Source organism: Alistipes sp. i18-0019-D1 (assembly GCF_042852885.1).
GTDB lineage: Bacteria > Bacteroidota > Bacteroidia > Bacteroidales > Rikenellaceae > Alistipes.
On sequence record NZ_AP031424.1, the window covers coordinates 2,243,911 to 2,300,481 of the forward strand.

Here is a 56,571-nt window from a genome sequence, read left to right on the forward strand (position 1 = left end):
CGTAGTTTTGCGCCGAAACGGCACTCGCCAGCAGGATGGCGGCCACAATAAGCAATACTTTTTTCATAATGAATGGGTTTAGCGTTGTATACGTGGCAAATATAGGATAATTTTTCCGAAAAATCCCCCCCCCGAAATTTTTTACGGACAATGGAAAGATTTGTCTGTAAATGCTTGTGCTTTAGCTGGGTAACTTCCGAATGTCAGAAATTGTAGCCGATGTTCACGGTCAGGCAGTTGTTGCGGATTTCGGCGCTTTCGGGCTGGAGCAAGTAGCCGAAAAATTCGCCGCCCCGGAACAGGTTGCGGCAGCCGATGTCGTAGCTTATTCCCAGGTAAATGCGTCTGATGACGAACCCGGCGCCCGCTCGTACGCCGAAATCCATGCGGGAGAGGAAGCCCGGGGCGCTGAACATATCCTCGTTCCGGAGTTCGGTCTTCATCGCGCCCCGGATGCCCACGCCGCCGTATATGCCCGCGAAAGGCTGGATCGTGAGGAGGTCCCGGATGTGGAAATGGTAGTTGACGAGCAGGGGGACCTGCATGTAGAACGGACGCATGGTCATGTTGTAGATGTCGCCGTAGATTTCGGCGGCGGCCCTGCCGCCGCGGCTCGAAAAGCCGACGCCCGTTTCGAGGTAGAGGGGCAGACTGCGGTGGAGCAGGATCTGGTCCGTCACGGCGAAGTGGAAGCCCGCGCGCGAACCGGTATTTATCCGCACGTCTTCGATCGAGATGTCGTAGGTCGACACGTTGACGCCGGCACGGATGCCCAGGATGTTTTTCTCGTACCGCTGCGCCCGGGCGGTTCCCGCCGACAGCAGGACGAGGAGGATGAATGCGTATCTTTTCATGGAGGCTGATGAAATTATTCTTCGGGAGTGCAGCTTTTAAGCGCCAGTTTCCTGACCCAGACGACGAATCCGCCGGTGAGGATCAGATTCAGCACCAGCGTCAGTACCGAGATGATCAGCGCCGGGCCGCCGAGGTTGTATCCCAGGGCGATGAAGATGACGCCCGCGCCCACCTCGCCGCGGGTGAACATGCCGATCGAGAGGGCGAGCCGCTCGCTCAATTTCCGGTCGCGGTAGAAGAAGACCGGGACCAGTTTCCCGATGTTCGAGAGCACCGAGACGGCCGCGACGTGCAGCAGCAGCACGCCCCACGGCATCATCGGCTGCGAGGCGGTTACCGACGAGGCGGCCGCAGCCGTGCCGGCCGCCGATGCGCCCGTCACGAGCGGCATGCTCATGCCGACGAGCAGCATGAACAGGAACGAGATGCCCGTTGCGGTGCGGCGTTCGGTCGGGGTGTCGATCTCCTTGTGCTTCATCAGCATGCCGATCACGAAGGCGGGGAGCAGCACCTCGATGTGGATGCTGTTTTCGGGCCCGTACCACCGTGCGGTGACGATGTAGAGCGCCTGTGTCAGGGTGCAGACCACCGCAGAAAGCCCCAGAATGCGTTTCCAGTCCTGCCGGACGTTCCACCGCGCCTGCCACCGCCAGCCCGCGGCGAGCAGTGCGGCGACCACGCCCACGATGGCCAGCATCTGCCATTTGAGCCCGATCATCAGGATTTGCAGCGGAATCATCAGCAGGATGGTGTCCAGGTCGTCGAAGATCGCCAGCACCTGGATTTTGCGGTAGATCCAGCTCTTTTGCAGGTGCAGCGCGGCGAGCATCGTGAAGAGGATGCCTGCCGAGGTGGGGGCTGCGAACCGGCTCAGCAGCAGGTTCTCCTTCCACGCCCCGGAGTCGGCCCAGAGGTCGGAGGGCAGCAGTACGAAAATGTAGTAGAGGACGATCAGCAGCCATGGCAGTGCCGCGGTGGCCATGGCGATGAAGTAATCGGCGGTGTAGGAGCGCCAGCGCGTCTTGTCGATTTCGAACTCCCGTCCGACGTTGATCATGATGAATCCCAGGCAGACGTAGAGCAGGGTGTCGGCAGTCGCCTTGAAGCCCGGATAGGCCGTGCCGAGTGCGCCGGGGAGCAGCTGCGAGGCGACGAGGCCCAGCATCAGAAAGAGCGAGAACGAAAGAACTTTTCGCATTGATAGAAGGTCGTTTACAGGTTATGTGCCGGAACCGCGGCGTAAAGATAACATATTTCTCGCAGAATCGGAAAAACCCGTGCCGGAGCCGTGAAAAAAATAACAATAAACAAATCGCAATTCACAATTATTTTGTACCTTTGCCGTGCCGTTTGGGAAGTTAGTATTCAAACACCATAAAATTCAAATTATTACAACTATGCAGATTGTAGAGATTCACGCAAGGGAGATCCTCGACTCGCGAGGCAATCCGACCATCGAGGTCGAAGTTCGTACCGTATCGGGCGCATTCGGCCGTGCAGCCGTTCCGAGCGGTGCATCGACCGGCGAGAACGAGGCACTGGAGCTTCGCGACGGCGACAAGAGCCGTTACCTGGGCAAAGGCGTCCTGAACGCCGTGAAGAACGTCAACGAAGTGATCGCTCCGGCCGTCATCGGCATGAACGTAGCCGATCAGGTGGGCATCGACAAGGCCATGATCGCCCTCGACGGAACCCCCACCAAGTCGAAGCTCGGCGCAAACGCCATCCTCGGCGTGTCGCTGGCCGTTGCCCGCGCTGCCGCCGACTATTTCGGCATGCCGCTCTATCGCTATATCGGCGGTGCGAACGCCAAGACGCTGCCCGTTCCGATGATGAACATCATCAACGGCGGTTCGCACTCGGACGCCCCGATCGCATTCCAGGAGTTCATGATCCGTCCCGTGGGCGCTCCTTCGTTCAAGGAGGGTATCCGCATGGGTGCCGAGGTGTTCCACAACCTGAAGAAGGTGCTCCACAACCGCAACCTCTCGACGGCCGTAGGCGACGAGGGTGGTTTCGCTCCCGCGCTCAACGGCACGGAGGACGCCATCGAGTCGATCATCGAGGCCATCAAGATGGCCGGCTACAAGCCCGGCCGCAAGTGCGAGGGCGGCGACGTGTCGATCGGCATGGACTGCGCTTCGTCGGAGTTCTATAAGGACGGCGTTTACGACTACACCAAGTTCGAGGGCGAGAAGGGCGCCAAGCGTACGTCGAAGGAGCAGGTGGAGTACCTGAAGGGACTCGTTGCCAAATACCCCATCGACTCGATCGAGGACGGTATGTCGGAGAACGACTGGGAAGGCTGGCAGATGCTGACCGCCGAGATCGGCGACAAGTGCCAGCTCGTGGGCGACGACCTGTTCGTTACGAACGTGGATTTCCTGAAGAAGGGTATCGAAATGGGCTGCGCCAACTCGATCCTGATCAAGGTAAACCAGATCGGTACGCTGACCGAGACGCTCGACGCCATCGAGATGGCTCACCGCGCCGGCTACACGTCGGTAACGTCGCACCGTTCGGGCGAGACCGAGGATTCGACCATCGCCGACATCGCCGTGGCTACGAACTCGGGCCAGATCAAGACCGGTTCGGCTTCGCGTTCGGACCGTATGGCCAAGTACAACCAGCTGCTCCGCATCGAGGAGGAACTCGGCGACGAGGCCATCTACGGCTACACGAAGATCTACCGTAAGTAATTTACGGCCGGACTACACGAAACCGGATGCCGCGAGGCGTCCGGTTTTTTTTAGGATGCAGCCCCGGGAACCGTCGGTTCCCGGGGCTGTTGCGCTGCCTGGCCGGTTACTTTTCAGCCATCCGGTAGGAGAGCGCTCCCGAAGGGCATTTCTCGATTTGCGCGATGAGTCGGGCCGTCGTTGCGTTTTCCGGCTTTACCCAGGGCCTCTCTCGCGGATTGTAAACCTGGGGTAACATCTTTACGCAGATGCCTGCGTGCGTGCAGAGTTCCGGCTGCCAGACGATCACGATCTCGCCGTTGGTGTACTCTTTGCGGTTGTCTTCCGGTTTCATGGCGTACATGTTTGTGTGGTTTGAAAAAGCGGTTGTCGGATAGCCGTTTACAAAGATAGGAATATATTCGGTCCGTTGCCGCTCTGCGTGTCAACAAAAAAGCCCCGGCCGCGGGGCGTCCACACGCAGCGGCATTGCATGAGAAAACGCTCCGGACTTGAAAGTCCGGGGCGTTTTTTGCCGGATCGGGGGTGTCTCTATGCGGTTTTGATCAGCGAGCGGCCCAGCCATACCAGCAGCAGTCCCAGAATGAAGCTCAACCCGACGTAAAGTCCGAAATAGAGCCAGTGTTTCTGTTGCAGGAGCAGGTACATGTCGTCGGCGAACGACGAGAAGGTGGTGAAACCGCCGCAGAATCCGGTGATCAGAAAGACGTTCATCGACGGGGAGATGAGGTGCGTTTTTTCGGCCAGGCCGAAGAAGATGCCGATTACGAAGCTGCCGATGATGTTGACGGCGAACGTTCCCCAGGGAAAGGCCGAGACCGTTATGACGTGGGCCAGTTTTCCGGTCAGGAAGCGCAGGCATGTGCCGATAAAGCCGCCGAAGCCTGCAATAATCATCGCTTTGAACATATTGATCGTGTTTTTATGTTGTCAGGGTGGCGGAACAAATTTGATGCCATTGCCCGCCGGACCTCCGTGTGCCCCGCCCCGCCGGGGAGTCTGGCATACTATTTGGACTTCGAGGAGACCAGAATCGGCGTTCCGTTGTTCCGGAGAGACCCGGCAGGGTCCGTTCGGTGACGGACCCCGCATTTTAACCATATAAAAATTTGTACTATGCACTTGACACCGAAAGAGATTGACAAGTTGATGCTGCTTTCACTGGGCATGGTCGCCGAAAGGCGCCTGAAGAAAGGGCTGAAACTGAATTATCCCGAAGCCGTAGCCTATATCACATCTACCGCTTTGGAAGGAGCACGGGAAGGCAAGACCGTGGAAGACGTTATGAAGGGGGCGGCGGCCGTACTGACGAAGAACGACGTCATGGAAGGCGTCGCCGACATGATCGACCTGCTGCAGGTCGAGGCCGTATTCACCGACGGCTCGCGCCTGGTCAGCATCCATCATCCGATTAAGTAATTTAAAACAAGCGAATCTATGACTACAACGAATCCCGCCCCTGCGAACAATCAGGCCCAGGCGGCGAGTCTTTATCCGAATAAACCGGGCTTCAAACCTGCACAACCCGTCATCGTCGGAGGGGAAATCCTGATGAGCGACCCGATCGAGTACAACACCGGGCGCAAAACCGCGAAACTGGTCGTACGCAACACCGGCGACCGGCCCATCCAGGTCGGCTCGCATTTCCATTTCTTCGAGGTCAACCGTTATCTGGAATTCGACCGCGACGCCGCGTTCGGCTGCCACCTGAACATCCCCGCCACGACGGCCGTCCGTTTCGAGCCGGGCGACCAGAAGGAGGTCGAGGTCGTCGCCTATTCGGGCAAGCGCCGCGTGATCGGCTTCAACGGCCTGGTGATGGGCTACACCGGCGAGGAAGATGCCCCCACCTATTTCCCGGCGCGCATCAAAGCCGTGGCCAAAGCCCGGAAGAGAGGTTTCAAAAGCATCCCGGAGAGCGATGCCGCTGCCGCTGCGAAACAGAGTAACAACACCAAAAAATAGAGGATATGGCAACAATTTCACGTCAAGAATACAACAACCTGTTCGGTCCGACCGTTGGCGATAAAATCCGGCTGGGCGATACCGACCTGTACGTTGAAATCGAAAAGGACCTGCGCGAATACGGCGACGAAGTCGTCTACGGAGGCGGCAAAACCCTCCGCGACGGTATGGGCCTTGCGAATACGATGACTTCGGAGGAGGGTTCGCTGGACCTGGTGATCACCAACGTCACGGTCATCGACGCCAAGCTGGGCGTGGTGAAAGCCGACGTGGGCATCAAGAACGGCAAGATCGCCGGCATCGGCAAGTCGGGCAATCCCAACATCATGCACGGTGTGCATCCCGACCTGGTCACCAGTGCCGCCACCGACGCCATTTCGGGCGAACACCTGATCCTGACCGCAGCCGGCATCGACGGTCACGTGCACATGATCTCCCCGCAGCAGGCATACGCCTGTCTGAGCAACGGCATCACGACCGTTTTCGGCGGAGGCATCGGTCCCACGGACGGCAGCAACGGAACCACCATCACCTCGGGCCGCTGGAACATCGAGCGCATGCTGGAGGCGGTCGAGGGGCTTCCCATCAACGTCGGCCTGCTGGGCAAGGGCAACTGTTCGATGAACCAGCCGCTCGAAGAGCAGATCGTGGCCGGGGCCTGCGGCCTGAAGATCCACGAGGACTGGGGTTCGACCCCTGCGGCGATCCGCGCCGCGCTGGGCGTCGCCGACCGTTTCGACGTGCAGGTGGCCATCCACACCGACACGCTCAACGAGAGCGGATATGTCGAGGACACCATCGCCGCCATGGACGGCCGCACGATCCACACCTACCACACCGAGGGCGCCGGCGGCGGCCACGCCCCCGACCTGCTGAAGGTGGCTTCGATGCCTTACGTGCTTCCCTCGTCGACCAACCCGACCCTGCCCTTCGGCATCAACTCCCAGGCCGAGCTGTTCGACATGATCATGGTCTGCCACAACCTCAATCCGAAGATTCCGTCGGACGTGGCCTTCGCCGAGAGCCGCGTGCGTCCCGAGACGCAGGCGGCGGAGAACGTGCTCCACGACCTGGGCGTGCTGTCGATGGTGTCGTCCGACTCGCAGGCCATGGGCCGCATCGGAGAATCGTTCATGCGTACGTTCCAGATGGCGTCGTTCATGAAGGATGCCTGCGGCAAGCTCGCCGAGGATTCGGACGGCAACGACAACTTCCGCGTGCTGCGCTACATCGCCAAGATCACGATCAACCCGGCCATCACGTTCGGCGTCTCCGACTACCTCGGTTCGGTCGAGAAGGGCAAGTGCGCCGACCTCGTGCTCTGGGAGCCGCAGTTCTTCGGTGCCAAGCCGAAGATGGTCATCAAGGGCGGCTTGATCAACTGGGCGAACATGGGCGATCCCAACGCGTCGCTCCCGACACCGCAGCCGTGCTACTATCGTCCGATGTACGGCGGTTTCGGCAAGGCGATGCCCGAAAGCTGCCTGTCGTTCGTTTCGAACGCCGCGTTCCAGAACGGCATCAAGGACCGGCTCTGCCTGAAACGCATGGTGCAGCCCGTGCGCCGCACGCGCCAGCTCACCAAATACGACATGGTGCGCAACGGCGGCGTGCCGAAGATCGACGTCAACCCCGAGACCTTCGACGTGCTCGTGAACGATGTGCGGGCCTATGTCAAACCGGCCGAGAAATTCCCCTTGAGCCAGTTGCTCTGGTTCTCGTAATCCTGACTTTTTTCCGGGAGCATGCCGCAGGGTGTGCTCCCGGAAATTAAAACCGACTTAAAAACGAATCCGATGAAAATATATACGGAAATCATAGGCAATTTATACGACCCCGAATGGGTGAAGAAATCGCAGGACGCCGAAGTCGAGTATATCGACCTCGATCAGTGGACGGCCCAGAAAAGCCGTTTCGTGGTCAGCAGCGACCGTGCGAACGAATACGCCGTGGCACTGAAACGCCATTCGCAGATGCTCGACGGCGACGTGATCGAATACCTGCCCGAACAGCGTAAGATCGTGGCCATCCGCATCCGGCTCAACGATGTGCTCGTTGCCGACCTTTCGGCGCTGGCCCGCGAGAAACCCGAGACGATCATCCATATTTCGGTGGAGCTGGGACACGCCATCGGCAACCAGCACTGGCCGGCCGTGGTCAAGGGAACGAAGGTCTACGTTCCGCTGACGGTCGACCGGAAGGTGATGGACAGCGTGATGCGCACACACCACATCGAGAACGTGACCTGGTCGTTCCAGCCCGGTTCGGAGATCATTCCCTACCTGGCGCCCCACGAGATCCGGCGCCTGTTCGGCGGCACGGGGCCCGACAGCGACGTGCACCACCATTACGAACACGCGCACGCGCATTAAACCGATACCTCATGTCCGACAACGCAACAACCGTCATGCGGCTGCTCGAATTCACCGATTCGGCCTTTCCGGTCGGGACATTCTCCTTCTCCAACGGGCTGGAAACGGCCGCCGAGGAGGGATTGGTCCACGACGCCGCGACGCTCGAACGATATACGCAGGACATCGCCCGGCAGGCCGCCTTCACCGACGGCGTCGCGGCGCTGCACGCTTTCCGCAGCTACCACCTCGGCTATTACGAGGGTATTCTCAATGCCGACCGGCAGGCGATCCTCTGCAAGATGAACGCCGAGGCGCGCCTGATGACCCGGCGCATGGGCAAGAAGCTGGCCGAACTCTCGAAGCACATCTTCCCCGACGAAACCGTCGCGCTGTGGCTCGGCGACATCGTCGACGAACACACCCCGGGAACCTACCCCGTGGCGCAGGGCATCGTCTTCGCCGCCTGCGGCATCCCGGAGAAGGAACTTTTCTGCTCCCACCAGTACGGCGTGGTCAACATGGTCGTGAGTGCGGCCCTGCGCTGCGTGCGCGTCTCCCACTACGATACGCAGCGCATTCTTTTCCGGACCGCCGAATCGCTCGACGAACTGTACGCCAAGGCGAGCGACATGGATTTCGACGACATGTACACCTTCGTGCCGCAGATCGACATCCTGGCCTCGCTCCACGAGAAAGGGACCAAACGCATGTTTATGAATTGACCGTTAAAAAACAAACGAACACATTATGAGCAACAATACAACTTGCAGAATCGGAATCGGCGGCCCCGTAGGCTCCGGCAAAACGGCGCTGATCGAGGCGATCACCCCGCGTCTTCTGGACATGGGTTACAAAGTGCTGGTCATCACCAACGACGTCGTGACCACGGAAGACGCCAAACATGTGCGCAAAATGCTGAAAGGCGTGCTGGTCGAGGAACGCATCATCGGCGTGGAGACCGGAGCGTGTCCCCATACGGCCGTGCGCGAGGACCCCTCGATGAACATTGCGGCGGTCGAGGAGATGGAGGCCCGTTTCCCCGACGGCGACGTGGTGCTGATCGAGTCGGGCGGCGACAACCTCACCCTCACGTTCAGCCCGGCGCTCGTGGATTTCTTCATCTACGTGATCGACGTGGCCGCCGGGGACAAGATTCCCCGCAAGGACGGACCGGGCATCTCCCAGTCCGACATCCTCGTGATCAACAAGACCGACCTGGCGCCCTACGTCCATGCCGATCTGGAGGTGATGCGGCACGACTCCGAGCTGATGCGCCCCGGCAAGCCGTTCGTCTTCACCAACTGCATGACGGGCGAGGGGATCGACGATCTGGTGACCCTGATCCGCCGGATGGCGCTTTTCGATATCGACAAGAGCCGGCAGGAAGTTTCGGAACCCGTAACCGGCGCCGTACAATGAATTTCGCAGCAGCCAAAGAGATGAGTCCCTACCTTGAGGAGCCGAAGGCGATGCCCGTCGGCACACCGGGCAAAACGGGATATCTCTATCTGGGTTTCGAACTCGACGGCGACGGCAAGTCGATCATGCGCGATCTGGACCGGCATGCGCCGCTGATCGTCCAGCAGGAACTCTATTTCGACGAAGGCATGCCCGAGATGCCGTGCGTCTACATCCTCTCCTCGGGAGGTCCCAATGTGGACGGCGACCGTTACGAACAGCATTTCGTAGTCCGCGAGGGAGCCTATGCCCATATCTCGACCGGCGCGGCGACCAAGCTGGCCGAGATGCGCTACAACTATTCGGGGTTGAAACAGGTTTTCGAACTCGAAGAGAATGCCTATCTGGAATACCTGCCCGAGCCGACCATCCCGTGCCGTCACACCCGGTTCATCGCCGACACGGCGATCCGGATCGCGCCGTCGGCCACGCTTTTCTATTCGGAGGTCTACATGAGCGGGCGCAAGTATTTCGATGGGGGCGAGACCTTTCAGTACGACATTCTCTCGGTCTGCTCCCACGCTGAACGTCCCGACGGGGAGCAGCTGTTCCGCGAAAAATTCATCATCCGTCCCGGAGCCTGCCCGCCGGGTACGCTGGGCGCGATGAACGGCTACGACGTTTTCGCCAACGTGATCGTCATGACGCCTCCGGAGCACGCCGACCGGATTTACGAGGCCACGCCGGCCTTCATCGACCGCGACCGCCGGCTGGCGGCCGGCATTACGCGCCTGCCCAACGACGCGGGGCTGCTCTACAAGGTTCTCGGCGAGGAGACCGGCCCGGTGAAGAAACTCATCCGTGAATTCTGCTCCTCCGTCCGGCTGGAAGTCAAGGGCAGGCCTTTGCCCGAGGAGTTCCCGTGGCGGTAGGAGTCCTGTTAATAGTTAAACATTGAAAGTATGGCAAATACAATCGCTCAATCCGGAGGGGCCGGCGGTTCCTTGGATTTCGTCAAGATCCTGCTGCGCGGCACGGGGCAGGTGATGTTTCAGAACAGCGCGTGGACCGGACTGCTGTTCATGATCGGTATTTTCTGGGGTGCTTACATCGAAGGCCAAGGGCTTGTAGGCTGGGGCGCTCTGCTGGGCGTGATCGTCTCGACGGTGACGGGTTACCTCCTCGGATTTCCAGCCAAAGACGGCGAGCAGGGGCTTTGGGGCTTCAACGGCGTGCTGGTGGGCTGCGCTTTTCCGACGTTCATGGGCAACACGGTCTGGATGTGGCTGGCGCTGGTCCTCTGCGCGGCGCTCACGACGTGGGTCCGCGCGGGCTTCAACAACGTCATGGCGCCCTGGAAGGTCAATTCGTTCACCTTCCCGTTCGTCTTCTGTACGTGGATGTTCCTGCTGGCGGCGCGCGCCATGCACGGCCTTCCGACGACCCACATGGCCGATCCGGCCCTTCCGGCGGCCTTCTCGTCGTTCGAGAGCATCCGTTTCGTCGATCTCGTGGTTTACTGGCTCAAGGGCATCGGTCAGGTATTCCTGATCAACTCCTGGGTCACGGGCATCTGTTTCCTCGTGGGGCTGTTCCTTTGCAGCCGCTGGGCGGCGCTGTGGGCCGCGATCGGTTCGGCGCTGGCGCTGCTGGTGGTCATCGCCCTGAAAGCTTCGGGGTCCGACATTTCGGACGGTCTCTACGGATACAGTCCCGTGCTGACGGCCATCGCCCTGGCGACGGTGTTCTACAAGCCGAATTTCCGCTCGGCGCTGTGGGCCGTTCTGGGTATTCTGGTCACCGTATTCATCCAGGCGGGCATGTACATGCTGATGGCGCCCGTGGGGATCGCCACCCTGACGGGGCCGTTCTGTATCGCCACGTGGCTGTTCCTGCTGCCGCTCATCAAGTTCGACGAGGAGGAGAAACCCGACCACTCGAACTGGAATCCCGAAAACAAAAAGCACCTGGCCATGCAGCAGCCGGGGGCCGACAAGAAGTAAATAACCTTAAAAACGACAGCCTATGCACATGTCCGACGCTCTGGTGTCCCCGCCGGTATTCGTCGCCACGGGAGCCGTGTCGCTGGCCCTGTTGGGGGTGGCGGCCTGGAAAGTGAAGCACGCGAAAAACGACCGCCGCGAAGCGGACGGGGACAGCGAACGCATCGTCCCGCTGATGGGCGTCATGGGCGCATTCGTCTTCGCCGCCCAGATGATCAACTTTTCGATTCCGGGCACGGGGTCCAGCGGCCATTTGGTCGGGGGCATCCTGCTGTCGGCCATACTGGGACCGTGGGCGGCGCTGATCACGCTGGCTTCGGTGCTGGTGATCCAGTGCCTGGCCTTCGCCGACGGCGGGTTCATGGCCTTGGGCGCCAATATCCTCAACATGGCCGTGTTCTCCTGTCTGGTGGCCTATCCGCTGATCTTCAAGCCGCTGATGAAACCCGATGCCTCGCCGGGACGGATTCTCGCCGCGTCGGTGCTGGCGTCGGTGGCCGGGCTGGAGCTGGGGGCGCTGGCTGTGACCGTCGAGACCGAAGCGTCGGGCATCACGGCGCTGCCCATGGGGCAGTTCCTGCTGTTCATGCTTCCGATCCACCTGTTCATCGGCATCGGCGAGGGACTGGCCACGGCGGCGGTGATCTACGTCGTGCAGCGGTACAAGCCCGAGCTGTTGTCCGGCGTCTGCAGGCGGAAGCCCGCCGGGAAGCGGAAATTCGGCAAGGCCCTGGCGGCCATTGCCCTGGCGGCGCTGCTGATCGGCGGGTCGTTCTCGTGGGTCGCCTCGTCGGACCCCGACGGTCTGGAGTGGTCGATCACGAAGGTGGCCGGCCCGGCCGGGCCGGAAGCCGAACCCGACGGACTGCACCGCACGGCGGCCGCGGTTCAGGAGAAGACCGCCGTGATGCCCGATTACAATACGTCGTTTGCCGGAATCGTGGGTTGCGGGGCCATCCTGCTGGTCGTGTTCGGGGCTTCCCGCCTGTTCCGCGCCGGACAGAAGCAGGGATGAAAAACCGGTTGCAGCATGTGCTCTGCGAGTTGGATGCGATGGAGCGGACCGCGCGCATGCGGAGTCCGCTCCATGCGCTGGATGCCCGCGCCAAACTCCTTGTCACGGTGGTCTTTCTGGTGACGATGCTCTCCGTGCCCCTTTCGAGGCTTTCGGAACTGCTGGCGTTCGCCGTGTTCCCGATCGTCACGGCCGCGATGGGCGGGCTGAACTTCGGAGCGGTTTTCCGCCGTTCGCTCATCGTGCTGCCGCTGGTCGCCTTCGTCGGCGTCTTCAATCTCTTTTACGACCGCGAGCCGGTCTTCCGCATCGGAACGGTGGTCGTCACCGCCGGCTGGGTCTCGTTCCTGTCGATCATCCTGCGCGGCCTGCTGTCGGTGCAGGCGCTGCTCATCCTCATCGGCAGCACGGGCTATTACCGTCTCTGCCGGAGCATGCAGCGGCTGGGCCTGCCGTCGGTCTTCACCACGCAGCTGCTCTTCGTCTACCGTTACCTCTACGTGCTGATCGAAGAGGCGCTGGCCATGCGGCGCGCCCGCGACGCGAGGAGCTTCGGCCGCAGGTCCTATCCGCTGAAGGTCTGGGGCACGCTCGTCGGGCAGCTGCTGATCCGTACCTTCGAACGGGCCGAACTGATCAGCCGTGCCATGCTGGCACGCGGATTTACGGGGCGAATTCCGGCGGATGTTTTTGAATCTCCGGCATGGAAAATGCGCGATACCGTATTTCTCGCCGCATGGTGCTCGGCGCTCCTGCTGCTGCGCCTGTTCCATCCGGTCGAAACCCTTTCAACCCTGATCCGATGAGCCACCACTACCTGCTGTTCGACGACGTGCATTATCGTTACCCCAACGGTTACGAGGCGCTCCGGGGCGTGTCGTTCCGCATTACGCACGGAGAGAAGGTGGCTCTCGTGGGAGCCAACGGGGCCGGAAAATCGACCCTGCTGCTGCATACCGACGGGTTGCTGATGCCTTCGCAGGGCGAAGTGGTGATGGGCGGGATTACGCTCACGCGCAGGACCCTGCCGCTGGTGCGGCAGTCGGTGGGGCTGGTTTTCCAGGACTCCGACAACCAGCTTTTCATGCCCACTGTCGAGGAGGACGTGGCCTTCGGTCCGTCGAACATGCGCCTCGAACCGCATGAAATCGAACGCCGTGTGGCGGAGGCGCTCGACGCCGTCGGGGCATTGCACCTGCGCAAGTCGTCGCCGTTCCAGCTCTCCGGCGGCCAGAAGAAGCGTGTCGCCATCGCGACGGTCCTTTCGATGGAGCCGTCGATCCTCGTCATGGACGAACCGACCTCGAACCTCGATCCCCGGGCCAGGCGGCAGATCATCGACCTGATCCGCCGCTTCCGCCACACGACGCTCATCGCCACGCACGACATGGAGATGGTGCTCGACCTCTGCGACCGTACGATCGTCATGAAGGACGGCAGAATCGTCGCCGACGGCAGCACGCGGCACATCTTCGGCGATCTGGCGCTGCTCGAAGACTGCGGTCTCGAACAGCCCGCCGGGCTGCGGCTGAAACGCGCGCTGGAGGCGGGATGCCTTCTTTAGCGGTCAGTCGCGGCGGATTTCCGGGCGGACGGCCCGGCCCTTGTCGGGGAGCACCTCCCGGCCCACGACGGCCGTGACCAGCGCGCCGAGCAGCTGGACGCCGATCGTCACCCCCAGCACCAGCCCCGCGCCGCCCCATTTGAGCAGTATCGGGATGAAGACGACTCCCATGACGGCCCCCAGTTTGCCGAAGGCCGCGGCCAGTCCCGCCCCCGACCCGCGCTCGGCGACGGAGTAGATTTGCGGCGGGATGATGAAGGTCATCAGGTGGGGTCCCGCGTTGAGGAACAGTTCGAAGAGCATGAACCCGGCCACGGCGATCCAGACCGGCCAGTGAAGCTGGTAGGCCGCCAGCAGGATGGCCATGCCCAGGGCGCAGAGGATGAAGCCCCAGGTTTGGGTCCGCACGTGATACCAGCGGTTGACGAGTGCCAGCCCCAGCACGAATCCGGGCAGGATGAAGAGGTTGATGTATGTGGTCAGCCGGACCGAATCGGTGATTTTGGAAAAGGCGGACTCGGAACCCGATTCCATCCCCAGGGCCATGACCAGCACGGGCAGGAAAACCCCGATGCCGTAGACACCCAGTCCTTCGCAGGCCCACGGCACGCCGCTGAAGACCACCTTCTTGATCTGTCCGCGTTTGAACAGGTCGCTCCACGCCACCTTCGGCATCTCCGTTTTTTTCGGCCGGTTGCGGATTTCACCGATCTCCACGTCCGGCCCCAGGAAGTAGCGCACGGCTTTTTCGGCCTCGGGGATGCGTCCGTGGGCGATGAGCCATCCGGGGCTTTGTTCGAAACGGATGCGGCAGAGCAGCATGACGGCCGCCATGGCCCCGACGAGCAGCAGCAGGCGGTTCCAGTCGTGCGGGTCGTTCCACGCGCGGAGCAGGAAGAAACAGATGCCCGCCACCAGGATGTTGCCCAGCGACGAGGCGGCTTTCGCCACGCCGACCATCAACAGTTTCCAGCGCCGGGGCATGATCTCGGAGATGTAGTCCGAATCGAGGCTGTAACCGCCCCCGATGCCCAGCCCCATGAAGAACAGTCCCGCGACCAGTCCGAAAAGGTCGTCGCTGAAATAGGCGAACAGCGATGCGGCGAGGATCAGGGCCGGACAGAAGCGGAAGAAAAACAGATAGCCCCGTTTGTCGCTCCACGCCCCGAAAAGCATCGACCCGATCATGATGCCCACGAGGCTGGTCGCGGCGACGGCTCCCTGCTGGAAGGAGGTCAGTCCGGGATGGCGGAACAACTGGATCATCGGCAGGATGATGCCGACGAGCGTGGCCAGCCCCGCTCCGGTCACCTGCCCGAGCGAAGCGACGGCCAGCACCCGGAAATGGCCCCGGCGCAGGGGCATCGTGTCCATATTCACCGTCTCTCCGGGCGGCGTGCCGGTCGTTTCGCGGGGCTTGTTCCATGCGTTCCAGCGTTCGAGCAGCCAGACCAGCGCGATGCCGACCCCGACGCCCACGACCGATTCGAAGAAGCGCAGCAGGCAGTTTTCCGCCGGGGAGATGTGGGGCGTCATCTGCGAGACGAGCAGGATGATCAGCAGCGTGATGGTGGAGATGCGATCGTTTTTGTAGACACCGAGCAGCATGCAGAGCATCTCCAGCGCGAAGACCGATCCGAGCATTCCCACGATCGAGAAGGGCCAGATCTTGAGGTAGATGTAGGCGATGAGCGCCCCGAGCAGGGTCCCGAGGACCCGGATCCATCCGGCACGCAGTGAGTCCCGGTAGCTCTGCGACTGCAGGACGACCACGACCGACGTGCAGGCCAGCATGGCTCCAAGCCAGCGCGACGCTTCGTGCAGCGGCCCCGTCACGTAGATTCCCGTGAGGTAGGCCAGCAGGATGCCGATGCAGGAGATGAACGAAACGGAAGGGTGCATGCGTCCGACGGCTTCGTGCAGATGCCACCGAATCCGTGACAGAATCTGTTGCCGGCTGTTTTCCATATTGAACGGTTTATGCCGCTCCGAATAACAAGAAACGCGCCGAAACGGGTCCGGCGGGCCTTTTCCGGGAATTGTTCGTTTTATCCGCGCATTTGGAACGGAAATTGGTGGATGCGGGGGATATGCGCCGGGGCCACTCTGCGCGGCGGCAAACCTTCAGCCTGTCGGATTATTCATTGTCTAATATATAAAATGCGAGAAAATGAGGTCTAAACTGATTCTGATGCTGCTGTTCGGCGGCATTGCCCCCGTGTGCGCCGTACGTTCCCAGGACGCCGACAGCCTGCGCAAGGAAAAAATCTATCCGATCGGCAAGGTGGTGGTCACGGGAACCCGGCATGAAACCGACATTCGGCATCTTCCGATGACCATTTCCGTCGTCGACCGGCAGAAAATCGAGGAGGGTTTCCAGCCTTCGCTGCTGCCCACGCTGACCGAGCAGGTCCCGGGGCTGTTCGTCACCGGACGCGGCCTGATGGGCTACGGCGTTTCGGGCGGCGCGGCGGGGCAGATGACCCTGCGCGGCATCGGCGGCACTGCGACGGGAGGCCCCACGACGGGACTGCTGGTGCTCATCGACGGGCATCCCCAGTACATGGGGCTGATGGGCCATCCCATCGCCGACGCCTACCAGTCGATGCTGGCCGACCGGGTCGAGGTCGTGCGCGGCCCCGCCTCGGTGCTCTACGGCTCGAACGCCATGGGCGGCGTGATCAACATCGTGACGCGCAAAATGGCCGAAGACGGTGTGAAAACCAATGTCCATGCCGGCTACGGCTCCTACAACACGCTGGAGACCGAAGCCACGAACCAGCTGAAATACGGGCGTTTCACCAGCACGGTCACCGGGTCCTATAACCGCACCGACGGACACCGTAAGGACATGGGCTTCGAACAGTACGGAGGCTATGCCAAGCTGGGCTACCAGATTACCGACGAATGGGATGTTTACGCCGACGTGAACCTCACGCATTTCAACGCCCAGAATCCGGGAGCCGTGTCGGCGCCCATTCTCGACAACAAACAGCACATCACCCGCGGCATGACCTCGTTTGCGCTGCGCAACGACTACGGAAAGACCTCCGGCGCCCTGAGCTTTTTCTACAACTGGGGCCGTCACAAGATCAACGACGGCTATTCGCCCGGCGCCGAACCGCTCGATTACCGCTTCAATTCCCGCGACAGGATGCTGGGCGTGTCGTGGTATCAGAGTGCGTCGCTCTTCACGGGCAACCGTCTGACCGTGGGCGTCGACTACCAGCACTTCGGGGGCAAGGCCTGGAACCGCTATCTCAACGGCGATCCGGACAAGACCACGGCCGACAAAACGATGGACGAAGTGGCGGGATACGTCGATTTCCGCCAGAGCCTGACGCACTGGCTGACGCTCGACGCCGGGCTGCGCCTCGACCACCATTCGCATGCGGGCACGGAGTGGATTCCCCAGGGCGGGCTGTCGTTCCTGCTGCCCCGCAACGCCCAGATCAAGGCGATGGTCAGCAAGGGATTCCGCTTTCCGACCATCCGCGAGATGTATATGTTCCCGCCGCAGAATCCGGACCTGAAGCCCGAGAAACTGATGAACTACGAACTTTCGTTCACGCAGCGGCTCCTCGGCGGCGCCCTCTCCTACGGAGTCAACGTCTTCTACATCGACGGCGACAACATGATCCAGACCCTCCCGGTCAACGGCCGTCCGATGAACGTCAATACGGGCCGGGTCGAGAACTGGGGCGTGGAAGGCGACGTCGCCTGGCGGATCTGTGCCGCGTGGTCCGTTTCGGCCAATTACAGCTATCTGCACATGGCCTATCCGGTCGTCGCCGCTCCCGAACACAAACTCTACGTCGGGGGCGCCTTCACACGCGGCCGGTGGAACGCCTCGACGGGCATTCAGTACGTGCACGGGCTTTATACGCAGGTGAAGCCCAAAGAACTGACCGACAGTTTCGTGCTGTGGAATGCCAACGTGACCTTCCGCGTGACCCGCTGGCTCGACCTGTTCGTCCGCGGCGAGAACCTGCTGGCGCAACGCTATGAAATCAATGCGGGCTTCCCGATGCCGAAAGCCACGGCGCTGGGCGGCTTGAATGTAAACTTCTGATACGATCCGACGATATGACATTCCGTTTACGACACATTTTTTTCCGTGCGGCCCTGTCGGCCGCGAGTCTGTTTTTCCTCGTCCCGGCCGTTTATGCGCATTCGGGCAAGGCGCGCTTCCATGCGATCATCGACACCGACGGGGCGGCCGACGATCTGCGCACGCTCTGCATGCTGCTGGGCAACCGCGAGGTGGAGGTGCTCGCCGTCACCACCTCGGAAGGCGCCCTGCCTCCCGCCGAGTCGGCCGCGTCCGTGCGGGCGCTGCTCGACGGATTTTACCACGAGGGCGTCCCGGTCGGTGCGGGGCATCCGACCGGAGCGGCCGCTCCGGTGTGGAGGACGCATTCCCGGCAGGTGGACTGGGGCGACACGCTCTCCGTCCGGACCGCCTTTCCCCCGGCGCAGGCGCTGATCGCCGAAACGCTCGAAGACGAGGAGGAGAAGGTCTTCTTCATCGCACTCGGCGCGCTGACGAACGTCTGCGACGCACTGCGCGAAAATCCGGCCCTCGGCGACCGGATCGACCGGATCGTTTGGTACAACAACCAGGCGGAGCCGCTGGCCGGGGCCAACTTCGAAGCGGACAGCGTCGCGGCCCGCGCGGTGCTTGCGAGCGGCGTTCCCGTGGCGGTCGTGTCGGCGAACCCGGCGTGCCCGCTCGTCGTGACCCGCCCGCTGCTCGATTCGATAGCGGCCGTACCCACCGTCTATGCCCGGAAAATCGCCGATACCCACCGCGCGGCTCCGCTGGCGAAACTGGTCGATGCGGGGCATTTGCAGGCCTGGGACGATCTGGTTGCCGTCTGGCTGTTCGCACCGGAGCTGTTCGTGCCCCGGGAGGTGAGCGGCAGCGTGACGTCGTACAGCCTTCCGGACGAGGCCTCGGCCGGGCGGGCGCAGGCTGAAATCCTTGCCATCCTCCGCGGAAAGCCCGATACGGAGAGCCGGGTGTTCTACGGATTTCCGGTCCTGCACGAACTCTATGCCGCGGATGTCGTGCCGATGGTCGACGAGACGATCGCCCGCCACGGGCCGAGCGAGTGGCGGGCCGGGGTGCTGACCAACGAACTGCACGGACACCTGGGAATCTACGCCACCATCGGGGTCAAAATGGGAATCCGGGCCCGCGAATATTTCAACATCGGGGTCGACGACATCGAGGTGACGACTTATGCAGGGCACAATCCGCCGATCAGCTGCATGAACGACGGTTTGCAGGTCGGCACGGGAGCTTCGGTGGGGCACGGGCTGATTACCGTGGCGGAGACCGATGCGCCGCGTCCCGAAGCGCGTTTCAGCTTCAAGGGCAAAACGCTCCGGCTGGCCCTGAAACCCGAATACGCCCGGCGCATCCGCGACGACGTGCGGAGGGGAATCGAGCTTTACGGGGACCTGACCGAGCCGTACTGGCTCTATGTACGGGAACTGGCCCTACGATACTGGCGCGATTTCGACCGGCATGAAATCTTCGATATGTATGTCGAAGAGTAGCGCCGGCGGGCGGTTACTTATGGATGCAATCCAATGTCTTCACCGTGTCGTACTCCGCTTGCAGCCTGGCGGCGGCCGACGCATTGCATGCGCTGATTAACGGCTCGATCCGCTCGGCATCGGCTTCGGTCAGGGAGTATCGCTCCATGACCGACGGGCTTAATACGACGGGGCGGTTCCTGCGCATCCGCCGTTCGCAGAGCAGCTGCACCCGCCCGGCGTAAAGTTTCAGGATCGCATTGTCGTCGAGTTCTTCCACATAGGAGATTTTCAGCCCCGCGAACAGGATGTAGAAGTAATCTCCCGGGTGGAATGTCGCGGCGCTGTCGAGAAACTCCCGCAGGGTGAATGATTGGCGGTCGCACAACTCGTCGATATAGCCCGAATAGCGGACGATCGAGAACAGCGGCCTGGGCAGGCTGTCGCAAAGGGCATAGATGTAGTGGCGTTCGCGGTTCAGGCGGTCGAAGAATGCGGTGAGCGTGACGGTCTGCAATTCGAAGAGCGACTTGTCGCGCTTCAATTCCCAGTCCCGCTCTTCGTGGATCGGATAGGGTAGATCTGCTTTCGGCATGGCGGTAAAGTTTAGGTGGTTGGATGGGGATGGAAAAGGACGGCCGGGCATGGGTTTACCTGCATGTCGCTGCCAGATTTCAGGAGCCTGCCCGCCGTCCTTATGGAGAACTCCGGCAAACGGTACGGCAGTGTCCGGCGACCTTGGCCGCCGGACGATATATTCGCCTCAAAATAGATTTGCCGTGACATTCGACCGGGGTTGATGATTGTGTGTGAGTGCGCCCCGGAGAGAAATAAAAAAGGGGCGCATTTGCAGCCCCTCGCGCCGGTCATAGGAAACCGTGATTGGATGCTGTCCTGCGCCCTTGCCTGTCCCGCCCCTGAAGGGCAGGACATAACAAGGACTGACAACCATTATACCAATCACAAACCCTCCCGAAAGAGGTTCCTATGTTCGCACGAGGTACAAAGAGTTGTTTACCCTTTATATTATGTTATGTCCGTCGGCTATGCCGAATCGTGATAATCCCTTAAAGTCTGCATGGTTCTTGCCTTTTCGGTTTGTTCCCGGACGGCCTCTGCCGTCCCCTCTACAACAAACCTGCTTCAAGGAATCGTGAAACAAATATACGAATAAAAACGAAATAAGCGCAGTCTGTCTATGTATTTCCGGGAATTTCTTCATAAATTTGTGAGTATGAAGAACTCGATAAACTTCCTGCCCGAACGCAAGCGGAATGACCTGCGCGAACTTGTCGGCCTGATCCGCGACGAGGTGCGGGATGTCGTTATGATTATCCTTTACGGCAGTTATGCGAAGAATACCTATGTCGAATGCGACGAGCGCCGCGATTTCGGGGTGAAGACCTATTACACGAGCGACTACGACCTGCTGGTCGTCACGAAAAAACGGCTCGGAGTGCGCGAGGGAACCGTGGCGACCCGCGTAAACGCCCGCTTCATGGATGGCAGGGACAACGAGTTCCAGACCCGCCCGCAGCTTATCAACGAGAGCGTTTCCAAACTGAACGACGCGCTTTCCGAGGGCCGCTATTTCTATGTCGAGATTCTGGCGCAGGGCATTATGCTCTACGATTCGGGAGAATATCGGTTGGCTACGCCGCGGGAGCTGGATTATGCCGAGATTAAAGAAATGGCAGAGGCGTATTATAAGGACAAATATTCTGACGCTGAAGATTTCTTATTTCATGCTAAAATCGCACAAGAAAGGGGAACCTATCAAATGTGTTCTTTCATGTTGCATCAGGCAACGGAGAACTTTATAAAGACGATTCCGCTGGTTTACGTGCTCTATGGCTATAAGGAACATGACCTTGAATTTCTGATCGAGAAATGCAAACCCTATACGCTGGACTTGGCAAAGGTGTTTCCGCGTGACACCGACGAAGAGGAACGTCTGTTCAAGCTTCTGCAACGCGCCTACATCGAAGCCCGCTACAACAAAAAGAACTTCGCCGTCACCAAGGCCGACATCGACGTCCTCATCCCCTGGATCGAACTATTGCGCGACATCGTGGAAAAGGTTTGCCGCGAACGGATTGACGAATATTCGCGGTTGGCGGAAAAATAATTCTGCGGCGGTCAAAGCGAGTGTAAGCCTGTTCGGCGGGTTAAGGTGCTGCAAAAGAGTGCGATGATCCATGAATGGCGACCGGTTTCGGCTGGCTGAAGATTGGTCGCTCTGCGGTCTTGGAAAGCTGCTTTCCGTTGCTTTTCCCGGCTCGGGCCTAAAAACGAAAAAACCTTACATATCGCTGATACATAAGGTTTTTACGCTGTTTTGCAGTTTGTTGCAACTGCTTTCAAGGGTGGAAGATGGGGCTCGAACCCACGACCTTCGGAACCACAATCCGACGCTCTAACCGACTGAGCTACATCCACCGTGTGATACGAGTTCGTCGTATCGGGATGCAAATGTAATACGATTTTTCGGTCCGTGCAAAAAAAACGGCTGAAAAATCGTCCCGAAATGCGGGAAATGACAAAATGGCAGTCGCCTCTGCTCGTTTGTCACGCAAAATCTGCCAAAAACCGGTTGGCACATCTATTGATGGGATAGAGGTTGCGAAAGCGAATAAAACATATTATATCAAACAAATTTAAAACACAAAGCTATGAACGTAAAACCATTATCGGACCGCGTGCTGATTCTTCCGAATCCCGCGGAGGAGAAGACGGCCGGCGGATTGATCATCCCCGACACGGCAAAGGAGAAACCGCTGGCAGGCAAGGTCGTTGCAGTAGGCCCCGGAACGTCGGAGGTCAAGATGGAGGTCAAGGAGGGCGACCAGGTGCTCTACGGCAAGTATGCCGGCCAGGAGATCCAGGTCGACGGCGTGGACTACCTCATTATGAAACAGAACGATATTTTGGCAATCATCTAAATTCGATAAACAGTCATGGCAAAAGATATTAAATACAACGTAGAGGCGCGCGAACTGCTCAAGGAGGGTGTCGACGCGCTGTCGAACGCCGTTAAGGTAACGCTCGGTCCCAAAGGCCGCAACGTGATCATCGACAAGAAATTCGGTGCTCCGCAGATCACCAAGGACGGTGTGACGGTGGCCAAGGAGGTGGAACTGGAGGACGCTTTCGCCAACATGGGCGCCCAGATGGTCCGCGAAGTCGCTTCGAAGACCAACGACGATGCGGGCGACGGTACGACCACCGCAACCGTGCTGGCGCAGTCGATCATCAGCGTCGGCCTGAAGAACGTGACGGCCGGGGCCAACCCGATGGACCTGAAGCGCGGTATCGACAAGGCCGTTACGACGGTCGTGGAGTCGCTCAAGAAGCAGAGCCAGGAGGTCGGTTCGGATTTCGCCAAGATCGAGCAGGTGGCCACCATTTCGGCCAACAACGACGAGACGATCGGTAAGCTGATCGCCGAGGCGATGGCCAAGGTCAACAACGAGGGCGTCATCACCGTCGAGGAGGCCAAGGGCACGGAGACCCACGTCGAGGTGGTCGAGGGCATGCAGTTCGACCGCGGTTACATTTCAGCCTACTTCATCACCGATACCGAGAAGATGGAGGCGCAGCTCGAAAAACCCTATATCCTGATCACGGACAAGAAGGTTTCGACGATGAAGGAGCTGATGGGCGTGCTGGAGCCGGTGGCCCAGAGCGGCCGTGCGCTGCTGATCATCGCCGAGGATGTCGACGGCGAAGCCCTTTCGGCGCTGGTTGTCAACAAACTCCGCGGCACGCTGAAGATCGCCGCCTGCAAGGCTCCGGGCTTCGGCGACCGTCGCAAGGAGATGCTCGAAGACATCGCCGTCCTGACGGGCGGAACCGTGATCTCGGCCGACAAGGGCATGAAGATCGAGGATACGACCCTGGAGATGCTGGGTTCGGCCGACAAGGTGACGCTCAACAAGGAGAACACCACCATCGTCGACGGCGCCGGCAAGAAGGAGGAGATCGCAGCCCGTGTGGCGCAGATTCGTGCCGGCATCGACAAGGCTACGTCGGATTATGACAAGGAGAAGCTGCAGGAGCGTCTGGCCAAGCTGGCCGGCGGCGTTGCCGTGCTCTACGTCGGAGCCGCTACGGAGGTCGAGATGAAGGAGAAGAAAGACCGTGTCGACGACGCGCTGGCCGCAACCCGTGCAGCCGTCGAGGAGGGTATCGTTCCGGGCGGCGGCGTGGCTTACATCCGTGCCACGGCGGCTCTCGAAGGCATGAAGGGCCAGAACGAGGATCAGACGACGGGTATTCAGATCGTGAAACGTGCCATCGAGGAGCCGCTCCGTCAGATCGTCGAGAACGCCGGCGGCGAAGGCTCGGTGGTCGTCAACAAGGTGAAGGAGGGCAAGGACGCCTTCGGTTACAACGCCCGCGACGACAAGTACGAGGACCTGCTGAAAGCCGGTATCATCGACCCGACGAAGGTGTCGCGCGTAGCGCTCGAGAACGCCGCTTCGATCGCCTCGATGTTCCTCACCACGGAGTGCGTGCTGGCCGAGAAGAAGTCCGACGCTCCCGCCATGCCGGCGATGCCCGCAGGCGGTATGGGCGGCATGATGTAGGCTTTCCCGTGATAACGGCACACCTGCCGAACATCATTCAAATCCCCGAACGGGACGTACTTCGAGTACTACCCGTCCGGGGATTTTTCGTGATGCCCGACATCTGCGCCGCTCTGACGGGAAAGTGTTCCTGCCCCGTTCTTCACGATGCACGGAACTCTCCGGCTTGAAATCAGAATCCGTCCGGGCCGGGTGGGGTATCCGGCATTTTGCGCCGCTCCGGCAAAATACGGCCTGCATTCCGGACCGGACCTTGCATTTGCAGGGTCCGGTTTCGTTTTGCCGGCTGTTTTTCGTATCTTTGCGGCGGAAAAATCCACATTATGAAAAAAGGTATTCTCTACGCCGTGCTGGCCTCGGTATTGTGGGCGATTGTCAATCCGTTCATCAAGCAGGGGTTGAGCTACGATTTCTCGCCGATGAATTTCGCGGGCCTGCGCTTCACCGTTGTCGGAATCATTCTCTTCGCCTACACCTGGCACCGCGGCATGTGGCGCGAGATCATGCAGCACCGGCGGCTTTTCGGCAACCTGATCCTGATCAATATGTTCATGGGCTATACGGCCTTCTATTTCGGTGTCGATTTCGTCAGCGGGGCCATCAGTTCGATCGTCATGGGACTCACGCCGCTGATCAATGTGCTGCTGGCGCACCTCGTGGCCAGCAACGACCGCCTGAACCGTTACAAGGTCGTGAGCCTTGCAGTGAGCCTCGCGGGACTGCTGCTGATCGTCGGCACGGGCAGCGACGGTGCGCCGCTCGACTGGCGCGGCATCGGGGGTATCGTCCTGCTGCTGGCCTGCATCCTGTTCCAGGGGTACTCCGCGATTTCGGTTTCGGAGGACAAGGGCAAGGTCGACCCGATCTTCCTGAATGCCGTGCAGATGTTCTTCGGCGGCCTGCTGATTTACGGCGTGGGCATCGCGGCGGAGGGTTTCCACCCCTTCTGGGCCAAGCCTGTTGGGTTCTATGCGAGTCTCGGCGTGCTGGTCTTCATTTCGGTCTTCGCCTTCAGTTTCTGGTTCATGGCCCTGCGCACCGAGGGTACGAAGGTCAGCGACATCAATATGTGCCGCCTGATCAATCCCGTCCTGGGGGCCGTGCTGAGCTGGGTCATGCTGCCCGGCGAATACCCCGATTTCAGCACCGTGGCGGGCATGGCGGTCATTGTCAGTTCGCTGGTCATCTACTTCAGGGGCGAGGCGATCGTCCGGCGGTGGCGGCTGCGCCGGCATTGACGCAAAACGGACCGTCCCTCGAAAGGAACGGTCCGTTTTTTTAGGCTGCGGCGTCCTTGCCGCTCGTGCGCTTCGAGAGCCATACGCCGAGCGTGATGGCCGGATTGATGTGGCAGCCCGAAATGCCGGTAAAAGTTGCGGGCGGCTCCGGGCGGACGGTGTTTACGGGAATTTACGGCATCCACTCCAGGATGCCGTCGACGGGGTTTGCCGCGCGCCACGCCTCGAATTCGGCATAGGTGCGCACGCCGTCGCGCAGGACCGCCTGATAGTATTCGATGCCCATGATTTTCACGGTTTCGGGCGTGTCGTATTTGATTTGTAGAATGGCTTGCCGCGTTTCGTCGGTCAGCACGGCGGCGATCCGGTCGGCCACGCGTTCGAAATAACCGTCCCAGGCCGAGCCGCGGGGCATGTGGATCATGTCGATCTGCCAGAGCCGCTCGTCGGCGTCGGCATACCATGCATGCCATTCGAGGCATTGGTCCTGCGCGTCGAGCAGGTTTCCGTACTCGATGCGGCGGATGCGGGGGTTTCCGGCCAGCCGGGCCATGGCGGCGAAACTGTCGGCCACGCGCAGCGGGGCGGAGTAGATGTGGAAGTCGATGTCGCGGTGCGTCATCAGCAGGCCCGTGCGGAGCGAGCCTACGAGGTTGGGTTCAGCGCCCACCGAGCGCCAGATGGCCTCCAGGTCGGTGTCGCGGATGATGTCGCGGGCGCGCTGCTGGTTGGCGGCCGCAATTTCGAGGATGTCGTTCATATTGCGCTTTTTGAGGGGTTATAACGGCAGGCGGAGCGGTCGGGCCGCCCCGTCACGGATGAAACCGGTTTTGTACGGCTATTTGCCGAGCAGGATGCGGGCCTGGGCCACGGCGGCGTCGGTGATTTCCGAGCCGGAGAGCATCTTGGCGATCTCGGTCACGCGCTCCTCGTCGCCGAGGCGCGTGATGTCGGTGCGTCCGCCGCGCTTGTAGACCACGAAATGCGCCGTGCCCTTCGAAGCGACCTGCGGCAGGTGGGTGATGTCCACCACCTGCATCGAGGCCGAGAGCGAGGCGATGATCTCGCCCATGGCGTCGGCGATGCGGCCCGAAACGCCCGTGTCGATCTCGTCGAAAATGATCGTCGGCAGCTGCATCCGCTCGGCCAGCAGGGCTTTCAGGGCCAGCATCACGCGCGAAAGCTCGCCGCCCGAGGCGATGCGCTCGACGGGCTGCGGCGTCATCCGCGGATTGGCCGTGAAGAGGAACTGCACGCTGTCGCGGCCCGTACGGCCCGGTTCCGCGAGGGGCGTCAGGGCGATGCGGAAAACCGTCTCGGGCATGCCAAGCCGGGCAAGGGTGGTGAGGATGTGTTTCTCGAATCCCGCCGCGGCCTTTTCGCGCGCCTTGTGCAGGCGGTCGGCCAGGGCAGCGACCTTTTCGGTGACTTCGCCGAATGCGGCTTCCGCTTGGGCGATCTCCTCGTCGCTGTGGACGATGGCCGCGAGCTGTGCGGTGCAGCGGTCGCGCACGGCGATCAGTTCCGCTTCGTCCGCCGCGCGGTGTTTCTGTTGCAGGGCGATCAGCGTGTCGAGCCGTGCCGAGCATTTCGCCAGCCGCTCGGGGTCGGCGTCGAGCCGTTCGCATGCGGCGGCGGCCGAGCCGTTGATGTCCTTCAGCTCCTCCAGCACCGAGCGCAGTCGCCCGGCATATTCTCCGGCGGCGGGGTAGTGGCCGCGGATATGGTTGAGTTCGCTCTCCGAACTCTTGAGCTGTGCCAGCACCCCGGTTTCGTCGGCGTCGAAGGCATTGCGCAGCGTGGTCAGCACCTCGCCGATACGGTCGGCGTTTTCGAGCACCGCCAGCTCCTCCTCCAGTTCGGCCTGCTCTCCGGAGCGCAGGTTCGCGGCCGTGAGTTCTTCGGTCTGGAAGCGGAGCCACTCTTCGTCGCGGCGGCCGTTGGCGGCCGCTTCGCGCAGGGCCGTGAGACGGCGGCGCAGTTCGGTCAGGCGGGCATACTGCGCGGCGTACTGCACCAGCAATTCCCCGTTCGCGGCCACGGTGTCCAGCGCCGAGGTCCGGAACTCCTCCGACGAAAGGATCAGGTTCTGGTGCTGCGAGTGGATGTCCAGCAGGCGTGCGCCCAGTTCGCGCAGCTGCGCCAGCTGCACGGGCACGTCGTTGACGAAGGCGCGGCTCTTGCCCGCAGGGGTGATCATGCGCGTCAGGGTCGTTTCGGGGGCGTAGTCGAGGTCGTTTTCGTCGAAAAAACGCTCCAAGCCGCTCCCCGTGAGGTCGAAGGTCCCCTCCACCGTGCAGTTGCGCGCCGTGTCCTTCATGGCCGAACCGTCGTTCTTGGCCCCGAGCAGCAGGCCCAAAGCTCCGAGCAGGATGGATTTTCCGGCTCCGGTCTCACCCGTGATGATGTTCAGGTGCGGGTCCAGCTCCATTTCGAGCTTGTCGATGAGTGCGTAGTTTTCGACCGATAGACGGCGTAGCATGGCGGAATCAGTTTAGGATTTTTTCGATTTTGTCGGCGATGCGTTCGGCGACCTCCCGCTTCGACAGCAGGGGAAGCTCCTCGCGGCCCGCACGGTCGATGAAGGTCACCTTGTTCGTGTCGCCGCGGAAACCGGCTCCGGCGTCGCGCAGCGAGTTGAGGACGATGAAGTCGAAATTCTTCTTTTCGAGTTTGGCTTCGGCGTGCGCCTGTTCGTCGTGGGTTTCTAGGGCGAATCCCACCAGCAGGCGGCCGCCCTTGTGTGCCCCCAGTTCGGCGGCGATGTCGCGCGTGCGGCGCAGGGTGATGCACATCTCGCCGTCGCATTTCCTGATCTTGGTGTCCGAAACCCGGTCGGGGGTGTAGTCGGCCACAGCGGCACACATCACGGCGCCGTCCGCCTCCTCGAAGGCCCGGACCGCGGCGTCGTACATCTCGGCGGCCGAGAGCACGTCCACGCGCTTCACGCCTGCCGGTGTCGGCAGCGAGGTGCGGCCCGTGACGAGCGTCACGCAGGCGCCTCTGTCGGCCAGCTCCCCGGCAATGGCATAGCCCATCTTGCCCGAAGAGTGGTTCGAGATGAACCGTACGGGGTCGATGGCCTCGATCGTGGCTCCTGCCGTGACGATCAGCCGTTTACCTGCGAGGCTCTTTTTTTTTTCGCGGAGAAGACCGCCCACGAATGCGGCGATCGCATCGGGTTCGGCCATGCGGCCCTTGCCCCGAAGGCCGCTGGCCAGTTCGCCTTCACCCGGCTCGACGATATGCACGCCGTGTCGGGCGAGCGTCCGGAGATTCTGCTGCGTGGCCTCGTGGGCGTACATGTCCAGGTCCATGGCGGGAGCCACGGCGACCGGACAGCGGGCCGAGAGGTAGGTTGTCAGCAGCAGGTTGTCGGCGATGCCGGAGGCCATCTTGGCCAGGGTGTTTGCCGTGGCGGGGGCGATCAGGTAGCAGTCGGCCCACTCGCCCAATGACACGTGGGAGTTCCACGCGCCGTTTTCGGGATCGAAGAACTCCACCAGAATCGGGTTCTTCGAGAGCGTGGCCATCGTCAGGGGCGTGATGAACTGCTTGGCCAGCGGGGTCATCACCACGCGCACGTCGGCGCCGGCCGTCTTCAATAAACGACAAAGCACGGCAGCCTTGTAGGCCGCTATGCTGCCCGTGATACCCAACAGTATGTGGCGTCCCGCCAGCGGGGGACACGTGCCCGGGGATGCCATTGCGTACGGATTTTAGATCTCCTTCATCACGCCGTCTCTGCCCTCCTTGTAGACCAGTTCGTGGTCGAGGAACTCCTCGGTGGCGATGATCACCGGTTTGGGCAGGCGCTCGTAATAACGCGAAATCTCGATCTGCTCGCGGTTCTCGAACGTCTCCTCCATGGTGTCGGTGGGCGACGAGAAATCGGCGAGCTTGCGGTTGAGTTCCGTCTTGAGTTCGGTCGAGATCTGGTTGGCGCGGCGGGCGATGATGTTGATGCTCTCGTAGACGTTGCCCGTCTCCCGGTCCAGATCCACCAGCTTGCGCGTGATGGTGTTGTTGGGAATGTTCTTCTTGATTTCCATCTTATATGTTGTTGTCTTTGTTATTGCGGTCGAGGTAGTCGCGCGCCTGCTGGGCCATGCGGTCGAGGCTCTTGATGTGCGCCGATTCGGGGAACTCCTCCTTGAACGAGAGGTAGGAGTCGAGCATCGACAGATAGCGGTCGGTCTGCTTCTCGGAGATCGAGTTGCTGGCCAGGCGGTAGCCCGAGTCGACGATCAGGTACATGATCTCTTCGCGGCGCTTGCTCTCGGGGTATTGTTTCAGCGCGTTCTTGAACGCCACGATCGCCGATTTGTACTTGCCTGTCTTATAATAGGTGTAGGCGTTCAGGTAGGCTTTCTCGTGGAGCCGTTCGGTCAGTTCGGTGTTGATCTTCCGGAAGTCCTCGACGCGGTCGCTCTGCGGATAGCGCGACATGAACTCGTTGATGGCGATCAGCGCGTGTCCGGTCATCGTCTGGTCGCGCGAGGGACCCGGCGAGAGGAAGTAGAAGCAGAGCGCGTACATGCCTTCGGCGTCCTCGATGAAGGCGCTGCGGCCGAATTTGCGGCGGAAGTCGTCCAGCAGGGTCGAAGCCGTGTCGAAATCGCGGTTCTTGTATTTGCAGCGGGCGTTGAAGAACGAGATGCTGTCTTCGCGCGACGTGCCCGTGTAGTAATGCTGCACGCCCTCGAAAAGGGTCGAGGCACGCTGCCATTTCTCCTTCTGGTAATACTCCAGCGCCTTGCTGTAAATCAGTTCGGGCTGCCCGCTTTTCAGAAGGGCGTTCATTCCGGAGCATCCTCCGAGGATGATCGCAACCGCCACTCCGCAAAGGGCGTATAAAAAAGTCTGCTTCATTTATGAATCTTTTACGGCGCTTTATCGCGCAAAGTTACGCATAAATTAACGATTTGCAAAAAAAAATATTGCTCGCGGAGGCCGCGAAGATGCGGTGCGGAGTGTTTTTTCCGGAGGCGCGTGAAAAAGCCCCTGCCGGGACAGGGGCTTGGCAGCGGAACGAGGGTGTCCTGATGACGTTTTGCGGTGAAGTCAACTGACTGATTTACGGTTGCTTATGGGACTGTTGGCGTGTCGGTGCGTTCCCGGCGCCCGGTGTCAGAAGAAAAATCCCAGGGACCCGCCGTAGACGATGTCGTGGGGTACTTTGACGCGTTGGGTGACCCCTTCGGAGGTGAAATTGTGCCATACGCGCGAACGCGGGTAGCCCGAAATGCGGAAGTCGATGAAAAATTTGTGGATGTTGAGGCCCAGTCCGCCCATGACGCCCACGTCGCCGTTGTTGAAGCGGACTTTGAGCAGCTGCGGGACGCTGCTCCGCTCGGATTCCGTGACGCGGAACAGCGCGCCGCCGAACAGGCGCAGCACGCCGAACTGGAAGCCCAGCTGGACGGGGATTTCGAACCGCTCGGTGCGCAGCGTGATGCGGCGGCTTCCGGAGTTCTCGGCCAGCACGTTGTAATTGACGAAGGCGTAGTTCAGCTCCGACTGCAGGTGGAGGTGCTTCGAAAGGTTGAGCCGCAGGACGAACCCCACGTCGTAACCGGCCCGGACGGAACCGGGCGTGAAGCGGGTGTCGCCGATGCGGGTCGGGACGAACGAATAGTCGGCGAAGTTGACGCCGCCGCGTACGCCGACCATCAGGCGTTGGGCGGAGGCCGCGCCGGAGAAGACGAGCGCAGCGAGGAGGGTGAAGACCAGGTGTTTCATAAGACGTTGATGTTTAGGACGGGATCACATCAGGGGTGACACGAGCCGGAGCACGTCGCCCAGCGTCCGGCGCCACAGCGGCGGCCTCCATTCGGCACGCGTGATGCGTCGGCACGAGGCGAGGTCGTCGTCGAAGGTCGCCGCCAGCTGCCGGACCGTCTCGCGGCCGCGGATGAAGGCCGTGACTTCGAGGTTGTCCGCCAGGCTGCGGTAGTCCATGTTCGCGGTTCCGACCGACGCCAGCGTGTCGTCGACGATCACCAGTTTGGCGTGCAGGAATCCGTTGTCGTAGCGGTAGAGTTCGACTCCGGCGTCGAGCAGGTCCGCGACGTAGGAGTCGGACACGAGGTCCGAGAACGGCGAGTCGCTGCACGTCGGGATCATCACTTCGACCCGGATGCCGCCCCGCGCCGCCAGCCGCAGCGCGTCGAGGATCAGCGTCGGGGGCAGGAAGTAGGGTGAGCAGATGCGCACCCGCTGCCTGGCCCGGACGACGGCCGCTGCGAAAGCCTCGGCGATGGTCAGCCGCGAGGGGCCCTCTTCGGACCAGGCCAGCTGGATCGGCAGGCGCTGCCGGATGCCGTGCGGGGCGACGTAACGGCGCAGGTCGAGACATTCGTCCGTGACCCGCGCCCAGTCGGCGATGAAGAGCCGCTGCAAGTCCTTCACGGCGTCGCCCTCGATGCGGAGGTGCTCGTCGCGCCACTTGCCCATGTAATCTCCGTCGAGGTAGTATTTCGCAATATTTATGCCACCCAGAAAGGCGACGCGGCCGTCCGTAACGACTATTTTCCGGTGGTTGCGGCGCGAGACGCGCGTGGTGAACCACGGGAAGCGCACCGGCTCGAAGGCGGCCGTGCGGACCCCGGCGTCGTGCATGCGGCGCAATGTCGTGTGGCTCAGCCGCCACGAGCCTACGGCGTCGTAGATGACGCGCACTTCCAGCCCGGCGCGGGCCTTGCGGATCAGGATTTCGGCGATGGTGCGCCCGATGCGGTCGTCGCGGATGATGTAGTATTCCATGTGGATCGAGCGGACGGCGTGTTGCAGGGCGGTGATCAGCGCCGTGAAGGCGTTGCTGCCGTTGTGCAGCAGGCTGACGCTGTTGCGGGGCGTGGGACGGGTTCCGCAGCCGCGGGCGACGATCTGTTCCACGATGTCTCCCCGGCAGTCGCAAGGCTCTGCCGCCGGGGCCGCACGGCGGTATCCGGCCAGCACGTAAAGCAGCGTGCCGGCGACGGGAAGCAGGAAGACCAGCGCCAGCCAGGCGGCCGCCGAGGCCGGTATCCGTTGGCGGCGCGTGATGACGAGGGCCGCGCCGAGCGTCCACAGCAGATGAAGCGTAAGGGCGATGTACATACCCCGCACGCCGGGCACGATCCGTGCCACGGAACGCGAAAAAAGATTTGGAAATATGGATTTTACTTCCTATCTTTGTCTATGCAATAGCAACGGGGTTCTGACCTTTTCGGGTCAGGATTCTTATTTTTTACGTTTTATTCGGTTTTTGGAATTTCCGGCTTCCGGCGGGAGATTCCGGAGAGTTATTGAATTATGGCACAAGAGATTATTTACCTGACAGCGGAGGGCTACAAGAAAATCAAGGACGAGCTCGAACACATGCGTTCCGTCGAGCGTCCGGCGATTTCGGCGGCGATCGCCGAAGCGCGTGACAAGGGCGACCTTTCGGAGAATGCGGAGTACGATGCCGCCCGTGAGGCGCAGGGGCTGCTGGAAATGCGTATCGCCAAACTGGAGGATACGATGGCCAACGCCCGCGTGATCGACGAGTCGAAGATCGACAAGAGCAAGGTGCAGATTCTGAGTAAGGTGACGCTTCTGAACCACAACAACCAGAAGCAGATGACCTACACGATCGTCGCCGAGCACGAGGCGAACCTGCGCGAAGGCAAGCTGGCGATCGGTACGCCCATCGCCAAGGCGCTGCTGGGCCGCAAGAAGGGCGACCGCGTGGACGTGGAGGTTCCGGCCGGCACGATCCATTTCGAGATCCTCGACATCAGCATTTAAGCCGCCCGGCTTTTTCCGGGGGCGTCCGCTTCCCCCGGGGGTTGCCGGACAGGACATACATCCTCATTTGTAGGTATTTTTTGCAGGGACCGTTTGCCGCGGTCCCTTTTTTTCGTATCTTCGCAACCGTGAAGAAAGCGCAACATTTTCTCAAACAATGTTATGCAGCGTTCCTGCTGACCGTTCTGCTCGCGGCCTACGCGGGGCAGAAGGTGCATATCTACCTGGAGGACCACGTCCATTTCGCGGCTTTCAGCGGCGACCTGGTCCCCGATAACGGCGCTGTCGAGCAGGTCGTCGAGTTCTGCATCATCGACGATTTCTATTTCTTCCCCTACCTGGCCGAAATCCAGCCCCCGCACGAATTCTACGCCGAGGTGCTGGCCGTGCTGTTGCCCGAAGCCACGCGCTGCAAATGCGCGGCCGAGGTTTCGCTCTTCTCCCTGCGGGCGCCTCCGGCGGTGTGATCCCGTTTTTCGGCATGCCGGACCGGTTTTCCAAGGCAAAATCCGGCCGCATGCGGCAAGCCTTTTCCGCATACAGAAGCGGAGTCACCCACATTTTATGTAATTTTCGTATGAAGCGATATATCCTGTCGGCACTCTTTCTCGTGTGCCTGCACGTCTGCGGAGCGTATGGCTCCGAAGCGCCGCGCAAAAGCACGGACGCGAACCTTTTCGGCCACGTCGTGGACCGTGAAACCCGTGAACACATTCCCTACGCCTCGGTGGCTGTCGTCGGCACGGCTTTCGGCACGACGACCGACGCCTCGGGGCACTATTTCCTGAAAAACCTTCCCGAGGGCGAGCTGACGCTCGAAGTCCGCGCGCTGGGCTACGCTGCCGGACGGATGACCGTCGCGCTCGAACGGGGCGAGACCCGGGAACTCAACTTCGAGGTGGCGCAGAGCGGCATTTCGATGGACGAAGTGGTCGTCTCGGCCAGCCGCTCGGAGACGCTGCGGCGCGAAGCTCCGGCGCTGGTGAGCGTACTGGACGCCGGCCTGTTCGAGCGGGCCAACGCCTCGTGCCTGGCCCAGGGCCTCTCGTTCCAGCCCGGCGTGCGCGTCGAGGACGACTGCCAGAACTGCGGCTTCACGCAGGTCCGCATCAACGGTCTCGACGGCCATTATTCGCAGATTCTGGTCGACTCGCACCCGGTTTTCTCGTCCCTGACGGGCGTCTACGGACTGGAGCAGATTCCGGCCAACATGATCGAGCGGGTCGAGGTGCTGCGCGGCGGCGGGTCGGCGCTCTTCGGGTCGTCGGCCATCGGCGGCACGATCAACATCATCACCCGTGAGCCGACGCGCAGTTCGGCCCAGCTGTCGCACACGCTGACTTCGGTCGGGGGCAGCAGTTCCTATGACAATAATACGATGCTCAATGCTTCGATCGTCTCCGAGAGCGGCCGTGCGGGCATCAGCGTCTTCGGGCAGAGCCGCCACCGTTCGGGCTACGACCACGACGGCGACGGATTCACCGAGCTGCCCGTCATCAGCAGCCAGTCCGTGGGCATGCGCTCGTTTTTCCGCACGGGGGCCTATTCGCGCATCACGGCGCAGTACCACCACATCGACGAATACCGCCGGGGCGGCGACCTGCTGAAGCAGCCTCCCCACGAAGCCTTCGTCGCCGAGCAGACCGACCACGCGATCGACGGCGGAAGCCTTTCGTTCGACATCTCGTCGGCCGACCGCAGCAACCGCTTCAATGCCTACGCCTCGTTCCAGAACACGGCCCGCAAGAGTTATTACGGCAGCAGGCAGGACCTCGACGCCTACGGCACGACGCACGATCTGACCCTCGCCGCGGGCATGCAGTATGTCCATGCCTTCCGCAAACTGCTGTTCATGCCTTCGGAACTGACGCTCGGCACGGAGTACAGCTACGACGATCTTTCGGACCGTTCGGTCGGCTACGACATCCGCACCGACCAGACGGTGCACATCGTCGGGACCTATCTCCAGAACGAATGGAAGACCCGGAAATGGTCGTTGCTCATCGGCGGCCGTCTCGACAAGCACAACCTCGTGGACCATGCGATCTTCAGCCCCCGGGCCAATGTCCGTTTCAATCCTTCGGAGTCGGTGAACCTGCGCGTGAGCTATGCCGGGGGTTACCGTGCCCCGCAGGCTTTCGACGAGGACATGCACATCGCCATCGTGGGCGGCGAGCGGGTCCGCATCCGGCTCTCCGACGACCTCAAGGAGGAGCGTTCGCACAGCGTGAGCCTTTCGGCCGACCTTTACCACTCCTTCGGAAGCGTGCAGACCAACCTGCTCGTCGAGGGATTCTATACCAAGCTCGACGACGTGTTCGCTCTGCGCGACATCGAGGATACGGCCGACGGCGGCAAGCTCAAGGAACGCTACAACGGTTCGGGCGCCACGGTGCGCGGTCTGAACGCCGAAGGCCGGGCGGTTTTCACCCGCTGGTTCGAACTGCAGGCGGGCGTGACGTGGCAGCGGAGCCGCTATGCCGAGCCTGAATACTGGAGCGAGGACAAAACGGTGCCGCCCGTGCGCCGGATGTTCCGCACGCCCGACATTTACGGTTATTTCACGGCGTCGCTGAAGCCCCTGCGCAATTTCGCAGCCGACGTGACGGGAACATGCACGGGCGGGATGCTCGTGCAGCACATGGCCGGGTCGGGCGTGGAGCGGGACGTGGCCGTCACGACGCCTGCGTTCTGCGACGTGAACCTGCGTCTGGCCTACGACCTGCGGGTCTACAAGGAGATCACCCTCCAGTTTTACGGCGGCGTGCAGAACCTGTTCAACGCTTACCAGAAGGATTTCGACAAGGGCGTGGACCGCGACTCGGGCTACATCTACGGGCCTTCGATGCCCCGCAGCTGGTTCATCGGCGCGAAGGTCAGCTTCTGACCCTCCTTTCCGGGTACGAAAAAGCCGCTCCGAATCGCTCGGAGCGGCTTTTTGTAACGGGTTCCTTGGGTCTTGCAGGACGGGCTTTCCGTTTTCCGGTCTGCCTGTCTCTGCCCCCCCCCTCCCGGTTTAGAGCGCCTTGATCTCGTGCAGGACGTTGTTCGTCTTGCGGACGGCCTCGGCCGAAGCGGCGAACTTCTCGGCCTCTTCCTTCGTGAGGTCGATCTTCACGATCTTCTCGATGCCCTTGCGGCCGATGATCGCGGGAACGCCGATGCAGATGTCCTTCTGGCCGTACTCGCCGTCGAGGTAGCAGCAGCAGGGGACCATCTTCTTCTGGTCGTTGAGAATGGCCTCGACCATCATCGCTGCGCCTGCGCCGGGAGCGTACCATGCCGAAGTGCCGATGAGTTTGGTCAGCGTGGCTCCGCCGACCATCGTGTTGGCGACGGCCTCTTCGAGCTTTTTCTTCGAAGCGAACTGCGAAACGGGGACGCCGTTGACCGTAGCTTTCGACACGAGCGGAATCATCGTCGTGTCGCCGTGGCCGCCGATGACCATGCCGTCGACGTTGTTGATGTTAGCGCCCGTGGCCTTGGCCAGGTAGCACTTGAAACGTGCCGAGTCCAATGCGCCGCCCATGCCGATGATGCGGTTCTTCGGGAGTCCCGAAGCCTTCAGGGCCAGGTAGGTCAGCGTGTCCATCGGGTTGGCCACCACGATGATGATGGCGCGGGGCGAGTACTTGATGACGTTCTCGATCACGCCCTTCATGATGCCGGCGTTCGTGCCGATCAGCTCCTCGCGGGTCATGCCCGGCTTGCGGGGAATGCCCGAGGTGATGACCACCACGTCCGAATTGGCCGTCGTCTTGTAGTCGTTGGTTGCGCCTACGACCTTCGTGTCGAAATCCATCAGCGTCGAGCACTGGTACATGTCCAGCATCTTGCCTTCCGAGAGACCCTCCTTGATGTCGATGAGGACCACTTCGCTCGCCACCTCGCGGCAAGCCATCACGTTTGCACAGGTTGCACCTACGGCGCCTGCACCTACGACAGTAACTTTTGACATAATGTTGTTTTTATTAAATATGTTTGTTCTTTTTTAATCCCGCTCTCTGAAATCCTTGCCGCCTTGTCGCCGCCTTTGGCGTCGTTTGCAAGTCTGACCCCACCCCAAACCCCTCCCTCGGGAGGGGCTTATCGCATGCGACCGGAATTTCAGTCCGAAAACCATCCGCCTTGGCGGGGACTTTATCCGAAGGGCTTCCTATCCGATCAGTTTCTCGTAGTCGGCGGCGGAGAGCAGGGCGTCGTATTCGGCCGGATCCGACATTTTGACTTTCACGAGCCAGCCTTCGCCGTAGGCGTCGCGGTTGACGACGGCGGGATCGGCGTCCACAGCCTCGTTGAATTCCACGATCTCGCCGCCCACCGGAAGGAACGCGTCGCTCACGGTCTTCACGGCCTCGATCGAGCCGAAAACCTCGCCTGCGGCGAGCGTTTCGCCCACGGTCGGAACATCGACGAAAACGATGTCGCCCAACTGGCTCTGGGCAAAGTCGGTAATGCCGATAACGGCCGTGTCACCCTCGATGCGGCACCACTCGTGGTCGCTGGAGTATTTCAGATTTGCAGGTACGTTCATAATATCCTTAAAATTTGATTTGAATTAGGCTGTTTTACGATGCAAATATAACTGTTATTTCTGTAACAGCAAAAGACTTTCACACTATTTTGCCATATATTTTTTCCTGCGGCAGATTTTGAATTGTCGTTGTAATTGACTATATTTGAAACATATCGTTAGTTGCTTATGAAGCCGAACTTTTTACCCGCTACATTATTGCTGATTCTGACCGTTTCCTGTGTCCTGTTTTCCTGTTCGGAGAGATTGCAGGTTTCCGGAACGACATCGCCCGACAAGCGGTCGGGTTTTTCTCTTGCGGAGATAAAACGATCTTTCGAGTCGGATTACGCGGGCATGCCGCAGACTCGGGCGGATGGGGAATTCGATGAATCCGAAATCCTGTCGCCGGGCTGGATAATTCCCTTGTGGGATTCCGTTTCGGTTTATTACGGCGAACATCTGTTTCAGGCCGGCGTTGTGTTCGAAGCCCGGTATGGATACCGTTTGCTGCGTTGGGGCGATACTGGCCAGCCAGAACTTTTTCCGATGCCGAGTCGTTTGATTGTGCTGAAAGATCCCGACACCGATGAAACGGCATCCTATCTGCGGTTTTTAATTCCGGAGGCGAATGATGTTGCATCGGATGCCGGGACGGGATTTTCGGGATTGGTTCTCTATACGATGCTTTCGGGTTGTCCGGTCAGCGTTGGTAAGTTCAGCGACGGCGTTCTGTCCGGGTCGGCATCGCTTTGGGATGATTCCCGGACCAGAGAAGAGGTCGTCGACGAAATGGTTGGACTCTTGCAGGGTATATATGTCGCACGGGTTCGGTCGAGGGCTTCTACACGGGCGATCATACCACCCGTGGAGATTGTGGGAAAAAGGGTAATCGTGGTCAATGTCAAAGAGTTGTTGAATGAGATTATCCCGCCGATTGAACCTCCGTTGGAAGGCATTGGCGGTGGCGATGACGGTAGCGGTAACATTGGCGGCAGCGGCGGCGGAAATTCTGATTCGGGAGGAGATTCCGGTGCGGCTTATCCGAACAATACCAAGATAACGATGGATAAGCCGGAAGTTAGAGCGGTACTCGATTCCTTATATAACGATTGTATGGGACAGTTGCTGATCAATGCCATCGGAGCGCCTGTTGCTATCTCATCCGGATATTTGGCGCCGTCTAAAATAACTCCTGTTGTCTATGATCTGCCTACGGGACCATTGATTTCCGGTTATAATGTAGAGATGGGTTACCGGTGCGACCCGCTGTCGGTTATGGAAGAACTGATGCATGTTTACCAATACCAGAAGCAGGGCTTGGTTGACTTCCGGAACGCAAAGATAAATAATGAGGTCGAAGCCAAACTCGCATGGTATATGTATCGGGAGAGAACCGGGTGCAAAATAAGTATTGGAAATGCTCTCGGCGGACATGAGGGTATAAGGTTTTTCAAAAATATGGGGGAGCGTGTTCTCGCAAACGACCTGGAAAGTCCTGCATTTACCGATGCCTATGAAGGTGCCGTCGGCGCACTGCGAAATACCAAGACATCCTATCGGGACGAAGATCGTTATCCGTTCGATCCGGGTAAAATAAATGTAGAAAACTTATTGGAATTATTGAAGGATTGTATAAATAAATAGGATGATGAAAAATTATATCTTGCTGTTGGCATTGACCTTTGCGACCGGAGCTTATTGCGAAAACCCATATCAAGACGGCTCTACTGTTACTGCGAATGGAATAACCTTTAAAGTTGAAAATGATAAATTTGGCTTTGCTTTGTCAAATACAGCCAATATTTATAGTCACGAATCTAACTGGCGCTATAAAGATGGTCGAAAACTGGAGACGGAAGACGAATATGCTGTTATAGACGGCACTATGAAGCCGGGGGGCGAAAACCTGGCATTCCGCAAGTCTTTTTTGGACGCGGATATCGAGTCCTTGCGTTCTTATAAGCACAGCCCCATGACGATTTTCTATGTGGTCGGTCCCGACGGCGATACGCTGGAAGTTACATTTATCATGGATGCTGTTCCGGAACTTCTGTCTCTGCCTCCGGAAACCTTTGCGCTGTTGGAGCAGAATCTGAAAAAATACGTGAAATGGGAGGTCAACGTGTATGGGCAACAGCTTGAATTTATGCAAGCTATAAGTCCTGTGCACTTTCAAAAAGTTCCGCTCAATAGCGAGGTTCCCCAAAGAAATCCGGATATTTCGTTTGATTCTGATTTGGAGCTTGAAATTGAGGGAAATTAGTTTGGCTGGATCGAATGAACTGTTTTGAAGTCGATAAATCAGGTGCTTATAGTAATTAAGTAAGTTCCTGCCGTAAATTACTGTGTTTTTCAATCACGAATTCGATCTCCTTGAACAGATATTCCCGGAGCGTGCCGTCGGCGTGCCGCAGCAGCAGTTCGCCCGTGGGGCGCACGCCCTCGATTGCGGCCTCGGTCGGCGTGCCGTCGGGGTAGCGGAACGTATGCCGTTTGCCCAGCCGGTACATCCGTTCGCGGTAGTCGCGCTGGAGGGTTTCCCGTTCGCCCAGCTCGAGCTGGGCGTAGCGGATGCCGATGTGGCGGCGGAAGGCTTCGAGCACCTCGCCGCGGTCGAACGTGCGTCCCGCGACCATGGCCATCGACACGGGGTTCGGAAGCGCGGGGTCGAACTCCGTCTGGTTGACGTTGATGCCGATTCCGACGATCGTGCGGGCGAGCGTCCGGCCGGAGTAGCTGTGCTCGATCAGGATGCCGACCAGCTTTTTGTCCCCGGCGTAGATGTCGTTGGTCCACTTGATGCGCGCCGCGATGCCGAACTGCGCGAAGGTGTCGGTGAGGGCGAGGGCCACGGCTTCGTTGAGCAGGAACTGTTCGCCGGCGGGCAGGAACCGGGGCTCGAGCACCAGCGAGAAGGTGAGGTTCAGCCCCTCGGCGCTCGACCATCTGTGGCCCCGCTGGCCGCGGCCGGCGGTCTGCCGCTCGGCCCAGACGATGTCGCCGTGGCGGTATTTCGCGTCGCGGGCGTCGTCGTTGGTCGAGGTGGTTTCTTCGATGCGGTAGATCATCCCTATACCGATACGCCGAAGTCGCGCAGGGCGTCGTTCAGCGAGGTTTTCTTGTCGGTGGACTCTTTGCGCCGGCCGATGATCAGCGCGCACGTGACGCTGTATTCGCCTGCCGGGAACTGTTTGCGGTAGCTCCCCGGGACCACCACCGAGCGGGGCGGCACGTAACCCTTGTAGGTGACGGGCTCGGGTCCCGTGACGTCGATGATGTGCGTCGAGCCGGTGATCACGGTGTTCGAGCCGAGCACCGCCTCGCGGCAGACGTGCGCCCCCTCGACCACGATGCAGCGCGAGCCGATGAAGCAGCTGTCCTCGATGATCACGGGCGCGGCCTGCACGGGTTCGAGCACGCCGCCGATGCCCACGCCGCCCGAGAGGTGGACGTGTTTGCCGATCTGGGCGCAGGAGCCCACCGTGGCCCACGTGTCGACCATCGTGCCGGTGTCGACGTAGGCGCCGATGTTCACGTACGAGGGCATCAGGATGGCTCCCGGGGCGATGTAGGCGCCGTAGCGCGCCACGGCCTGGGGCACGACGCGCACGCCCAGCTCCTCGTAGCCGTGCTTGAGTTCCATCTTGTCGTACCATTCCAGCTCCCCGGCCTCCATCTTGCGCATGGGCTGGATCGGGAAGTAGAGGATCACGGCTTTCTTGACCCACTCGTTGACTTTCCACTCGCTTTTGGCCGGGTCGACGGGTTCCGCCGTGCGGAGTTCGCCCTTGTCCACCAGTCCGACGACCTGCCGTACGGCCTGCTGCGTGGCAGGGTCCTGGAGCAGCGCGCGGTCGTCCCACGCCTGCTCGATTATCGTTTTGAGTTCGTTGTACATAGTCTGTTGTTTTCGATAGGCAAAATTACTGAAAATATCGAATTTTTCATAACTTTGTCCCGATCATTACCCAAACGGTTCAATTATGAAGCATTTTTCCTACAAAGTCGCCGTCCTGCTCGGAGCAGCGGCGGTGGCGGCAAGTTGCGGCAACATGAAACAGATAAAGCATCAGCCTTACCCCGAGACCGGGCGCGGCGACGTGGTTGACAACTATTTCGGCACGGAGGTTCCCGACCCCTACCGCTGGCTCGAGGATGACAATTCCGAGGCCACGGCCGCATGGGTCGCCGCCGAGAACGCCGTGACGCAGGACTACCTTTCGCAAATTCCGTTCCGCGGAGCCATTCGCGAGCGGCTGACCGAGTTGTGGAACTACGCCAAGGAGAGCGCCCCGCGCAGGCACGGCGACTGGTGGTACTATACCTATAACGACGGTCTGCAGAATCAGTCGGTGATCTACCGCACGAAGAATCCGGGTGAGGCCGGCGAGGTGTTCCTCGATCCCAATAAGCTTTCCGACGACGGTACGGTGGCCCTGGCCGCCATGTCGTTTTCGAAAGACGGCCGCTGGTTCGCCTATTCGGCCGCCGCGTCGGGTTCGGACTGGGTCGTGATCCGCGTGATGGACACCGCCGACAAGTCGCTCGCTGCCGACAAGATCGAGTGGGTGAAATTCTCGGGTGCACGGTGGGCCCCCGATTCCAAGGGGTTCTATTACAGCGCTTACGACGCTCCGAAACAAAACGCCTACTCTTCCAAGAACGAGTTCCAGAAGGTTTATTACCACGCGCTGGGTACGCCCCAGTCGGCCGACAAGCTCGTCTACGAGGACCGGGAGCACCCGCTGCGCTACTTCTCGGCATGGCCTTCGGAAGACGGCAAATGGCTCTTCGTCGTGGCGTCGGAGGGTACGTCGGGAACGGAGGTTCTTTATAAGAGGGTATCGGACCCGAAATTCCGCGTTCTGCTGCCGGGCTTCGAGGCGGATTATTCGCCCGTCGACTGCAAGGACGACCGGCTCTACTACGTGACCAACAAGGACGCGTCGAACTACGCGCTGATGAAGGTCGATCTGAACCGTCCCGGGATGATCGAAACGGTGATTCCCGAGAGTGAAAAGAACCTGCTCGAAGACGTCGGCACGGGAGGCGGTTATCTGTTCGCCTCTTATCTGGAGAATGCGCAGAACCGGGTTCGCCAGTACACCTACGACGGCAAACCGGTGCGGACGGTCGACCTGCCCGCCATCGGTACGGTCGGCGGTTTCGGCGGCAAGGACGAGGATACGGAATTCTACTATACGCTGGCCAACTACACGGCGCCCGCCACGATCTACAAATACGACATCGCTTCGGGTGAATCGAAGCTCTATAAAGCTCCGGAGGTGAATTTCGATCCTTCGCTGTTTGTCACCGAGCAGGTGTTCTACACCTCGAAGGACGGTACGAAGGTTCCGATGTTCATCACCCGGCGCAAGGACATGAAACGCGACGGCAAGAATCCCTGCCTGCTCTATGCCTACGGCGGTTTCCAGATCAACCTCACGCCCGGTTTCAACCCCTCGGCGCTGATGTTCGTCGAGCAGGGCGGCGTCTACTGCGTGGCCAACCTGCGCGGCGGCTCGGAGTATGGCGAGGAGTGGCACAAGGCCGGCATGCTCGAAAACAAGCAGAACGTCTTCGACGACTTCATCGCCGCCGCCGAGTACCTGATCGCCGGGAAATACACGTCGACGGACAAGCTGGCCATCCACGGCGGCTCGAACGGCGGCCTGCTGGTCGGCGCCTGCGAGGTGCAGCGCCCGGACCTCTACGCCGTGTGCCTCCCGGCCGTGGGCGTGATGGACATGCTCCGCTACCATAAATTCACCATCGGCTGGGGCTGGGCCGTGGAGTACGGTTCGTCGGAGAATGAGGAGCAGTTTTCGTATATTTACAAGTACTCTCCGCTCCATAACATAAAGGAGGGTGTGAAATACCCCGCGACGCTGGTGACTACCGCGGACCACGACGACCGTGTCGTTCCGGCCCACTCGTTCAAGTTCGCGGCCACGATGCAGCACGCCCAGGCGGGCGACGCTCCGATCCTGATCCGCATCGATTCGAAGGCGGGCCACGGAGCCGGCAAACCCACCTCGAAGCGCATCGACGAGGCGGCCGACATGTATGCGTTCCTGTTCCAGAACATCGGCGTGCCGTATCGGGAAATTGAGAATTAGAAAACGGGCATTCAAAGCTGGAAAGCTGAAAAGTTGGAAGTGGAGAGTTGAACGTTTTTTGTCATTGTGCATTCTGAATTCTGCATTCTGAACGTCGTCCGGCGGTTGGTTGCCTCCGGACGGCAAGGAAGGTTAGTTAGGTTAAAAAGAGAGATACCATGAAAGTCTACAAATTCGGAGGCGCGTCGGTGCGGAATGCCGACGGCGTGAGGAATCTGCGCAAGATCATCGACGACGAGCAGAACCTGTTCATCATCGTTTCGGCGATGGGTAAAACGACCAATGCCCTGGAAAAGGTGTTCGAAGGGCTTCAGAAAGGCGATAAACAGCTCTCCCTGGAGCATGTCGAGTCGCTGCGGAAGTACCATGCGGAGATCATCGACGAACTGTGGCACGTGCCGAAACGGCTGCCGGCGGTCGACGCGCTGTTCGACGAACTGGAAAAGGTCGCCGTGGAAACCGTCTATAAACCGGACGATGCCGAGTTGTGGTACGACACGATCGTGGCTTTCGGCGAGCTGGTATCGACGACGATTATCTCCGAGTACCTGAACTACGCCGGGGTGTCGAACCGCTGGATCGACATGCGCCGCTGTTTTCTCACCGAGCAGCGCCACAAGGACGCCGGGGTGGACATCGAGGCTTCGACTCCGCTGCTGAAAAATGCGCTGGGCAAATGCGTCGAGAACATTTTCATCGGGCAGGGCTTCATCGGCGGCGCGCCCGACGGCACGACCACGACCCTGGGGCGCGAAGGCTCGGACTACTCGGCGGCCGTGGTGGCCAACATTCTCGACGCCGAGTCGATGTCGGTGTGGAAAGACGTGGACGGCGTGATGAACGCCGACCCGAAAGCGTTCCCCGACGCCGTGCAGATCGCCGAGCTGAACTACCTCGACACCATCGAACTGGCTTACAGCGGCGCGCAGATCATCCACCCGAAGACGATCAAGCCGCTCCAGAACAAGAATATTCCGCTTTACGTGCGTCCCTTCGGCGACAAGCGCAAGCCCGGCACGGTGATCCGCGGCATGTCGGCCCCGGTCGACGTGCCCATCCTGATCCTCAAGAAGGACCAGGTGCTGCTGACCATCCGGTCGCGGGACTTCTCCTTCGTGCTGGAAGAGAAGTTCGCCACGATCTTCTCGCTGCTGGAGCGTTTCCGCATCAAGGCCAACCTGATTCACAACTCGGCCGTGAACTTGAGCTTGTGCGTCGACAACTCGTGGCATATCGACGAGGCCATCGAGGCGTTGCGCGAGGCGGGCTTCGACGTGATGAAGGCCGAGAACATGGAACTGCTGACCGTGCGCGGCTATACCGACGAACTGTGGCGGCGTTACGCCCGCGGTCCGCAGGTTTTCGTGCGGCAGGCCACGCAGTCCACCGTGCGCGTGGTCCGCAAACGGGAACAGTAGAGCAATTCAGAATTCAGAATTGCGCATTTACCCCTGCTGTCCGGAGCGGAGTTTGTGGATAATGCCGATCATCGACGTGTCCCGGATTTCGCCGCTGCGCTTCATGTTCCAGATCGTGCGGGCGATGTACCGCTCGATGTCGCGTTCCAGCCGTTTGTAAAGCGGGCTTTTGGTGTAGTTCTCGTTGTCGAGCAGCACGTCGCGGATCGAGCGCAGCGAGTTGGTGTAGTTCGACATTTCGTTCTTGAGCGCCACGCCCTGTTTCTTTGAGGCGGTGATCTTGGCGATCGACATGGCCCGCAGTTTCTCGCACACGGTGTTGAGCACGATCAGCACCACGTTGTCCATCAGCGTGTGGCCGTGCATGAACAGATAGGCGTTTTCGGGCGTCAGGCCGCGCTCGCGGAGCTGCGCCTCGAACTCCTTCATCGGCTCCGTCATCCGCGGGTTGCGCTGGCGGAGCAGGTTCTCGCGCTTCGAGACGTTGCGCCGCAGCCACTCGATCGTCTTCGCGCCGTTGTCCTCGATGTCGAGGTAGCCGATGCGCACCGACTGCTTGAAGTCGATCAGCGGAAAGACGTTCTCCGTGGCCAGCTGCGCCGAGTAGGCGTACCAGAGGAACAGCGGGTAGATCGTGCACGAATATTCGTGCATGAACTTCACGAAGTCGAAGATGCGCGTGTCGTTCTTGGTGGCCTTGACGCAGACGTTGTGCAGCGAGGGTGCGTAGCAGAGGTAGTTCTCGGTGGCGTAGGCGTAGGTGTGGAACATGAATTTCGCCCCGGTGACCTCCTTCGACTGGGACGTGCGCCCGGCGAAGAGGTAGTCGAAATCGGAGTCGACGCAGAGGAGCAGCTCCTCCGACGACCGGGGGATCATGCCCAGGAGCACCTTCTTGCCCTTGGGCAGGTCGCCGCGGTCGGGGACCGAGATTTCGAAACGCAGGTAGGGATTCTGGAAATGGTCGAAGATGCCGCGCCAGAAGGCCACGTCTTCGTAGCCTTCGACATAGACCTTCACCAGCCGCTGGTCGGGGTTGGCCGGCAGCGGTTTGGGCAGCTCGTCGAGCGTCATCGGACGCGTGAAGGGGTTGAGCTTGCGCAGTTTTTCGCGGAACTTCTTTGCCATGCGTTAACAAAGATAAATATTTTGCTAATTTTGCGCAATAAATGACGCCGCTTTCGGCGTTTAATTTCAACCATTCGAACAATTATGGCCGACAACGACTGGAAATCGCGGCTCGGGATGGTCTACTCGACCGACCCGGGTTTCAACTACGAAACGGACGACGAACCCGAAGCCGAGACGCTGCCTGCGGGGCAGCAGGATCTGCGGGTGTGGCTCGACCGCAAGCAGCGGGCGGGCAAGGTCGTGACCCTCGTCAAAGGCTTCGTGGGCCGCGATGCCGACCTTCAGGAACTGGCGCGCATGCTGAAATCCAGGTGCGGCGTCGGCGGTTCGGCGAAGGCGGGCGAAATCATCATCCAGGGCGACCACCGCGACCGCGTGGCCGATCTGCTCATCCGCAGCGGCTACCGCTGCAAAAAAGCCGGTTCGTAACGTGCGCCGGCTGTTGCTCCTCTTCGCGCTCCTGTGCGTGTTGTGCGGCGCCGAGCGCGCCGCGGCCCAGTATTACACCTGGGGTTCGGACCCTCCGCAGAAGTGGTCGGCGATCCGCACGCCCGACGTGCGGATGATCTATCCCGATACGGTCGCCGGCATCGCCCGCCGCACGCTGTTCTACATCCGCACGGTCCGGCCCGACATCGGCTACGGGTTCCGCCACGGCCCGATGCGCATTCCCTTCGTCATGCACCCCGAGAATTTCCAGTCGAACGGACTGGTGATGTACCTTCCCAAGCGCGTGGAATTCCTCACCTCGCCCGCCGTCGACAGCTATTCGATGCCGTGGTACAAGCAGCTCGTGGCCCACGAATACCGCCATGCCGTGCAGTACAACAACCTCGACCGGGGCGTTATCCGCGCCTTGAGCTACGTGCTCGGGCAGCAGGGGTCGACCATCGGCCTGCTGTGCATGCCGATCTGGGCCATGGAGGGCGACGCCGTGATGTCCGAAACGATGATGTCGTCGTTCGGCCGCGGCCTTCAGCCTTCGTTCTCGATGGCCTACCGCGCCATGGGAAGCGTCGGCCGCGACCGCCGCAACATCGACCGCTGGTTCTGCGGCTCCTACCGCGACTACATTCCCGACCACTACGAGCTGGGCTATCAGATCTGTTCCTACGCCTGGGAGCGTTACGGCGAGAACGTCTGGGACAAGGTCGCGTGGTACGGGTCGCGCAATCCCTACGTGCTGGCCACCACGCGCGTGGCGCTGGGCAAATTCTACAAGACCAACGTCATGAAGCTCTTCCGCGGAACCTTCGACGAACTGGAACGCTACTGGGATTCGCTGCCGAAGACCGGGGACAGCGCCGTGCCGCTCACCGCGCTGCCCGAAAAGAACCATACGACCTACCAGTGGCCCCTGCCGCTGGGCGATACGGCGGTGCTGGCGCTGAAAACCGACCTCGACCGCGTGTCGCGTTTCGTTGTGCTCGACCGCCGTACGGGCGGGGAACGGACGGTCTGCCACACGGGGCTGGTCTCGACCCGTCCGTCGATGGCCGGCGGCCGCGTCTGGTGGACCGAGTACCGCCGCTCGACGCTTTTCGAACAGCGCGTCAACTCGCAACTGTGTTACATGGACCTCGCCGACGGTGTGCCCCGCACGGCAGCACGGCAGCGAAATACGCTTTATCCCACGGTTTCGGGCGAGGAGTTCGGATGGGTCGAGTACAATCCCGACGGCCGTTATACGGTCGTGGTGCGGCACGGCGGGGGACCCGAACGGCGGTTCGAAACGCCCGGCAGGTCGGAGATTCACGGACTGGCGTGGGACGATCGGACGGTGGCGTGGTATGTCCTCGTCACGGACGACAGCGGCATGTGGATCGGCCGCATCGATTCCGACGGCATGCACCCGATTACCGAAGGGGCCTATATCACCCTTTCGAACCTCCGGGCCGCGGACGGCAAACTCTACTACGGCTCGATCGCCTCGGGCCGGGACGAAGCCCACTGTTACGACCTGATGGCCCGCCGCGAATACCGCATCACCACCTCGGCCTACGGCTCCTTCGCTCCCGCTCCGGTGGACGGAGGGGTGCTGCTGACGACCTACGACCGCCTCGGCTACCGCGTGGCCGAGCAGCGGGTCTCCGCCGGCGACAGCCTGCTGATTCCCGTCACGCCCTCGCGGCTGCCCGTCAACCTGGTGAACCCGCCCCGCAGACGCTGGGACGTGGTGAACCTCGACACGGTGCGCTATATGCGGGCCGATTCGGTCGGACAGTCCGGCGAGTTCCGTGCGAAGCGGTATCGCAAGGTCCCCAACCTGGTGAACGTCCACAGCTGGATGCCCGTGGCGTTCAATCCCTTTGCGGCGGTCGACGAACACGTGATCGATCTCAATGTGGGCCTTACGCTGATCTCGCAGAACCTGCTTTCGAGCGCCGAGGCCTACGCCTCCTACGGCTGGAACCGGCACGAAGGTTCGCTCGTGAATCTGGGCGTGCGTTATTTCGGGTTGGGCGTGCGTTTCGACCTGGACGCCTCCTACGGCGGCAACCAGCTCTTCTACTCGCTGGCCGGACGCGACCAGCAGGGCAATCCGGTCTACCAAAGCCGTCCCGCGCCCGACAAATACTACTCCGTGGGGCTGTCGGCCACGCTGCCGCTCTATTTCCAACGGGGTTATCACACGCGCCAGTTCTCCCTCTCGGCGGGCTGGAACTACTCCAACGGCATGGTTGCCGACCTGGGCAAGATCGAATGGGAGAACGGCAGCATCTCCAACATCCAGCGGATCGGTTTCCGCGAGGGGCTGCACAAGGTTTCGTTCGGGGCCGGATTTTCCGACCAGGTGCGTATGGCCCACCGCGACATTGCGCCCCGCTGGGGCTACACCTTCAGCGCGAACTACACGTTCAACCCAGCGAACGCCCATTTCAGCGACCTGATTTCGTTCTACGGACAGGCCTATCTGCCGGGATTCGCGCCCCACAACTCGGTGTTGGTGGCCGCGACCTACCAGACTTCGATCGGCGGCTACAAGTTCCCGTCGGGGTATGCCCCGCTGAGCTACAAATCCACGCGGCTGGTTCCGCGCGGATTCACCTCCGCGGACATCGTGTCGAACAACTACATGGCTTTTCAGGCCAACTACCAGCTGCCGGTGTGGTATCCCGAGGGCGGCATCGGCTCGGTGATCTACATCAAGCGCATCCGGCTCAACGCCGGAGGCGACTACGCGCAGTTCCGCGACGTCGGGCGCGACGGGATGGCCCGGCGGCGGATCTGGTCGGTGGGCGGGGACATCGTCTTCGACTTCAACGCCTTCCGGCAGCCGGCGTCGGCCACTTCGACCTTCAAGTTGTCGTGCTACCGCCCGTCGAGCGGCGGGGTGTACGTCGCGGCGTCGGTGGGACTGCCGTTTTAAGTTGAGAGTTGAAAAGCCGGGTTTCCATATTTCACATTCAATTCGTATCTTTGTCGCAAATATCGTCGTATGGGACAGAAAAAAAAGACGGGCGTCAGCCCGAAAACGATAAAATGGATCTGGTACGTGGCTTTCGCGCCCTTTGCGCTCGTGGCGCTGATGCTGGTGCTGACGGCTTTCGGCGTGTTCGGCCGCATGCCCTCGTTCGAGGAGCTGGAGAATCCCCGCAGCAACCTCGCCACGGAGGTTTATTCCGAGGACGGCAAGGTGATCGGAACCTTCTTCGTGCAGAACCGTTCCTATGTGCAGTACGCCGACCTCTACCCGTCGGATTCGACGCTCCACATCCGGCTGGCCGGGCATGAGGTTCCGCCCATCGTCGCTGCGCTCATCTCGACCGAGGACGTCCGTTTCCGCACCCACTCGGGCATCGACATTCCTTCGCTGGCGCGCGTGGCCGTGAAGACCCTGCTGTTGCAGAACATCTCGCAGGGCGGCGGCTCGACCATCACCCAGCAGCTGGCCAAGAACCTCTTTCCACGCGATACGGTCCGCAACCGCGGCGCCGTCGTCCGCAAGGCCAAACTCGTGACCTCGAAGTTCAAGGAGTGGATCACGGCCCTCAAACTCGAATACAACTACACCAAGGAGGAGATCGCCGCCATGTACCTCAATACGGTGGAGTTCGGCTCGAACGCCTTCGGCATCAAGTCGGCGGCCCACACCTTCTTCAACAAGGAGCCGGACGAGCTAAACGTGCAGGAGGCCGCCGTACTGGTGGGGGTGGTGAACGCTCCGACGCGCTATTCGCCCATCCTGAATCCCAAGAATGCCCTCGTGCGCCGCAACCTCGTGCTTTCGCGCATGGAGGAGGCCGGGGCGCTGACCCGCAGGCAGCGCGATTCGCTGGCGGCGCTGCCGATCGTGACCAACTACAAGCCCGTGTCGCACAACGAGGGCGCGGCGACCTATTTCCGCGAGATGCTGCGGCTGGTGATGAACGCCCGGCCTCCCAAGCGCAGTCAGTTCTACAACGAGTGGGACTACGACCAGGCGGTGAAGGAGTACAACGAGAATCCGCTCTACGGCTGGTGTCACAAGAACCGCAAGGCCGACGGCACGCCCTACAATATCTACCGCGACGGACTGAAAATCTATACCACGATCAACTCCGTGATGCAGACCTATGCCGAGCAGGCTGTGCAGCGGCAGATGGAGAAGGAGATTCAGCCCAAGATGGACGCGCAGTTCCGGGCGACGAAGACGCTTTTCGTCGACGCCGACCGCGAGGAACGCGACCGGATCATGCGCCACGCCGTCCGCTATTCGGACCGCTACCGCGAGATGAAGAACGCCGGGGCGGGCGAGAAGGAGATCAACGCCGCCTTCGACAAGCCCTGCAACATGCGGGTGTTCACCTACAGGGGCGAGCGCGACACGCTGATGACGCCGCGCGACTCGATCCTCCACCACAAACGCATCATGCGCGCCGCGATGGTCTCGCTCGATCCTGCCACGGGTTTCGTAAAGGCCTATGTCGGAGGGCCTAACTTCCGTTACTTCAAGTACGACATGGCCAAGCAGGGCAAACGCCAGATCGGCTCGACGATCAAGCCCTTCGTCTACACTTTCGCCATCGACCATCTGGGCCTGACGCCCTGCACGATGGTCCCCAACCTGCCGACGACCATCGAGACGGCCAACGGTACGGCCTGGTCGCCCAAGGAGGCCGGCAATGTCGAGTACGACGGGGTGCTGCACCCCCTCAAGTGGGGACTTGCGCGCAGCCGCAACAACTACTCGGCGTGGATTATGAAGCAGGCCAAGCAGCCGGCTGCCGTGGCCGATTTCATTCATAACATGGGCATCCGCAGTTACATAGACCCCGTTCCGGCGCTGGCTCTCGGCTCTTCGGAATCGAACGTTTACGAGTTGGTGAGCGCCTTTTCGACCTTTGCCAATCAGGGCGTGCACACCGATCCGATCTTCGTGACGCGCATCGAGGACCGTCAGGGCAACCTGATTGCCAGTTTCATTCCCCAGTCGCAGGACGCCGTCAGCGAACGCACGGCCTACACGATGCTCACGATGCTTCAGGACGTGGTCAACTCGGGGACGGCGGGCCGTCTGCGGTGGCAGTTCGGGCTGACCGACATGGAGATCGGCGGCAAGACCGGAACTTCGAACAAGAACCGCGACGCGTGGTTCATGTGCGTGACACCGAAGCTGGTGACCGGCGCCTGGGTCGGCGGCGAGGACCAGTCGGTGCACTTCATCCGCGGCGGCGAGGGCAGCGTGATGGCGCTGCCGATCGTGGGCGAATATATGAAAAAGATCTACGACGACGGTCGTTTCGGCATCAGCCGTACGGACCAGTTCGTGCGTCCGGCGATGATGCCCCGTTACGACTGCGAGGACGAAGTCGACTCCGAGGGGCGGAACAACCCCGAGGACGAGAATTTCTTCGACTGACACGGACCGGGTTTTCTGTATCCGATAAAAGTCCGGGCCGCCCTCAATGGGCGGCCCGGACTTATTTGAGGATCGAACCGGTTTCGCTTATTCGGCCGGGGTGAGGTCGTTCCCGTCGGCGTCCATCAGCTGAACCCACGTGAAGGGACCCACCGGGAAGTCTTTGGCCGTATAGCCCGGACGGACAGCCGGCGAGGTGTAGTAGGATGCCTGGTTTTCCGTCCATCTGAAGAACTCTATGCCGACGTAATCGGTGCCGGTATTGTAGCCGGAACCGTACATCGTTGCCTGGCCTGCCTGCGCCTCGTCGTAAATGCCGACGAGTTTGGGCGAGGTCTGGGTCGTCGTAAATGACGAGTAGGCTCCGGTCGAGTGGGTTATACGGGAGTAGCGAGTCCGGATCGGGTAGACTCCGTCGTAGCCGTAAATCGCATTGTCGGTTTTCGTGTAGAGAATACCGGTCGACTTCGGAATCGGGATGGCCGGAGTGGAGGCGCCATTATAGGATGCCTGGTAATATGCCCGCAGGTCGTACCTGTTTCCGTAGATCGTGATGCCCCAGCCCCGGATCATGTAGGACGAGTTGACGGTGCCCGGTTTTACGATAACCTCGAATGTTACGGGAGCTTCGTTTACCTGCGAGGTGGTGCTCGTAACTCTCCATTTGCCCAGCCATCTCTTGTAGAGAGGATCGGTATTGTCCGGCAAGAGCGAAGCGTCGATCGAAACCGGAAGCGACGTGATGGATGTGGTAGAGGCGATGAATCCGTTGGAGACGGCGCATCCGAATACGACGGCTACGTACTCGTCGTAGAAACTCGGATAGTTGAGCGTATAGGTGTCCGCACCTTTGTGGAGCAGGCTGGCTGCGATCGTTTCGGGATCGTCGCCTGCGCCGATGTTGCCGTTGAGCGTGCCGACCAGGCTTTGCAGGAGCTTTTTCTCGCGCTGGGCCTCGAATTCGGACTTCAGCATCAGCCCCATGTAGTAGTACTCCGTATCCGTTGATGGAACTGTATTCACCGTAACGCTGTTGTAGGTCTTCGTGGCATCGGGAACGGTCACTTCGAACGTGATGTCCGACCGGACCGGCTCGGGCGTCATAATCTTGAAATCGGCGCCGTTGACTTCGGCGAAATAGTAGTCGTCGACAAAGGTGAAGTTCTGTGCGGTCACTCCGTCGATCTCGACCGGCATGTAGAAACTGATGCCGGCCTTGGTGTAGATGAACGGTGCGTACACGGTGGTTTCACTGTCGATCTTGACCGCAAAGCGACGGTTCGTGAGCGTTGCCGAATACGTCTTGTCTTTCACGACGAAGGAATAGGTGTTGAATGACATGTCTTCCGCATTGTTCCGGTAGGTCTCCAGGTCTTCCGACCAGTCGGTGTCCGCGGAAACGGGGGTCAGGATGTAGTAATTCCCCGTGATGATGCCGCGCAGGACGACCATTGCCGCGGATGTCTCCATCACCGTGAATTTGTAGTCGCCCTCCATGCCCTTGTAGGTCGATCCGATGTTGTCGGGATTTTTCGGGTGTACGAAGTAATTGATGAGCGAGTTTTTCGTATCGAAATTGAGCGTGACGCCCAGATCCTCGCCGAACGAATAGAGACTCGTCTCGGTGATGGACGGGTTGCTTTCGATTTCGGAGGCAACGGTGACGCTGCCTTCGGAGAATTTGAAAAACAGGTTGTATCCGCCGAACTCCTGGGTCGGGGAGGGGAAATAGCGCACGTGCCATCCGTTTTCAGCGCTTTCGAGCACGGTCTTGGCCTCCTGCTTGGCGGCTTCGATGCGTTCGGAGGCGGATTTGTCGAAAAGATCCTCCTCGTCGAACAGGCATGAGGTGAGCAGGGCAGGAATGGCCAGAACCAGAAATAGTATGATTGCTGTTTTTTTCATATTCGGTGTCGCTTATTCGTTTGTACCGGAATTTTCGGGCGAGTCCGTATCTTCGTCATCCAGCGAGTCGAAGTCGAGGTTGGGCGCTTCTTCCGCACGGCGCAGTACGATTTCCCGCAGTTCGTTCAGGTCGATGTTCCAGGTGCTTTTCATGTAGTTGGAGACGATTTCGAATTTGGCTTCGATTTTCGGCCGTCCCGTGTCGCCGGCCGTCGTCAGCATCTCCTCCCACTCTTCTGCGCTCCGGTTGACGTAGAGGGCGATGAGTTCCACGAAATCCTCGCTGTCGGCTTTCGATGCATACGGGGAAATGAATCCTTTTTGCAGCGCCGATTCGGTGGTCTTGTAGATTTCGAAGCATTGGTCCTGTACGTAATCCGGGCCGGAAATCTCCGCGAAATCGGTGGGGTAAGGTTTCGTCTGATTGAGGATATGTCCGAATTCGTGGTGGATCGTCTTGAAATAGGCCGTCTTCGCATTGACGGTCTTGGGGTTCAGGTTGTCGAGGTTGTAGAGCGTGATCTTCGCCCCGGCTTCGGCCGTTCCCAGCACCACCGATCCGTTGGTCTTGTAGGCATACGAGCCGACCAGGTAGAGGATTTTCGGGAAATAGGCCTTGATGAAATCCGTGCTGCCGGTTATCTCGTCGTAGGCTTCCAGGCACATGTGGCGCACCAGTTTGGCCATGGCGACCGACTGCTTGTAGCTGGCGGGTGTGAGGTAGTAGCCCATGCTCGACTCGATGTCCTCGAACCGGTATTTGAGCTGGATGTTGTAGGTTTCGACGTAGTTGCGCTTGAGCCAGCGGTCGAGGTCGTTCTGTTCGGTGGTCGTCGGCCGGACCACGCTGGTGGAATCCAGATCGTCGTTGTCCGAACAGGCTGTCAGCGCTGCGCAGAGCAGCGTGACGGAAAAGAGCAGATATATCAGATTCTTTTTCATACGCACTTTGGTTTGTTATTTTCTCGGGTTGGGGGTCAGGCCGGCGGCAATAACGTCGGCCGGGAGTTGCAGGGCGCGGCGCGGATCGGCCGTACCGTTCTCGTCGCTGATCTGATCGGTGATTTGCACGACGGTTTCGGCGTCTTCATCGAGCAGGTAGCGGTAGACCGTGATGCCGAAGCGACGGGTGTCGAACCACCGCATGCCTTCGTGGAGGAACTGGTAGCGGCGCATGAAGATGAGCGCCTGAAGCATGCTCTCCTGCGGGCCGCCCTCTTCGAGCGTGTTGTAGGGGGCCGCATGGAGCTTTTTCTTGGGATTGAGCGTCTGCGGGCTGCTGACCGAGGTCTTTCCGACGTAGAGTTCGGAGTAGTCGGGGTAGGTTTCCGTAGCCCATTTGATGATCGAAGCCTCCGTCATGGATTTGAACCCTGCCGAGAAGAGGTTCGCGGCGTAGAGGTTTATATCCTCCAGAGCCTTGTCGAGCGCCGTCGGGTCTTCGTTCATCTTCATGATATAGGCTTCGGCGCGGTTGAGCAGCGCCTCCTCGGAGGTGAAGAGAACGGAAATCGCTTTGTTGAATCCGGTTCCGGCGACCGGGTCGGTGTATTGGAACACACGCCATGTCCGGGGAAGAATGTATTTGCCGGATGAGGCAAGCACTGCATGCGGCGCTCTGAAAGTCACGCCGCTGCCCCACGGACCGCCCTTTTTCGGCTGAACGGTTTCATAGGTTCCCTGCAGTTTGCCGTGCGAATAACGGCCGGCGGTGGAGTACCAGTCGAAAAGCAGTCCGCTGTTCGATGTCGCGGCCTGGAGGAGGAAGTTGGCCGTGCTGGCCGAGCTGACATACTCCTGATGCCTGCTGGTACTGTTCGGCAGGGCTGCTATTGCACCGTAATCGCGCAGCAGCGACGACGGGTTGGAGGTCAGGGCCATTGTCGCGTATTTGATGGCATTGTCCCAGTCCTGCATGAAAAGGTAGTAACGCGAGGCGAAGCAGCAGGCGGCCTTGTAGTTGAAGTGGTATTTCGGAACCGAATAGGCCGTGTCGTCGATCAGGGGAATGGCTGCTTCGATGTCCTTGCCGATCATCTCGTAGACTTTCTGGAGCGTTCCGCGTTCGTACCTGGGGTTGAGGTCGGTCTCGGCGTGGTCCATATAGGGTATGCCCAGGTAGTTTCCTGCTGTTGCCGGGTGGTAAGGCATGCAGAACATGTTTGCCAGTACGAAATGGGAATAGGCCCGGCAAATCAGGGCTTCGCCTTTGCTGGCCTTGAGCCTCGTGGTGGTGGGTCCTCCCAGCTCCTCGATGGCCGAAAGCGCCTGGTTGGCGTTGGCGATGTTGTTGTAGTTGGAACTCCAGATGTTCCGCGGGGCGTCGTTGTTGCTGGTAACCTCCTCGGCCCATTCATAGACATCCTGATAGAACTGGTTGTAGTTCTTTGTGATGCCGTAGTCGCAGACATTGTCCGAGGAGAGTTCCGCAACGAGCTGGTAGCTGCCCGATCCGCTGATGTAGGCGGAGACGAGTATGTTGGCGATCTTCTCTTCGGAATCCAGCGTCGTGCGCAGATCGGGGTTCTGATCCAGAAAATCGCTGCACGACATGAATGCCGGAATGACGACCGCTATGCCCAGTAAATATATGATGCTTTTTTTCATAGGAATCTTTTTAAGATAAATCAGATTTTACAGTCC

49 protein-coding genes, 1 tRNA gene and 3 pseudogenes (2 of these 53 cut by a window edge) are annotated in these 56,571 nt (G+C 60.3%); 28 read left to right on the plus strand and 25 right to left on the minus strand.

Features of this window, described 5'->3' with window-relative positions:
- From ACGHP5_RS09305 to ACGHP5_RS09315, 3 genes are all read right to left on the minus strand, one after another.
- A protein-coding gene (locus tag ACGHP5_RS09305; RefSeq protein ID WP_290534014.1) for a porin family protein crosses the window boundary here: on the minus strand, positions 1-67 show its 5' end (the start). It extends 536 nt beyond the left edge of the window; 67 of the gene's 603 nt are visible here — the first part of the coding sequence; it begins with the start codon at positions 65-67; its stop codon lies off the left edge, out of view.
- Between the two features lie 136 nt (positions 68-203).
- Entirely contained in the window at positions 204-854 is a 651-nt protein-coding gene (locus ACGHP5_RS09310; RefSeq protein ID WP_290534015.1) for a porin family protein, read from the minus strand.
- 14 nt (positions 855-868) lie between these two features.
- Complete coding sequence (locus tag ACGHP5_RS09315) at positions 869-2,053, minus strand: sodium:proton antiporter (RefSeq protein WP_390566351.1); 1,185 nt, start codon at positions 2,051-2,053, stop codon at positions 869-871.
- Positions 2,054-2,252: 199 nt separating this feature from the next.
- On the opposite strand from ACGHP5_RS09315, the gene eno reads away from it, so the two are divergent.
- Complete coding sequence (eno, locus tag ACGHP5_RS09320) at positions 2,253-3,554, plus strand: phosphopyruvate hydratase (RefSeq protein WP_015547377.1); 1,302 nt, start codon at positions 2,253-2,255, stop codon at positions 3,552-3,554.
- Between the two features lie 106 nt (positions 3,555-3,660).
- Here the strand turns inward: eno and ACGHP5_RS09325 are convergent, their stop codons facing one another.
- A complete protein-coding gene (locus tag ACGHP5_RS09325; RefSeq protein WP_290534017.1) occupies positions 3,661-3,888 on the minus strand; it encodes a (4Fe-4S)-binding protein in 228 nt (75 codons plus the stop codon).
- 197 nt (positions 3,889-4,085) lie between these two features.
- The gene (crcB, locus tag ACGHP5_RS09330) at positions 4,086-4,463 is read right to left on the minus strand and encodes a fluoride efflux transporter CrcB (protein WP_290534018.1); all 378 of its coding nucleotides are present in this window, start codon (positions 4,461-4,463) and stop codon (positions 4,086-4,088) included.
- Between the two features lie 207 nt (positions 4,464-4,670).
- On the opposite strand from crcB, the gene ACGHP5_RS09335 reads away from it, so the two are divergent.
- From ACGHP5_RS09335 to ACGHP5_RS09385, 11 genes and pseudogenes are all read left to right on the plus strand, one after another.
- Positions 4,671-4,973 carry an urease subunit gamma gene (locus ACGHP5_RS09335; RefSeq protein ID WP_290534019.1) on the plus strand — a complete coding sequence of 101 codons (303 nt, stop codon included), beginning with the start codon at positions 4,671-4,673 and terminating at the stop codon, positions 4,971-4,973.
- Positions 4,974-5,084: 111 nt separating this feature from the next.
- Positions 5,085-5,378, plus strand: a pseudogene (locus ACGHP5_RS09340) (urease subunit beta); the annotation flags it as partial.
- Positions 5,379-5,524: 146 nt separating this feature from the next.
- Entirely contained in the window at positions 5,525-7,243 is a 1,719-nt protein-coding gene (locus ACGHP5_RS09345; protein WP_290534021.1) for an urease subunit alpha, read from the plus strand.
- 72 nt (positions 7,244-7,315) lie between these two features.
- The gene (gene ureE, locus ACGHP5_RS09350) at positions 7,316-7,891 is read left to right on the plus strand and encodes an urease accessory protein UreE (protein WP_290534022.1); all 576 of its coding nucleotides are present in this window, start codon (positions 7,316-7,318) and stop codon (positions 7,889-7,891) included.
- 11 nt (positions 7,892-7,902) lie between these two features.
- Positions 7,903-8,595 carry an urease accessory protein UreF gene (locus ACGHP5_RS09355; RefSeq protein ID WP_290534023.1) on the plus strand — a complete coding sequence of 231 codons (693 nt, stop codon included), beginning with the start codon at positions 7,903-7,905 and terminating at the stop codon, positions 8,593-8,595.
- A gap of 25 nt (positions 8,596-8,620) precedes the next feature.
- Positions 8,621-9,292, plus strand: coding sequence for an urease accessory protein UreG (ureG, locus tag ACGHP5_RS09360; RefSeq protein WP_290534024.1), 672 nt, complete (start codon positions 8,621-8,623; stop codon positions 9,290-9,292).
- Positions 9,289-10,203 (plus strand): urease accessory protein UreD, encoded by a 915-nt coding sequence (locus ACGHP5_RS09365; protein ID WP_295903298.1) that lies wholly within the window; start codon positions 9,289-9,291, stop codon positions 10,201-10,203. The genes ureG and ACGHP5_RS09365 overlap by 4 nt, the downstream gene beginning before the upstream one ends.
- A gap of 30 nt (positions 10,204-10,233) precedes the next feature.
- Positions 10,234-11,274, plus strand: a complete 1,041-nt coding sequence (yut, locus tag ACGHP5_RS09370; RefSeq protein WP_295903295.1) for an urea transporter — start codon at positions 10,234-10,236, stop codon at positions 11,272-11,274.
- Between the two features lie 28 nt (positions 11,275-11,302).
- Positions 11,303-12,289, plus strand: a complete 987-nt coding sequence (locus ACGHP5_RS09375) for an energy-coupling factor ABC transporter permease (RefSeq protein ID WP_290534027.1) — start codon at positions 11,303-11,305, stop codon at positions 12,287-12,289.
- Positions 12,286-13,095 carry a cobalt ECF transporter T component CbiQ gene (cbiQ, locus tag ACGHP5_RS09380; RefSeq protein WP_337757135.1) on the plus strand — a complete coding sequence of 270 codons (810 nt, stop codon included), beginning with the start codon at positions 12,286-12,288 and terminating at the stop codon, positions 13,093-13,095. The genes ACGHP5_RS09375 and cbiQ overlap by 4 nt, the downstream gene beginning before the upstream one ends.
- A complete protein-coding gene (locus ACGHP5_RS09385) occupies positions 13,092-13,853 on the plus strand; it encodes an energy-coupling factor ABC transporter ATP-binding protein (protein WP_290534029.1) in 762 nt (253 codons plus the stop codon). Before cbiQ ends, ACGHP5_RS09385 begins: the two co-directional genes overlap by 4 nt.
- Positions 13,854-13,856: 3 nt before the next feature.
- On the opposite strand, the gene ACGHP5_RS09390 is transcribed toward ACGHP5_RS09385, so the two are convergent.
- A complete protein-coding gene (locus tag ACGHP5_RS09390; protein WP_337757133.1) occupies positions 13,857-15,821 on the minus strand; it encodes an MFS transporter in 1,965 nt (654 codons plus the stop codon).
- Positions 15,822-16,023: 202 nt separating this feature from the next.
- Here ACGHP5_RS09390 and ACGHP5_RS09395 point away from each other — a divergent pair, with 202 nt between their 5' ends.
- Both ACGHP5_RS09395 and ACGHP5_RS09400 read left to right on the plus strand, forming a co-directional pair.
- Positions 16,024-17,925: a TonB-dependent receptor gene (locus ACGHP5_RS09395; RefSeq protein WP_337772619.1), complete on the plus strand. Its 1,902-nt coding sequence runs from the start codon at positions 16,024-16,026 to the stop codon at positions 17,923-17,925.
- Between the two features lie 14 nt (positions 17,926-17,939).
- Positions 17,940-19,418: a nucleoside hydrolase gene (locus tag ACGHP5_RS09400; RefSeq protein WP_390566356.1), complete on the plus strand. Its 1,479-nt coding sequence runs from the start codon at positions 17,940-17,942 to the stop codon at positions 19,416-19,418.
- A 13-nt stretch (positions 19,419-19,431) separates the two neighbouring features.
- On the opposite strand, the gene ACGHP5_RS09405 is transcribed toward ACGHP5_RS09400, so the two are convergent.
- Positions 19,432-19,992: a hypothetical protein gene (locus tag ACGHP5_RS09405; RefSeq protein ID WP_390566358.1), complete on the minus strand. Its 561-nt coding sequence runs from the start codon at positions 19,990-19,992 to the stop codon at positions 19,432-19,434.
- A 639-nt stretch (positions 19,993-20,631) separates the two neighbouring features.
- Here ACGHP5_RS09405 and ACGHP5_RS09410 point away from each other — a divergent pair.
- Entirely contained in the window at positions 20,632-21,525 is an 894-nt protein-coding gene (locus ACGHP5_RS09410; RefSeq protein WP_390566359.1) for a HEPN domain-containing protein, read from the plus strand.
- A 236-nt stretch (positions 21,526-21,761) separates the two neighbouring features.
- Here ACGHP5_RS09410 and ACGHP5_RS09415 read toward each other — a convergent pair.
- A tRNA-His gene (locus tag ACGHP5_RS09415) sits at positions 21,762-21,837 on the minus strand.
- Between the two features lie 232 nt (positions 21,838-22,069).
- On the opposite strand from ACGHP5_RS09415, the gene groES reads away from it, so the two are divergent.
- The 3 genes from groES to ACGHP5_RS09430 all read left to right on the plus strand — a co-directional run bounded on the left by groES (position 22,070) and on the right by ACGHP5_RS09430 (position 25,224).
- Positions 22,070-22,339, plus strand: coding sequence for a co-chaperone GroES (gene groES, locus ACGHP5_RS09420; protein ID WP_022062262.1), 270 nt, complete (start codon positions 22,070-22,072; stop codon positions 22,337-22,339).
- A 15-nt stretch (positions 22,340-22,354) separates the two neighbouring features.
- Entirely contained in the window at positions 22,355-23,986 is a 1,632-nt protein-coding gene (groL, locus tag ACGHP5_RS09425; protein WP_290534035.1) for a chaperonin GroEL, read from the plus strand.
- Positions 23,987-24,309: 323 nt separating this feature from the next.
- Positions 24,310-25,224, plus strand: coding sequence for a DMT family transporter (locus ACGHP5_RS09430; protein ID WP_295903269.1), 915 nt, complete (start codon positions 24,310-24,312; stop codon positions 25,222-25,224).
- Between the two features lie 46 nt (positions 25,225-25,270).
- Here ACGHP5_RS09430 and ACGHP5_RS09435 read toward each other — a convergent pair.
- The 8 genes and pseudogenes from ACGHP5_RS09435 to cls form a co-directional block, all read right to left on the minus strand.
- Positions 25,271-25,396: pseudogene (locus tag ACGHP5_RS09435) on the minus strand (aquaporin); the annotation flags it as partial.
- A complete protein-coding gene (locus ACGHP5_RS09440; RefSeq protein ID WP_295903267.1) occupies positions 25,397-25,984 on the minus strand; it encodes a phosphoglycerate mutase family protein in 588 nt (195 codons plus the stop codon).
- Positions 25,985-26,062: 78 nt separating this feature from the next.
- Positions 26,063-27,706, minus strand: coding sequence for a DNA repair protein RecN (gene recN / locus ACGHP5_RS09445; protein WP_337772790.1), 1,644 nt, complete (start codon positions 27,704-27,706; stop codon positions 26,063-26,065).
- 7 nt (positions 27,707-27,713) lie between these two features.
- Entirely contained in the window at positions 27,714-28,931 is a 1,218-nt protein-coding gene (coaBC, locus tag ACGHP5_RS09450; protein WP_290533587.1) for a bifunctional phosphopantothenoylcysteine decarboxylase/phosphopantothenate--cysteine ligase CoaBC, read from the minus strand.
- A 12-nt stretch (positions 28,932-28,943) separates the two neighbouring features.
- Entirely contained in the window at positions 28,944-29,276 is a 333-nt protein-coding gene (locus ACGHP5_RS09455) for a DNA-directed RNA polymerase subunit omega (protein WP_290533586.1), read from the minus strand.
- Between the two features lies 1 nt (position 29,277).
- A complete protein-coding gene (locus ACGHP5_RS09460) occupies positions 29,278-30,096 on the minus strand; it encodes an outer membrane protein assembly factor BamD (protein ID WP_290533585.1) in 819 nt (272 codons plus the stop codon).
- A 258-nt stretch (positions 30,097-30,354) separates the two neighbouring features.
- The gene (locus tag ACGHP5_RS09465; RefSeq protein ID WP_290533584.1) at positions 30,355-30,966 is read right to left on the minus strand and encodes a porin family protein; all 612 of its coding nucleotides are present in this window, start codon (positions 30,964-30,966) and stop codon (positions 30,355-30,357) included.
- Positions 30,967-30,990: 24 nt separating this feature from the next.
- A complete protein-coding gene (cls, locus tag ACGHP5_RS09470) occupies positions 30,991-32,355 on the minus strand; it encodes a cardiolipin synthase (RefSeq protein ID WP_337657372.1) in 1,365 nt (454 codons plus the stop codon).
- Positions 32,356-32,520: 165 nt separating this feature from the next.
- Between cls and greA the strand changes: the two genes are divergently transcribed.
- From greA to ACGHP5_RS09485, 3 genes are all read left to right on the plus strand, one after another.
- Positions 32,521-32,997 carry a transcription elongation factor GreA gene (greA, locus tag ACGHP5_RS09475; RefSeq protein WP_015547385.1) on the plus strand — a complete coding sequence of 159 codons (477 nt, stop codon included), beginning with the start codon at positions 32,521-32,523 and terminating at the stop codon, positions 32,995-32,997.
- A 128-nt stretch (positions 32,998-33,125) separates the two neighbouring features.
- On the plus strand, positions 33,126-33,464 hold the full coding sequence (locus ACGHP5_RS09480; protein WP_390566364.1) for a hypothetical protein: 339 nt from the start codon (positions 33,126-33,128) through the stop codon (positions 33,462-33,464).
- A 110-nt stretch (positions 33,465-33,574) separates the two neighbouring features.
- Entirely contained in the window at positions 33,575-35,884 is a 2,310-nt protein-coding gene (locus ACGHP5_RS09485; protein ID WP_390566366.1) for a TonB-dependent receptor domain-containing protein, read from the plus strand.
- A 129-nt stretch (positions 35,885-36,013) separates the two neighbouring features.
- Here the strand turns inward: ACGHP5_RS09485 and mdh are convergent, their stop codons facing one another.
- Both mdh and gcvH read right to left on the minus strand, forming a co-directional pair.
- A complete protein-coding gene (gene mdh / locus ACGHP5_RS09490; RefSeq protein WP_295903249.1) occupies positions 36,014-36,955 on the minus strand; it encodes a malate dehydrogenase in 942 nt (313 codons plus the stop codon).
- A 198-nt stretch (positions 36,956-37,153) separates the two neighbouring features.
- Positions 37,154-37,531 carry a glycine cleavage system protein GcvH gene (gene gcvH / locus ACGHP5_RS09495; protein WP_290533579.1) on the minus strand — a complete coding sequence of 126 codons (378 nt, stop codon included), beginning with the start codon at positions 37,529-37,531 and terminating at the stop codon, positions 37,154-37,156.
- A gap of 168 nt (positions 37,532-37,699) precedes the next feature.
- Here gcvH and ACGHP5_RS09500 point away from each other — a divergent pair, with 168 nt between their 5' ends.
- Positions 37,700-39,157 carry a hypothetical protein gene (locus tag ACGHP5_RS09500; RefSeq protein WP_390566368.1) on the plus strand — a complete coding sequence of 486 codons (1,458 nt, stop codon included), beginning with the start codon at positions 37,700-37,702 and terminating at the stop codon, positions 39,155-39,157.
- 4 nt (positions 39,158-39,161) lie between these two features.
- Complete coding sequence (locus tag ACGHP5_RS09505) at positions 39,162-39,776, plus strand: hypothetical protein (RefSeq protein WP_290533577.1); 615 nt, start codon at positions 39,162-39,164, stop codon at positions 39,774-39,776.
- Between the two features lie 55 nt (positions 39,777-39,831).
- Here the strand turns inward: ACGHP5_RS09505 and ACGHP5_RS09510 are convergent, their stop codons facing one another.
- Together ACGHP5_RS09510 and ACGHP5_RS09515 are read right to left on the minus strand one after the other, a co-directional pair.
- Positions 39,832-40,581, minus strand: a complete 750-nt coding sequence (locus tag ACGHP5_RS09510) for a biotin--[acetyl-CoA-carboxylase] ligase (protein ID WP_390566370.1) — start codon at positions 40,579-40,581, stop codon at positions 39,832-39,834.
- Between the two features lie 2 nt (positions 40,582-40,583).
- The gene (locus ACGHP5_RS09515) at positions 40,584-41,411 is read right to left on the minus strand and encodes a 2,3,4,5-tetrahydropyridine-2,6-dicarboxylate N-succinyltransferase (RefSeq protein WP_295903235.1); all 828 of its coding nucleotides are present in this window, start codon (positions 41,409-41,411) and stop codon (positions 40,584-40,586) included.
- Between the two features lie 85 nt (positions 41,412-41,496).
- Here ACGHP5_RS09515 and ACGHP5_RS09520 point away from each other — a divergent pair, with 85 nt between their 5' ends.
- Both ACGHP5_RS09520 and ACGHP5_RS09525 read left to right on the plus strand, forming a co-directional pair.
- A complete protein-coding gene (locus tag ACGHP5_RS09520) occupies positions 41,497-43,632 on the plus strand; it encodes a prolyl oligopeptidase family serine peptidase (RefSeq protein ID WP_337772947.1) in 2,136 nt (711 codons plus the stop codon).
- 158 nt (positions 43,633-43,790) lie between these two features.
- Positions 43,791-45,050: an aspartate kinase gene (locus ACGHP5_RS09525; protein WP_390566371.1), complete on the plus strand. Its 1,260-nt coding sequence runs from the start codon at positions 43,791-43,793 to the stop codon at positions 45,048-45,050.
- Between the two features lie 27 nt (positions 45,051-45,077).
- Here the strand turns inward: ACGHP5_RS09525 and ACGHP5_RS09530 are convergent, their stop codons facing one another.
- Positions 45,078-46,178, minus strand: a complete 1,101-nt coding sequence (locus ACGHP5_RS09530; protein ID WP_290533572.1) for a DUF4435 domain-containing protein — start codon at positions 46,176-46,178, stop codon at positions 45,078-45,080.
- Positions 46,179-46,262: 84 nt separating this feature from the next.
- Between ACGHP5_RS09530 and ACGHP5_RS09535 the strand changes: the two genes are divergently transcribed.
- The 3 genes from ACGHP5_RS09535 to ACGHP5_RS09545 all read left to right on the plus strand — a co-directional run bounded on the left by ACGHP5_RS09535 (position 46,263) and on the right by ACGHP5_RS09545 (position 52,023).
- The gene (locus tag ACGHP5_RS09535; protein WP_290533571.1) at positions 46,263-46,610 is read left to right on the plus strand and encodes a translation initiation factor; all 348 of its coding nucleotides are present in this window, start codon (positions 46,263-46,265) and stop codon (positions 46,608-46,610) included.
- Between the two features lies 1 nt (position 46,611).
- On the plus strand, positions 46,612-49,551 hold the full coding sequence (locus tag ACGHP5_RS09540; protein ID WP_390566374.1) for a hypothetical protein: 2,940 nt from the start codon (positions 46,612-46,614) through the stop codon (positions 49,549-49,551).
- 69 nt (positions 49,552-49,620) lie between these two features.
- Positions 49,621-52,023 carry a transglycosylase domain-containing protein gene (locus ACGHP5_RS09545; protein WP_390566376.1) on the plus strand — a complete coding sequence of 801 codons (2,403 nt, stop codon included), beginning with the start codon at positions 49,621-49,623 and terminating at the stop codon, positions 52,021-52,023.
- Positions 52,024-52,110: 87 nt separating this feature from the next.
- Here the strand turns inward: ACGHP5_RS09545 and ACGHP5_RS09550 are convergent, their stop codons facing one another.
- The 4 genes and pseudogenes from ACGHP5_RS09550 to ACGHP5_RS09565 form a co-directional block, all read right to left on the minus strand.
- Positions 52,111-53,928, minus strand: a complete 1,818-nt coding sequence (locus ACGHP5_RS09550; RefSeq protein ID WP_390566378.1) for a DUF4302 domain-containing protein — start codon at positions 53,926-53,928, stop codon at positions 52,111-52,113.
- A 12-nt stretch (positions 53,929-53,940) separates the two neighbouring features.
- Positions 53,941-54,870: a putative zinc-binding metallopeptidase gene (locus tag ACGHP5_RS09555; RefSeq protein WP_390566380.1), complete on the minus strand. Its 930-nt coding sequence runs from the start codon at positions 54,868-54,870 to the stop codon at positions 53,941-53,943.
- 15 nt (positions 54,871-54,885) lie between these two features.
- A complete protein-coding gene (locus ACGHP5_RS09560; RefSeq protein ID WP_390566382.1) occupies positions 54,886-56,535 on the minus strand; it encodes a RagB/SusD family nutrient uptake outer membrane protein in 1,650 nt (549 codons plus the stop codon).
- A 27-nt stretch (positions 56,536-56,562) separates the two neighbouring features.
- Positions 56,563-56,571, minus strand: a pseudogene (locus tag ACGHP5_RS09565) (SusC/RagA family TonB-linked outer membrane protein); it runs 3,301 nt beyond the window's last position.

What these genes read in the sequence shown, in the direction of transcription:
- ACGHP5_RS09520 (WP_337772947.1), top strand. Translation starts at nt 41,497, where the DNA reads ATGAAGCATTTTTCCTACAAAGTCGCCGTCCTGCTCGGAGCAGCGGCG.
- ACGHP5_RS09375 (WP_290534027.1), top strand. Translation starts at nt 11,303, where the DNA reads ATGTCCGACGCTCTGGTGTCCCCGCCGGTATTCGTCGCCACGGGAGCC.
- ACGHP5_RS09460 (WP_290533585.1), bottom strand. Translation starts at nt 30,096, where the DNA reads ATGAAGCAGACTTTTTTATACGCCCTTTGCGGAGTGGCGGTTGCGATC.
- ACGHP5_RS09455 (WP_290533586.1), bottom strand. Translation starts at nt 29,276, where the DNA reads ATGGAAATCAAGAAGAACATTCCCAACAACACCATCACGCGCAAGCTG.
- ACGHP5_RS09410 (WP_390566359.1), top strand. Translation starts at nt 20,632, where the DNA reads ATGAAGAACTCGATAAACTTCCTGCCCGAACGCAAGCGGAATGACCTG.
- ACGHP5_RS09325 (WP_290534017.1), bottom strand. Translation starts at nt 3,888, where the DNA reads ATGAAACCGGAAGACAACCGCAAAGAGTACACCAACGGCGAGATCGTG.
- gcvH (WP_290533579.1), bottom strand. Translation starts at nt 37,531, where the DNA reads ATGAACGTACCTGCAAATCTGAAATACTCCAGCGACCACGAGTGGTGC.
- ACGHP5_RS09355 (WP_290534023.1), top strand. Translation starts at nt 7,903, where the DNA reads ATGTCCGACAACGCAACAACCGTCATGCGGCTGCTCGAATTCACCGAT.
- ACGHP5_RS09525 (WP_390566371.1), top strand. Translation starts at nt 43,791, where the DNA reads ATGAAAGTCTACAAATTCGGAGGCGCGTCGGTGCGGAATGCCGACGGC.
- ACGHP5_RS09390 (WP_337757133.1), bottom strand. Translation starts at nt 15,821, where the DNA reads ATGGAAAACAGCCGGCAACAGATTCTGTCACGGATTCGGTGGCATCTG.
- ACGHP5_RS09405 (WP_390566358.1), bottom strand. Translation starts at nt 19,992, where the DNA reads ATGCCGAAAGCAGATCTACCCTATCCGATCCACGAAGAGCGGGACTGG.
- ACGHP5_RS09550 (WP_390566378.1), bottom strand. Translation starts at nt 53,928, where the DNA reads ATGAAAAAAACAGCAATCATACTATTTCTGGTTCTGGCCATTCCTGCC.
- recN (WP_337772790.1), bottom strand. Translation starts at nt 27,706, where the DNA reads ATGCTACGCCGTCTATCGGTCGAAAACTACGCACTCATCGACAAGCTC.
- ACGHP5_RS09310 (WP_290534015.1), bottom strand. Translation starts at nt 854, where the DNA reads ATGAAAAGATACGCATTCATCCTCCTCGTCCTGCTGTCGGCGGGAACC.
- ACGHP5_RS09545 (WP_390566376.1), top strand. Translation starts at nt 49,621, where the DNA reads ATGGGACAGAAAAAAAAGACGGGCGTCAGCCCGAAAACGATAAAATGG.
- yut (WP_295903295.1), top strand. Translation starts at nt 10,234, where the DNA reads ATGGCAAATACAATCGCTCAATCCGGAGGGGCCGGCGGTTCCTTGGAT.
- ACGHP5_RS09430 (WP_295903269.1), top strand. Translation starts at nt 24,310, where the DNA reads ATGAAAAAAGGTATTCTCTACGCCGTGCTGGCCTCGGTATTGTGGGCG.
- groES (WP_022062262.1), top strand. Translation starts at nt 22,070, where the DNA reads ATGAACGTAAAACCATTATCGGACCGCGTGCTGATTCTTCCGAATCCC.
- crcB (WP_290534018.1), bottom strand. Translation starts at nt 4,463, where the DNA reads ATGTTCAAAGCGATGATTATTGCAGGCTTCGGCGGCTTTATCGGCACA.
- ACGHP5_RS09560 (WP_390566382.1), bottom strand. Translation starts at nt 56,535, where the DNA reads ATGAAAAAAAGCATCATATATTTACTGGGCATAGCGGTCGTCATTCCG.
- eno (WP_015547377.1), top strand. Translation starts at nt 2,253, where the DNA reads ATGCAGATTGTAGAGATTCACGCAAGGGAGATCCTCGACTCGCGAGGC.
- ACGHP5_RS09555 (WP_390566380.1), bottom strand. Translation starts at nt 54,870, where the DNA reads ATGAAAAAGAATCTGATATATCTGCTCTTTTCCGTCACGCTGCTCTGC.
- ACGHP5_RS09535 (WP_290533571.1), top strand. Translation starts at nt 46,263, where the DNA reads ATGGCCGACAACGACTGGAAATCGCGGCTCGGGATGGTCTACTCGACC.
- ACGHP5_RS09400 (WP_390566356.1), top strand. Translation starts at nt 17,940, where the DNA reads ATGACATTCCGTTTACGACACATTTTTTTCCGTGCGGCCCTGTCGGCC.
- groL (WP_290534035.1), top strand. Translation starts at nt 22,355, where the DNA reads ATGGCAAAAGATATTAAATACAACGTAGAGGCGCGCGAACTGCTCAAG.
- ACGHP5_RS09500 (WP_390566368.1), top strand. Translation starts at nt 37,700, where the DNA reads ATGAAGCCGAACTTTTTACCCGCTACATTATTGCTGATTCTGACCGTT.
- ACGHP5_RS09485 (WP_390566366.1), top strand. Translation starts at nt 33,575, where the DNA reads ATGAAGCGATATATCCTGTCGGCACTCTTTCTCGTGTGCCTGCACGTC.
- ACGHP5_RS09515 (WP_295903235.1), bottom strand. Translation starts at nt 41,411, where the DNA reads ATGTACAACGAACTCAAAACGATAATCGAGCAGGCGTGGGACGACCGC.
- ACGHP5_RS09505 (WP_290533577.1), top strand. Translation starts at nt 39,162, where the DNA reads ATGAAAAATTATATCTTGCTGTTGGCATTGACCTTTGCGACCGGAGCT.
- ureE (WP_290534022.1), top strand. Translation starts at nt 7,316, where the DNA reads ATGAAAATATATACGGAAATCATAGGCAATTTATACGACCCCGAATGG.
- ACGHP5_RS09315 (WP_390566351.1), bottom strand. Translation starts at nt 2,053, where the DNA reads ATGCGAAAAGTTCTTTCGTTCTCGCTCTTTCTGATGCTGGGCCTCGTC.
- ACGHP5_RS09510 (WP_390566370.1), bottom strand. Translation starts at nt 40,581, where the DNA reads ATGATCTACCGCATCGAAGAAACCACCTCGACCAACGACGACGCCCGC.
- ACGHP5_RS09365 (WP_295903298.1), top strand. Translation starts at nt 9,289, where the DNA reads ATGAATTTCGCAGCAGCCAAAGAGATGAGTCCCTACCTTGAGGAGCCG.
- ACGHP5_RS09440 (WP_295903267.1), bottom strand. Translation starts at nt 25,984, where the DNA reads ATGAACGACATCCTCGAAATTGCGGCCGCCAACCAGCAGCGCGCCCGC.
- cbiQ (WP_337757135.1), top strand. Translation starts at nt 12,286, where the DNA reads ATGAAAAACCGGTTGCAGCATGTGCTCTGCGAGTTGGATGCGATGGAG.
- ACGHP5_RS09385 (WP_290534029.1), top strand. Translation starts at nt 13,092, where the DNA reads ATGAGCCACCACTACCTGCTGTTCGACGACGTGCATTATCGTTACCCC.
- ACGHP5_RS09465 (WP_290533584.1), bottom strand. Translation starts at nt 30,966, where the DNA reads ATGAAACACCTGGTCTTCACCCTCCTCGCTGCGCTCGTCTTCTCCGGC.
- coaBC (WP_290533587.1), bottom strand. Translation starts at nt 28,931, where the DNA reads ATGGCATCCCCGGGCACGTGTCCCCCGCTGGCGGGACGCCACATACTG.
- greA (WP_015547385.1), top strand. Translation starts at nt 32,521, where the DNA reads ATGGCACAAGAGATTATTTACCTGACAGCGGAGGGCTACAAGAAAATC.
- ureG (WP_290534024.1), top strand. Translation starts at nt 8,621, where the DNA reads ATGAGCAACAATACAACTTGCAGAATCGGAATCGGCGGCCCCGTAGGC.
- mdh (WP_295903249.1), bottom strand. Translation starts at nt 36,955, where the DNA reads ATGTCAAAAGTTACTGTCGTAGGTGCAGGCGCCGTAGGTGCAACCTGT.
- ACGHP5_RS09395 (WP_337772619.1), top strand. Translation starts at nt 16,024, where the DNA reads ATGAGGTCTAAACTGATTCTGATGCTGCTGTTCGGCGGCATTGCCCCC.
- ACGHP5_RS09530 (WP_290533572.1), bottom strand. Translation starts at nt 46,178, where the DNA reads ATGGCAAAGAAGTTCCGCGAAAAACTGCGCAAGCTCAACCCCTTCACG.
- ACGHP5_RS09345 (WP_290534021.1), top strand. Translation starts at nt 5,525, where the DNA reads ATGGCAACAATTTCACGTCAAGAATACAACAACCTGTTCGGTCCGACC.
- ACGHP5_RS09335 (WP_290534019.1), top strand. Translation starts at nt 4,671, where the DNA reads ATGCACTTGACACCGAAAGAGATTGACAAGTTGATGCTGCTTTCACTG.